Origin of the sequence: Phaeobacter cretensis, from assembly GCF_047372505.1 — a bacterium.
Lineage (GTDB): Bacteria > Pseudomonadota > Alphaproteobacteria > Rhodobacterales > Rhodobacteraceae > Phaeobacter > Phaeobacter cretensis.
The window spans coordinates 3,876,363-3,934,033 of sequence record NZ_JBKBEU010000001.1 but is presented as its reverse complement, the minus strand read 5'-3'; the positions used below and the strand labels follow the sequence as shown (position 1 = coordinate 3,934,033).

The window sequence follows — 57,671 nt, the reverse complement described above, 5'->3', positions numbered from 1 at the left end:
CCAGGCTACGCCAAAATCCCCGGCGTCAACGCCCAACATATCAGGCGCCATTTCAGCTGAGAGCGCTATGCTATCCAGCGCCACATCAAATCCGGTCGTCTCCAAGAAAGCGACAAGCCTGTCCCGATCAGCGGCTTGCGCGGCACAAGTTACAAAAAATGAGGCAATAACAAACCCGTAGAGAGATCGCATCGCGAGTGTGGGGAGGAAAGAGATCTGTTTCATACTCTAAAACCTAAGCGTTTTCTGCCACGAGACAATCAAAAACAAACTTTCCGACCGAAAGGGCGAATTCCCCTCTTGCACCACTTCGGTTTCCACTTTAAACGGCCTCTCACCCCCCGCGGAGAGGTGCCGGAGTGGTCGAACGGGGCGGTCTCGAAAACCGTTGAGCCTTCACGGGTTCCCAGGGTTCGAATCCCTGTCTCTCCGCCATTTGCTTCCCAGACCACACAACCGGTAACCCAAATTCATTGGCATTTAGCTTCTGCATAATCTCAGACGGCATTGCTAGCCTATCGGCAGGTCTGGGCAACAGAACTTACAAACCCCGATAGAATATTGATTTCGCAGGATTTCTCATTCACAAAATAAAAAACGCCACCCATTTGGGTGACGTTTCTAACACGGTGGGCATGCTGTTCTGCGGGTCTAGGCGAATAGTTCATGCGCCAGCTCCAGCGCATCAATCAGAACATCGACTTCTTCCACGGTGTTATACATCGCAAAAGACGCGCGACAGGTTGCGGCAACGCCCAGATGATCCATCAACGGGCCCGCACAGTGTTGACCGGCGCGAACCGCAACGCCTTTTTTATCCAGGATGGTCGAAATGTCATGCGCGTGCGCAGCGCCATCCAAGGTAAAGCTGAATATTGCAGCCTTATCAGAAGCTTGCCCTTGAATAGTTACCCAATTCAACCCATTCAGACGCTCAGTGGCATATTTAGCAATTGCCGCTTCATGGGCAGCAATGGTCTCCATACCGATGTCCATCAAATAATTGAGAGCCACACCCAGACCAATCATCTGAACAATACCCGGCGTCCCGGCCTCGAACTTCATCGGAGCGTCATTGTAAATCACCTGATCGCGGGTGACCTCTTTGATCATGTCGCCGCCACCCATAAAGGGACGCATCTCAGCCATGCGTTCCGGGCGGATATAAATCGCGCCCGACGACGACGGACCGTATAGTTTATGGCCAGTTATAGCGTAGAAATCACAGCCGATGTCCTGCACATCAACCGGCATGTGAACCGCGCCCTGAGAGCCATCGACCAATACTGCGACCCCACGGTCACGTGCCTCATGGCAAATGGTTTTCACATCGACAACCGTTCCTAGAACGTTGGAGCAATGTGTGACTGCGATCAGTTTTGTCTTGGGGCCAATGGCATCCAGTACCGCCTGCGGATCCAGGCTTCCGTCTGCAGCAGTCTCAACCCATTTCAACACGACACCTTGCCGCTCACGCAAAAAGTGCCATGGCACGATGTTTGCATGATGCTCCATTACGCTCAGGATGATCTCATCGCCCGCCTGCAATTGCGGCATCGCCCAACCATAAGCAACCGTGTTGATGCCTTCGGTGGTACCAGAATTCATGACGATATGGTTCTCGTCACCTGCGTTTAAGAAACGAGAAATCGTGCCGCGCACGCTTTCGTATTCTTCGGTAGCGAGGTTAGACAGGTAGTGCAAGCCACGGTGAACGTTGGAATATTCCTCAGAATACGCACGTGTAATGGCATCAATAACCACTTTGGGTTTTTGCGCCGATGCGCCATTGTCCAGATAGGTCAGCGGCTTACCGTTCACTTGTCGGGACAAGATCGGAAAATCAGCGCGAATGTCTTCAACGTTATACATGGTCGGGTAGCCCCAATAGAGCGGGAGCCTGCGCCCCCAGTAGCAGAGATAGAAGAAAGACGATCACGATCGCCGACATCAAAACAGATCCGATGGCCCGCCAGATGGATGTAAACTGGTGCGCTTCCTTGATGAACAGTAGAAAGATGGCCAACATCACAAAATTCGCGACTAACGCAATTAACGAAGCCGCGAGGGGCACCACCAGATGCAGCAGCATGACCGCGACCAAAAGCGCGATCTGAACGGAATTCAACCAAACATTCACTGCCAAAATGCTGATAAAATCACCCTGCCCGCCGATCCAGCGCCCCGTCCAGGTCAGTAATACAGTCACACAAAGATGCAGACCAAAAACCGCACCAGCATAGGGCAAAGGCGGAATTCCGGATAGAATGCCGTTCCCACTTGGGAGGATCAGATCGGCGATCTGCAGAACCAGAGTATTGACGACGGCCGTCAGCAACAGCGCCAGAACAAGCGCCTGACGCGGCCAATCGACCGAAAGCAGGACGCGTGCCGCTGCTGTCGGCGCACTAAAAGTTAGGCTTGCAAGTGTTTGATATGGGATCATTCTTTTACCCAATAGGATTGCAGCATGCCGCTGGCCCAGAACCACAGGAATAGCAGAAACCAGATCCCGCCAACAAGCGTCAGCTCGGGTCCTGCGCCGATAAAACCAGCAACAAGCCCGTTCAACAACATCAACGGGCTGGCTGCAAGAAATGCCCAGAACAACGCCAAGCGCGCCTGACCGCTGTCACCAGAGCCACCAACAACCCGCGCGACACCATGGGCGACAAACGCCAAGCCATAAAGGAGCAAGGGCGCGATGAAGATCAACGCCAGAAGAGATCCTCCCAGCAGCATATTCAGCTCCTGCCCGGTCAGATGAGCCTCCCGTGCGCGAACCGGCATCTGGGCTATGAACGCAAGCGCGCAACCGGCCATCAGCATCGCCAAAAGACGATCTTCCCGCAGACCCATGGCAAGACGCCGCGCAATGACTTTGCGCGGCCCCCTGTAGGTAGCAATAATGTCCTGACTGACGGACATCAGCGGCGCCGGGCCAACCAGCCTTCCAGCCGGTCCACAACACTTGCCGCAATATCGGCGTCTTCAATCTCTTCCACAGCCTCAGCCAAGAAAGCGAGCGTCATCAGGTCTGTCGCTTCAGCATGCGGAACACCACGAGAGCGCAGATAGAATAAGCCTTCCTCATCAATTGCACCGGATGTGGAGCCATGTGAACAAGCCACATCATCAGCATAGATTTCCAACTCGGGCTTGGCGAGGAACTGGCTATCATCGTCCAGCAGCAAAGACTGAGAAATCTGATATCCATCAGTCTTTTGCGCGCCTTCCTTCACCAAGATTTTACCCTGGAATACACCAGTCGCACCGTTGCGCAGTACCTTTTTGAACACCTGGCGGCTTTCGCAGTTAACTGCATCATGTGTGATGAAAACTGTGTCGTCGTGAAGAAAGTCACCATCGCCCACGCAAGCGCCGGCAATATGAGCCATCGCATCATCACCGGTCAGCTCAATCACCGCTTCGTTTCGGGTCAGTACGCCATTCACCGTGAGCGTGAAGGTTTTGAAAACAGATTCCGTACCAAGACGAGCAAACATATGTGTAGCAGCGCGACGCTCATGATCACGCCCCTGCGCCCGAACCAAATGTAGTGCACCTCTATCGGCGACGTCGATTTCCATACATGTATTCAATCGCGACGCGCCGGGCCCGTTCTCAAGAATGGTCGCCGAGGCGCCGTCTTCGACACAGATCACATGGTGCAGGATGGCATCAGATGCCTCTGCTGCGTGACGGTAAACCAGATTGATCGGCTTGCTCGGACGTCCCGTCACACGAATGGCAACACCATCCTGAGCGAAGGCAGTGTTCAACGCTGCAAGAGGACGTTCAACCGGAGTCTGACCTCGCGCTTCAAGAACGCCGTACAAGTCTTTGGCCCAATGGATATCTTTGTCGCAGATATCAGAGATCCGCTCAATGCTGACCCCCTCCATCGCCAGATCATCCGATGCTTCAGGATCAAAGACACCATCAACAAATACGATCTTGAGGCGGTCAAATTCATTGAACATAGGCACTTCGCCGGAGTCGAAGACAGCCGCCTGAGGCGCTTCAGCTGAGGTCAGTGTGTCTGGACGGGTATACTTCCAGTATTCGTCGCGACGGTTGGGTAAACCCATGGTCTGGACCCGCGACAGTGCCGCTTGACGGGCCACCGCCAGACAGCCGCCCTCCGGCATGGTCAGCGTCGCCAACCGTGCCTCGGTTTCGCTTTGTTTTCTTTCAGCAAGCGCCATTTACACACCCTCTGCCAGAATGTCGGCGTAGCCATTGTTTTCCACTTCCAGCGCCAATTCCGGGCCACCAGTTTTAACAATGCGACCATCCGCCATGATGTGCACAACGTCGGGTTTGATGTGGTCCAACAGACGTTGGTAGTGAGTGATCACTAAGAAACCGCGACCTTCATCACGCAGGGCGTTGACGCCTTCGGCAACCAGTTTCATTGCGTCCACGTCCAAACCAGAGTCGGTCTCGTCAAGGATACACATTTTTGGCTCAAGCATCGCCATCTGTAGGATTTCATTACGTTTTTTCTCGCCACCAGAGAAGCCAACATTAACCGGGCGCTTCAGCATATCGGCGTCGATCTTGAGGGTCTTCGCCTTGGCACGAACCTCTTTGAGGAAGTCAGAGGCGCTCAACTCTTCTTCACCGCGGGCTTTACGCTGAGCGTTCACAGCCGTACGCAGGAAAGTCATGTTGCCAACGCCTGGAATTTCGACCGGGTATTGGAAAGCAAGGAAAACGCCTGCGGCAGCACGCTCTTCCGGCTCCATCTCCAGCAAATCCTCACCCGAAAGCGTGGCCTCACCATCAGTCACTTCATAGCCGTCGCGACCAGACAGTACATAGGACAGGGTCGACTTACCCGAGCCGTTAGGACCCATGATTGCGTGCACTTTGCCCGCCTCGACTGTGAGGTTGACGCCTTTGAGGATCTGCTTGTCCTCTTCTTCAAGTTTGACGTGCAGGTTTTTGATTTCGAGCATTTTTTCCTCGTTTCGATTTCTTGTAGGAGCCAACGGCTCCGATATGGTTTCAGCACCTTGCGTGCTAGTCTCAGGAATCCACGGATCCCCGACGTGTTATAAATTTTAGCCCAGGACCACAGCAGTGCCGCTGGCAGACACCATCAGCATGGACTGACCAACGACCTCATAATCAAGGTCAACTCCAACAACGGCGTTTGCGCCTTTGGCCCGGGCACGGTCCTCCAGCTCTGCCAGCGCGGTTTCACGCGCGTCCTGCAGCTTGCTTTCATAGGCACCAGAGCGGCCACCAACGATATCGGTGATCGAGGCAAAGACATCCCGGACAACATTGGCGCCCATGATGGCCTCGCCCACGACGATGCCTTTGTAGTCGGATATCTGGTAGCCTTCGACGTTTGGTGTGGTTGTGATGATCATTTCTTCCAATACTCCGACACTTTTTGCCCTTGCCGGGAGGTGAACCGCCAAAGCAACAGGGCAGGCCCTCCAAAAATCGCCAAACAGAGAAGCCCAGCGACAACACCATTCACGGCAAAGGCCGTAAAGACGGTAACCAGGAATACGAAGAAAAGAGGGTAGGCAATGCGGCGCAAGAACCAGAAGAACGCGACAGCGCGAACACCTTCTTTCGCGTTATATTCAAAGGCCTTGACCTCCGCTTCTGCCCTCTTTTCAACGGCCATGGCTTACCCCACAGACCCTTCCAGCGAGATCGCAACGAGCTGCTGCGCTTCCATTGCGAATTCCATCGGCAGTGCCTGCAGGACGTCTTTGCAGAAGCCGTTGACCACCAGTGCCACAGCCTCTTCCTCGTCCATGCCGCGCTGGCGGCAGTAGAACAGCTGATCGTCATCGACCTTGGACGTCGTCGCCTCATGCTCCACACGGGAGGAGTTGTTCTTCACCTCGATATAGGGAACCGTATGGGCGCCACATTTATCGCCGATCAGAAGTGAGTCACACTGTGTGTAGTTGCGGCTATCCTTGGCCTTCGGGTGCATAGAGACCAGACCGCGATACGTGTTCTGTGCCTTGCCCGCCGAAATACCCTTGGAGACAATCCGCGACTTGGTGTTCTTGCCGAGGTGGATCATCTTGGTGCCTGTGTCCGCCTGCTGCATGTTGTTGGCGATCGCGATTGAGTAGAATTCGCCTTGGCTTTCTTCGCCGCGCAGAATGCAGGAAGGATACTTCCATGTCACGGCTGAACCGGTTTCCACCTGCGTCCACATCACCTTTGAGCGGTCGCCGCGGCAATCGGCGCGTTTGGTCACAAAGTTGTAAATACCACCCTTGCCGTTTTCATCACCTGGATACCAGTTCTGAACGGTGGAGTATTTCACCTCGGCATCTTCCTCGATGATGATTTCCACCACTGCCGCGTGCAGTTGAGCGATGTCGCGTGCTGGTGCAGTACAGCCCTCCAAGTAGCTGACGTAGCTGCCTTTATCGGCAATAATCAACGTGCGTTCGAACTGACCAGTGTTTTCAGCATTGATACGGAAATACGTCGACAGCTCCATCGGGCAGCGCACACCGGGCGGCACATATACAAAGGACCCATCTGAGAACACTGCAGAATTCAGCGTTGCATAGAAGTTGTCAGAAACTGGCACCACAGTCCCGAGGTATTTCTTTACCAGTTCGGGGTGTTCGCGGACGGCCTCGGAAATCGAGCAGAAAATAACGCCAGCCTTTTTCAACTCTTCCTGGAACGTTGTACCAACCGAAACTGAGTCAAACACCGCATCAACAGCAACTTTACGGCCTTCTGCGGGCATGTTCTCTGCCCCCTCAACACCGGCCAAAATCATCTGCTCTTTCAAAGGGATACCAAGCTTTTCGTAGGTGGCGAGCAACTTCGGGTCGACCTCATCCAGAGATTTTGGCTTCACTTCCATGGATTTCGGTCGGGCATAGTAATACTGATCCTGAAAATCGATCTCAGGGTAGTCAACCATCGCCCAGGTTGGCTCTTCCTTCTGGAGCCAGCGATCATAGGCCTCCAACCGCCAGTTCAGCATCCATTCCGGCTCTTCGTTCTTTTCCGAAATCAGGCGCACGATATCGGTGGTCAGGCCCTTTGGCGCATATTCCATCTCGATGTCGGTTTCCCAGCCGTACTTATAGGCGCCGCCAACTTCGCGAACGGCATCAACAGTTTCCTGATCAACGCCTTCTTTTACCTGAACATCATCCAATGCGGTCATGGTCATCTCCTGCACTCACGCCACCCGGGCGCGATGTTTCTTTTGTTTGGCGCACCAGCTTTCGGCAAAGCGCAGCACATCCGTTTCTGTTGTGTCCGGCCCAAGTGAGACGCGCACGGCGCTCTGGGCGGTTAACTCGTCATATCCCATAGCGGTCAGTACCGCGCTGGCGCGCACCTTACCACTGGAGCAGGCGCTGCCTGCGCTGATTGCGAAACCCGACAGATCCATCTGCATGACCTGGGTTTCGCCTTTCCAACCGGGGGTCGCAAAACAGCTGGTGTTGGGCAAACGCGGCGCGGATGTCCCAACAAAAATAGTATCAGGACTGCCCGCTGCAAGGGCCGCTTCCATCAGGTCACGCAGCTCTGCTACCCGCTCCCAAACACCATTTGCCAATGTCTGTGCAGCAACCTCTGCGGCTGCACCAAAGCCGGCAATTCCAATAACATTTTCAGTGCCAGATCGACGGCCCATTTCCTGACCTCCACCTGTTATCTGCGCGGCGAGATCGGTGCCGCGTTTAAGAACGACAGCACCTACACCTTTTGGTCCTGCTAGTTTATGCGCCGAGATCAGCGCCATAGTGGCCCCCATCCAATTGAACGCCACCGGTAACTTGCCAAAGGCTTGCGTTGCATCTGTCACCGCCAAGCCCTGCGGCAGGATCTGTACAACCCCGGTTTCGGAGTTCGCCAGCTGCAAGGTCGAATGCTGAGGATCTTTTATCTCTACTTTTCCCTCGGTCGAAACTTGCAAATCCTCAATCACCCAAGATCTTACAGCGTCATGCTCAACTTCTGCGCCATGCAAATTACCGCTGCCCATCGCCAAGGCGGCGCCCTCGGTTGATCCAGAGGTAAAGACGATATCTGCTCCATCTGCGCCAAAGGCAGCTGCGACTTGAGCACGCGCGCGCTCCACCAGCGCCTTTGCCTCGCGCCCTTCGGCGTGAACCGACGACGGGTTTCCGCAAACATCCATCGCCGCAACCATCGCAACCTTTGCAGCATCGCAAAGCGGTGTTGTGGCATTGTGGTCAAGATAGACGCGCGACATCGGCAGTATTGATCCTTATTGTATCGCCCCAAGCGGTCCAACCGATGGCTCCGAAAGGGTGAGTATTCTACGAACAAGCGCTGTTCGCACCGGGAAGTTTGAGGCTTTGATTTACCGAATAGTCAGTCGTCCACAACCGAAAACAGCGTTGGCACAGCCGGACAGGGCACAAGATCGTTTTCAATCACATCCGACAGTCGGGTTTGATGCAGGAAGACATACACATGTGCGCTTAGCCCCTCCCACAACCGGTTGGTCAGGGATTGTGCTCGGCTACCAGATAGCCCACCCGAGGCTCCCGCCCCTTTGTGCATGGCATCAACGGTTTCATCCACCGCGCTCAACACATCTACGACGCGAATATCGGACGGAGCAGAGGCGAGACGATAGCCGCCACCGGGTCCCCGCACAGATACAACCAGACCGCTGCGACGCAATTTTACGAACAGTTGTTCAAGGTACGGAAGCGAAATGTCCTGACGTTTTGAGATCTCGCCCAACACCACCAGACTACCCTCAGGTTGTAGGGCTATATCCGCCAACGCAACCATTGCATAGCGTCCCTTGGTCGAAAGTTTCATATTCTCTAATCCCCAGACCCCGACGACACAGCGAAAAGATTGACCTTGAACGCCGCAATGCGTATCTCAGCGAGACGGCAGCGTAACTTGGCCTCTGCCATCAATTAGAACCGTTCTAAGGTGCCCTACGGAATTCGTCAAGTATTCCAAGCGGCATCCCCGAAAATAAGAGTAGGATTCACCCACCCATGCCTGAGGTCATTTTTCCCGGACCCGAAGGCCGCCTGGAAGGCCGCTATCACCCGCAAAAAGAAAAAGACGCGCCCATCGCCATCGTACTGCACCCGCACCCGCAGTTCGGCGGAACGATGAACAATAAGGTCGTCTACAACCTGCATTATGCATTCTACAACATGGGCTTTACGGTTCTGCGGTTTAATTTCCGTGGCGTCGGCCGCTCGCAGGGCGAATATGATCAGGGTGTCGGCGAATTGTCCGATGCCGCATCGGCGCTGGATTACCTCCAGTCGATGAACAACAACTCAAAGCATTGCTGGGTTGCCGGATTCTCGTTTGGGGCCTGGATCGGCATGCAATTGCTGATGCGCCGCCCTGAGATCACCGGCTTCATCTCTGTGGCTCCGCCCGCCAATATGTACGATTTCTCGTTCCTGGCACCTTGCCCATCTTCAGGCCTGATCATCAACGGCACCGCCGATCGTGTGGCTCCGCCCGCTGATACCGTGAACCTGGTGAACAAGCTGCACGAGCAAAAAGGCATCACCATCACTCACACCGAAGTGGAAGGCGCTGATCACTTCTTCCAGGATCCTTATATGGATCCGATGATCGACAACGTCTCTGACTACGTCAAACGGCGGCTGACAGAAAGCTCCCGCTGATGGGCACGATTGAGACGCTGGCACAGAAGCTGGCCGCCGACACACTAAAGGTTCAGGACGCCACCGGTGAAGAACGCCTTTATATGGAGGTAAGCCAGGTTCTGGGCGCGGCGTCTCAATCGTTGGAGGAAGCCTTTCTCACTGAAATGCGGGTGCGCCTTGCCGAACGCAAGGCGCGCGCCTTCCTCAACAGCAAGATCAGCGCGGCAAAGGCCAAGATCACGTCCAAGGCCCCCGAACATGACTGATGTATCGACGCGACTTGAAAGCCAGTTCCGCTTCCTGCTGGAGGCCGACAAGCTGCGTAGCGTTGATCGTCAGAACTTAATTCTGGATGGCTCACGTTGCGAGAATTCAGCCGAGCACAGCTGGCATTTGGCCCTTTATGCACTGGTCTTTGCGCCTTTCAGCCCAGCGGATGTCTCGGTTGAGCGTGTGGTGCAGATGTTGTTGCTCCATGATCTGGTAGAAATCGACGCGGGCGACCATCCAATTGACAATGATGTCGACTGGGAGGCTGTGGCCAGCGCCGAAGCCGCTGCCGCCACGCGATTATTCGCCCTGCTGCCTGCGGATCAATCCGCTTTTCTCCACGGGCTTTGGCGCGAATTTGAGGCCAGTCAAACCCCGGACGCACAATGGGCAAAGCGGATTGATCATTGCCAACCGATTTTCCAGACCATGTGCAATGCTGATGTGCCCGATGCCCATATAGATGTGGTGCGTGGCAATCTATTTGGCGGACGCGCTGCGGCTTTGGAAGAGGCATTTCCGGAGGTGTTTCACCATGCCGTTGCCCTGCTGGACGGACGCCAGCCCCTGGATACGATTACGGCGCCCCTTGCGTTCCTGAATGAGGTTGATGCGCTGAAAACAGTCCTGCGCGCCACCACTCTCGGGGACGGAAGTCGGCGCGAGAACTCTGCCGAGCATAGTTGGCATATTATGCTCTATGCGTGGGTCCTCGCTCAACACAGCCATGCGCCTATCGATATGGCCAAAGTGCTCCAGATGCTGATGCTGCATGATATTGTCGAGATTGATGCCGGCGACGTGCCGATCCATTCGACATTGTCGGAAGCCGATCATGCTGCCATTGCCGCAACCGAGCAGGCAGCGGCCCATAGGATTTTTGGCTTACTACCCGACGCTCAGGCCCTCGCCTTCCGTACTATCTGGGAAGAGTTTGAAGCCGCTGAGAGTGCTGAGGCTGTTTACGCCAAAGCGATCGACCGGGTGCAGCCTGTGTTGTTGAACCTTATGTCCGGCGGTGGCAGCTGGCGCGACTACAATGTCACGCTGGAGCAATTGGAGGCCCGTGTCGGTCATAAAGTCACGCGCGGCGCACCCGCTGTCTGGGATTATGTCCAAGCGACGGTCGCGCCCTGGTTTGCCGAGAACGCAAAAACCTGACGCTTCGTCGCACTTTGACATATGTTTTTGCCAACAGAGGTCACCATGCCGCTTCACTATGTCTATCTCACTCTGGCCGTTGTAGCCGAAACCATCGGCACGACGGCCTTGCAGGCTAGCCAGCAATTCACGCGGCTTGGCCCTTCGCTACTGGTGGTGATCGGCTACGGTCTGGCGTTCTATCTGATGGCATTGACCTTGCGCCACATGCCGGTTGGCGTTGTCTATGCGATTTGGTCGGGGCTTGGTATTTTCCTGATCGCCATCATTGGTTGGGTCGTTTTTGGTCAGCGGCTGGACCTGCCGGCCGTTCTGGGTCTCTTGCTGATCCTCGTGGGAATTACAGTGATTCACCTTTTTTCCAAGACAAGCGGCCACTAGGCGCAGCGTTCCTAACCAAAAGCAGCCTAATCCCTGACAAAGCGCACTGCAGTTGGTGTGGCGCGGGCTAAATGATGTATTTCCTCTGGCCTTTGGTGGCCTATCACGCTATGCGCGCGTCAACTTCCTTACAAAGGCTGACGTCATGGACCTGCGCAACATTGCGATCATTGCTCACGTGGACCACGGGAAAACGACCCTGGTTGACGAGCTTCTGAAACAATCCGGCGCCTTCCGCGAAAACCAGGCTGTGGCAGAACGCGCCATGGACAGTAACGATCTGGAACGCGAGCGGGGCATCACAATTCTGGCCAAGGCCACTTCCGTCGAATGGAATGGTACTCGGATCAATATCGTCGACACGCCCGGCCACGCCGACTTTGGCGGCGAAGTTGAGCGGATCCTGTCGATGGTTGACGGTGTTGTGCTATTGGTTGACGCCGCCGAGGGCCCCATGCCGCAAACCAAATTCGTGACCTCCAAGGCATTGGCCTTGGGCCTGCGTCCGATTGTTGTTGTGAACAAGGTCGACAAACCTGACGGTGAGCCGGATCGCGCCTTGGACCAGTGTTTCGATCTATTTGCCAATCTTGGCGCAGATGACGACCAGCTAGACTTCCCGACCATGTATGCGTCCGGCCGCTCCGGCTGGGCTGACATGGAATTGGACGGCCCTCGCAAGGATCTATCCGCCCTGTTCGAACTGGTCGTAGACCATGTTCCTGCCCCCAAGCAGATCGAACTCAAAGACGAACCTTTCCGCATGCTGGCCACCACACTGGGCGCGGATCCGTTTATGGGCCGCATCCTGACTGGTCGCGTAGAATCCGGCACTCTGAAGGCCGGTGACAGCCTCAAGGCGCTGAGCCGCGAAGGTGATTTGATCGAAAACTTCCGCTGCACCAAAGTACTGGCGTTCCGCGGTCTTAGTCAGCAGGCCATTGATGTGGCCGAAGCAGGCGACATCGTTTCCATCGCCGGTATGACCAAGGCAACCGTTGCCGACTCTCTGGTGGACACATCGGTTACTGAAGCCCTACCCGCACAGCCAATTGACCCACCAACCATCACCGTGACCTTTGGCATCAATGACAGTCCGCTGGCTGGCCGTGACGGTAAAAAGGTTCAGTCGCGCGTCATCCGTGATCGCCTGATGAAAGAAGCCGAATCCAACGTGGCTATCCAGATCTCCGACACGCCCGGTGGCGAAGCGTTTGAGGTTGCCGGTCGCGGCGAACTTCAGATGGGCGTTCTGATCGAGAACATGCGCCGCGAAGGCTTTGAACTTTCGATTTCCCGTCCTCAGGTGTTGTTCACCGAAGAAGACGGCGTTCGCATGGAGCCCGTCGAAGAGGCTACCATCGATGTGGACGACGAGTATTCCGGCGTCGTGATCGAAAAGCTTACCGGTCACCGCAAGGGTGAACTGGTCGAGATGAAACCAGCAGGTGTTGGCAAAACCCGTATTATCGCCCATGTGCCATCACGTGGCCTGATCGGCTATCACGGCGAATTCCTGACAGACACCCGCGGCACTGGCGTCCTCAACCGTGTCTTCCACGGCTGGACTGCGCATAAAGGCTCTATTCCCGGCCGACGCGCAGGCGTTCTGATCTCCATGGAGAACGGCACCTCGGTTGCTTATGCTCTTTGGAACCTCGAAGAGCGTGGCAAGATGATGATCGGTGCTCAGGAAGACGTGTATACCGGCATGATCATCGGCGAACATAGTCGTGACAACGATCTCGAAGTGAACCCGCTCAAAGGTAAGAAGCTGACCAACGTCCGCGCCTCGGGCACAGATGACGCTGTACGCCTGACGACGCCGATGAAGCTCTCGCTGGAAGAAGCGATCGCCTATATCGACGATGATGAGCTGGTCGAGGTGACGCCGAATTCTGTGCGTCTGCGCAAACGCTACCTTGATCCCCATGAGCGCAAGCGCATGGCGCGTGCTAACGGATAAATCCAAACGCAAAGGCCGCCCAAACCGGGCGGCCTTTTTGCTATCTACACTCCACGTGCTATCCTAGGTAAAACAAACACTTACCCAAGGTTACAATCGTATGCGCAAACTACAGGTTCAAGGCGTCCATCACATCACCTTGACTGGTGCCGACCGGCAGACATCCATTGATTTCTGGGAGGGCGTTCTGGGTATGCCCTTCATCTTTGACCAGCCCAATCTGGATGATCCAGACGAAGGGCATCTCTATTTTGATCCGGGTGATGGTCGCCTGATCACCGTATTCACCAACGAAACCCGCAATCCTAACCGACGTCGTACGCCCACAGATCCTGGCTGCGTCCATCATCTGGCGTTCAACGTAGCCAGGGCGACCTTCAGCCTGGCCACCGAACGGCTGGCAGAACGCGGGATTAGCCACTCCGGTCCCAAAGATCGTGGCTTCATGGATTCGATCTACTTCAAAGACCCAATGGGCCTAATGATCGAACTGGCCTGCTACAAATTTGAACCCCCAAATGGATGTACCCACGCTGACGTCATGATTGAGGCGCACCGCATTCGCGTCGCAGCCGGTGACTACAATATTGCGGAAAAACATCTGGCCGATTCAATTGAGCGCCTGGTCACTCAGCGACAGCAAAGCCTGTCGGAAGATCGCGCACCGCGAAACCCGTATTGAACGCGCAATCGTCGTTTATCAAAATATCTTAAACAAAAAGAGCGGCCGAAGACCGCTCTCTTACAATACCAATCATACAGATGAGCTTACTCAGTGATCTCAACCACCATCAGCTCACGCTCGGAAGCCCCGCGCGCATGGTTCAGAGCCTCTTGGTATTCCGGGCTATTGTAGCAATCAACGGCGGCATCAACACTCGGGAAACGTGCGACCACATTGCGCGGGCGTTCTTTGCCCTCCAGTTGCACAAAACGGCCACCACGGGCAATGAACTCACCACCATGTTTGGCGACGGCAGGACCTGCCAGTTCGGCATATTTGCCATAGGCATCGGCATCGGTAACCGTGACATGCGCAATCCAGAGTGCGGGCATCAGATGTGATCCTTTCGAGAAATCTTTCCAGCAAGTTACGGGTTTTGCTGGAAAGGCCAAGCATTTTTTGACCTAACGATCAACAATCGGTTCAGCCTGCAAGTAAAGCCTCTGCCGCTTTGATCGCACCCTCAGCGCCAGCAAAATCTTTACCGCCACCCTGCGCCATATCGGGACGACCGCCCCCGCCCTTACCACCAACTGCCGGAACAGCCGCTTTCAGGACATCAACCGCAGATACGTCGCCGGTCAGATCATCAGTGACACCAGCAGCAACAGCGACCTTACCACCGTCATTCGCGATCAGCAGGATAACACCAGAACCGATCTTCTGCTTATGCGCATCAATCAATCCGCGTAGATCCTTACCAGAGACACCTTCAAGCGCCTGGCCAAGGAATGTCTTACCGCCGATCTCTTTTGTCTCAGCTCCGCCACCAGAGCCACCGCCCATAGCAACCTGTTGTTTCAGCTGTGAAACCTCGTTCTGCAAGGCTTTACGCTCATCCATCAGCGCCTTCAGACGATCCATCACCTCATCAGGCTGCGCCTTGAGGCTGTTAGCAACCTCGGCCATCCGCAAGGCTTCGCGATCAAGATGAGCAAAAGCTTCGGCACCGGTCAGGGCTTCGATCCGGCGTACACCAGCAGATGACGCGCTGTCGCTGAGGATCACAAAGGTACCAATGTCACCAGTCTGGCGAACATGGGTGCCGCCGCAGAGTTCGATTGAATAGGTGTTGCCATCCTGACCTTTTCCAGTTGCGGCCTCACCCATTGAGACCACGCGGACTTCATCGCCGTATTTTTCACCGAACAACGCTTGCGCACCCAATGCGCGGGCATCATCAGGTGTCATGATACGTGTCTCAACCGGGGTGTTCTGGCGAATGAATGTATTCACATCAACGGCGACCTGACGCAGCTCTTCGACACTCAGGGCTTTGTTGTGGCTGAAATCAAACCGTAGGCGGTCATCTGCATTGAGCGAGCCGCGCTGCGCAACGTGGTCACCCAGTGCTTCACGCAGAGCCTCGTGCAGAAGATGTGTGGCCGAGTGATTGGCACGAATTGCCGTGCGGCGGGCGTGGTCCACCTCAAGCTGGGCTGCTGACCCCTTGGTCACTATGCCGCTCTCCACCTTGGCGATGTGAATAAAGACGCCAGCAGACTTCCGTGTCTCTGTAACCCGAAGCAGGCCACTATCGACACGGATCAGACCGCTATCGCCAACCTGACCACCGGATTCTGCATAGAATGGCGTCTGGTTCAGGATCACCTGAACCTCGCTACCTTCGCCGGCCTCGGCAACCTGTTCGCCGTCAGCAACCAAGGTCATAATCTGGCCTTCGGCGACTTCGGTCTCATAGCCGAGGAAATCGGTTGCGCCTGCCTGATCTGCAATATCGAACCAAATCGTGCTGTCGGCTGCCTCGCCTGAACCAGACCAAGCAGCGCGGGCTTTCGCCTTCTGCTCGGACATGGCGCTGTCAAATCCGTCGGTGTCAACGGTCCGGCCCTTTTCACGCAGAGCATCCTGCGTCAGATCAAGCGGAAAGCCAAAGGTGTCATATAGTTTGAAAGCCGCCGCACCGGGCAGCGGTGTTCCCTCGTCCAGATCTGCCAGTTCATCATCCAGCAACTTCAGGCCACGATCGAGCGTCTGCTTAAAACGTGTTTCTTCTTGCTGTAGCGTTTCCTCGATCATTGGCTGAGCACGCCCCAGCTCGGGGTAGGCAGCGCCCATCTGCTGCACAAGCGCCGGAACTAAACGATGCATAACCGGATCTTTGGCTCCCAGTAGATGCGCGTGGCGCATCGCACGGCGCATGATGCGGCGCAGAACATACCCGCGCCCGTCATTCGACGGCATCACGCCATCGGCCATCATAAAGGAAGTCGAGCGCAAATGGTCGGCGATCACCCGATGATGTACGTTCTGATCACCGTATGGGTCTACATTGGTCACATCCGCGGATGCTTCAATCAATGCCTTGAACAGGTCGGTGTCATAGTTGTCATGACTGCCCTGCAGCAGTGCGCCAATCCGTTCCAGCCCCATTCCGGTATCGATCGACTGCATGTCCAGCGCCTTCATCGAACCGTCTTCAAACTGCTCGTTCTGCATGAACACGACGTTCCAGATTTCAATGAACCGGTCACCATCTTCGTCCGCGCTGCCCGGAGGGCCACCCCAGATATGATCGCCGTGGTCATAAAAAATCTCGGTGCAGGGACCACAGGGACCGGTCGGACCCATCTGCCAGAAATTATCTGAGGTATCGATGCGGATGATCCGGTCTTCGGGCACGCCGACTTTCTTCCAGATCTCAAACGCTTCGTCATCTGTGTGATAGACGGTAGCCAAGAGCTTGGTCTTGTCGATTCCAAATTCCTTGGTAATCAGCTCCCAAGCAAAAGGGATCGCCTCTTCCTTGAAATAGTCGCCAAAGGAGAAATTCCCTAGCATTTCAAAGAACGTGTGGTGACGCGCTGTATAGCCAACGTTGTCGAGATCGTTGTGCTTACCACCCGCGCGCACACATTTCTGCGAAGTTGTTGCGCGGCTATAGTCTCGGGTTTCGACCCCAGTAAAGAGGTTCTTGAACTGCACCATGCCTGAGTTTGCGAACATCAGGGTGGGATCATTGCGCGGCACCAGCGGGCTGGAGGACACGACCTCGTGACCTTGCTTGGCAAAGTAGTTCAGAAAAGTAGAGCGGATGTCATTGAGCGTCGGCATATTCGGGATCTCTCTGCTGGCTGTCTCAGCGTTTCGGGAAGATGTATCCGGCACCAGAGTGCCTGTCCAGCGCTGCGGCGCGGAAAGCCGACATGAAAAAAGGACGCGGAGGTCACCGCGCCCTGATTTGGTCTGATTTTCTTGCCTAAATCCAGTAGACCCGGGATCAGGCTTCCAGGATATCGTCGTCCGCGCCCTCAGGGCGATCAAAATCCAGCCCATGCGCTGCCCTGATCTTATCCTCGATATCAAAGGCAATATGGCTGTTTTCACGCAGGTAGGTTTTGGCATTTTCACGCCCCTGCCCGATGCGTTCGTCCCCGTAAGAGAACCAGGCACCTGATTTGGCAACAACCCCGGCTGCGACACCAAGATCCAGCAGCTCGCCCATTTTTGAAATGCCTTCGCCATACATGATGTCGAATTCAACCTGTTTGAACGGTGGGGCCACCTTGTTCTTCACAACCTTAACGCGTGTTGCGTTACCAACAACCTCGTCCCGATCCTTGATCGCGCCGATACGGCGGATGTCCAAGCGGACGGAAGAATAGAACTTCAACGCATTGCCGCCGGTTGTTGTCTCTGGCGAGCCAAACATGACACCGATCTTCATCCGAATCTGGTTGATAAAGATGACCATACATTTGGAACGGCTGATCGAACCTGTCAGTTTGCGCATCGCCTGGCTCATCAATCGGGCCTGCACACCAACATTGCTGTCGCCCATATCACCTTCAAGCTCTGACTTTGGGGTCAGTGCGGCAACGGAATCGACGATGACCATATTCACGGCCCCCGACCGGACCAGTGTATCCGTGATCTCCAGCGCTTGCTCGCCAGTGTCTGGCTGTGAAATCAATAGCTCATCCAGATCCACACCCAGCTTTGCAGCGTACTGCGGGTCCAGTGCATGTTCCGCGTCCACAAAGGCGCAGACGCCACCTTTTTTCTGCTGCTCAGCAATACAATGCAGCGTTAGCGTGGTTTTACCCGAACTTTCCGGGCCATAGATCTCAACGATACGACCCATAGGCAGGCCGCCGATGCCAAGCGCAATATCCAATCCCAGAGAACCAGTCGAGGAAGCCTCGATCTCGCTCAGAGGATTACCATCGCCCAGCTTCATAATTGAGCCCTTGCCGAACTGCCGCTCAATCTGCGCCAGTGCACTATCAAGCGCCTTCTGTTTGTCGCCGCTCTTCTTATTGTCTTTCATGGTCAAAAGATCCGCCATAGTCCCTTGTCCCTTTCTATGTGTCACACCCGCGAGCGGGCGGCAATCACTGCTTTGTTCACCTCTTGTTCTATATGAGATCAAAAAGAGAACATTGCAACAACAATCATACGTGGCCACTCCTGATCTGATCTGGTGGCCAAGAGGGTTAAGAGAGTGTTATCCAAGGGTGAACCACAATTTTCGCTGCGGGTTTTTCACGGTATGCTGATCTTTTTCAAGGAACGACTTGCGCTTCTCAGCGTGCCAAAAACTGGCACCACGGCCTATCAATCCGCACTTATGTCACGCGCGGACATGGTTTTTTCCAACCCGCCACAGCTGAAACACGCACCGGTATATCGCTACAATCGCTGGATTCGGCCGATGTTGGCCAAGGTCTGTGATGCTGAAATGGACCTGATTGCAGTTATGCGCGAGCCCATAAGCTGGCTTGGCAGTTGGTACCGGTATCGACAACGCAGTGATCTGCGTGGTCATCCAAACAGCACCATCGATATCAGCTTTGATGACTTTCTGCGTGATGCTTGCAAGGGCAAGCCCCCTGCCCACGCTGATGTCGGCAGTCAGGCCAAGTTTCTGGAACCGCAACCCAATGGCTGCGCCGTGACGCATCTGTTCCGCTATGAAACACCCGATGCTCTACATGGGTTCTTACAAGACCGCCTACAGACCCAGATTGCCCCGCCGCGGCTGAATGTCAGCCCCAAGGCCGATCTGCAGCCTAGCATTGATGTTCTTGAGATCGTCAGGCGCAAGCGCGCCTCTGAGTTTGAGCTTTATGAAAGTCTAAACTGAACGTCGGATATTTGGACCGCCATACGGTGTTTGGAGGCCATGATGGTGCCAAGTATCAGTGCAGCTGTTCGTGGACTGTTTCTGTCAACTGGTTTAGCGAGAACGGTTTCGGCAGGAATACCGAATTTGGCACCGATGGCTCTGCGTCACCAAAAGCGCCTTCTGCATAGCCAGAGACAAACACAACACGCGTATCAGGCCTTGTCTTTAGAGCCTCGCGCACCCAGCTCGGACCATCCATCCCAGGCATCACGACATCAGTGACAAAGACGTCTACGGTCAGCCCCGGATCCTCAAGTGTACGCAGCGCATCCTCGGCAGATTCGGCCTCAAGAACTGTATACCCACGCATCCGCAATGCGCGCGACGCAAAGGCGCGTACCGGGGCTTCGTCTTCGACCAGGAGCACAACCCCTTCGCCATGTTGGGCCGCAACAGGTTTGGCGGCCACGTCAACCGCGATTGAGGCAGCAGATTCGGCTTCGACGTGGGTATTGACCGGGAAATACAGCGTAAACTGGGTTCCCTGATCTTTGATCGAGTCCACAAAGATGTAACCGCCGGTCTGTTTGATAATGCCGTAAGCCGTTGACAGACCTAGGCCCGTCCCTTCGCCCGTGCGTTTGGTTGTGTAGAACGGCTCAAAAACCTTTTGCACCTTGTCCGGAGCGATACCGACACCTTCGTCCGAGACCTTTACGGTTACCCAGTCACCTGCAGGCACGACCGCACGGTTGCGCTCCAGTTTTTCATTCAGGACCACGGCTTCGGTTTCGATCCGGATTTCACCGCCTTGTGGCATCGCATCCCGTGCATTCACCACTAGGTTCATCAGCACTTGTTCCAGCTGCCGTTTATCGGCCCGGATGGAGCGCATGACCGGATCATGGCTCAGTGTGAGCGTGACTTTCTCACCCACCAACCGATTCAATAGATGCGTCAGATCAGAGAGGGTATCGCGAACATCCAAAACCTCTGGCTGCAAGGTCTGCTTGCGTGAGAATGCAAGCAGCTGGCTGACCAGAGCCGCAGCCCGATTGGCATTCTCGTGGATCTGGATCAAATCGCCAAAATCCTGATCGCCCTGATCATGACGAAGCAGCAATAGGTCACAATGCCCGGAAATAGCGGTCAGTAGGTTGTTGAAATCATGTGCCACACCGCCCGCCAGTTGTCCGATGGCCTGCATCTTCTGGCTCTGAACAAACTGCGCCTCTAAGGTTTTCAATTCGGTCGCGTCATTCAGGACTGCGATCAATACCGTTTCACCATCTTCGATGATCCGGGTCAGGGTCACCTGAACAAAGACTTCCTTGTCGCGGCGTGTCAGGCGTAGGAACTCGGATTTGTGCGGTGCCTGCCCCTCTGCCGTATCACGCAGCCAGTCCGCCATTGGGCGGCCCAAACCATCCATCAGTTGACCAATATTCAAATTGGCGCTGGAACTTATACCAAGAAGGTGCATTCCAAGTTTATTTGACGACAGGAGTGTGCCCGTTGCGTCCACCTTGACGAACGGTACCGGCAAGCTCTCCAGTGGGGCCTGCCCTACCGAGGCCTCATTCGCGTCCAGCTCTAGGAAATACAGCTCACTGCGGCCTTGGCTGCGGTTCTTTTCAGAAACCAAAACTTCAACAAGCCCAGTCTTGGTGCTCATTGTATTGATCTGGCCAGATAGGATCGGCAGCGATGTAAAGAGCCGATCGGTGGATTTGACCCGCTCACCAATTAGGTTGCGGGCCGCTTCATTCATGAACAGAACGGCACCGGTCCGGCCGACAGTCAGCATCGGGATGGGCACCGCATCAGCACCACGGCTTGCGGTTGGACGGTCCGAAACCTCCTCAACCCGCCACAGGAAGCTGCCGCCCTGCATCTGGTGCACCGCCAGTCGGACATGTCCGCGACGGGTTACGATATCCTCGCGCGCTGCTCCATCGACGCGGGCTCGGCTTTGCAGGCGGAACAAAACTGCAGACGGATTAGCAAGAATAGACCGCAAGGTGCCAGCCAGCGTTTCGGTGTCTGCATCGGCAAACCGTTTCATCGCCGCACCGTTAGAGGCATGGATCACACCGTCATCATCACACACAAAGGTCGCTGTCGCATCCTTGTCGATGAACCCTGTAAGAAGTGCTGATGCCATCGCACGGGCGCGCAGTCGGGTACGGGCTTGAACCAGCATCAATAGGGCTACGGCGACCAAAGTCAGGCCAACAGCCACCAACCCTCGGGTGATCCAATCAGGGGTCTTCAACAGCCAAGGTGCCGTAATTACCATAGCCGACAGCACCAGAACCGCCGCCAAGCGGGCATGTTCCGGCGTGTAGACGCGCAATTGGGGAACGGGTGAAGCGTGGCGACCGTTCATTGCGGCTCCCTCGATGAATTAGTTCTGCTTATATCGAGACGAATTAGGTTAAAACTGGGTTAAGACCACGAGACCTAAAGCCCGTCTAAGCCACTCAATCGTCGCTTAAACGGGTCAATACAGCAACATAGAACCCATCGGTGCCGGTGTGGACATGCCAGCCGTGATCCTCTTGCAACTGCCACTCGGGGCTTTCCGCGACAAACGCATCAACCTGAGCGCGATTTTCCACAGTCAACATCGAGCATGTAGCATAAGCTAGTGAGCCGCCAGGCGCGACTAGGCGGCTGGCATCTTTCAGGATCTGAGCCTGCGTCTCGCACAGATTATCCAACTGCGTCTGCGTCAGACGCCATTTGCCTTCGGGCGCGCGGCGCCATGATCCGGAACCGGAACAAGGTGCGTCACATAAAACAAGGTCAAAAGGCGCGCCAGTAGCAAGCGCATCAGTGCCGAGTATGGTAATCGTAGCCCCTGCCCGTTCTGCGCGCGCAGGCAGATCTTTCATCCGCTGTGGCGCAATATCATGGGCGAAGACTTTCAGATCAGCGCGGGATGCCATGGCAAGGCTTTTACCGCCACCCCCAGCGCAAAAATCGAGCACCCGTTGGCCATCTGAGAGCGGCAGCGACTCTATCACCGCTTGGCTGGCTGCGTCCTGAAGCTCGACCAATCCATCGAGATATGCCTCGCTGTTACGCAGCTTGCGCGCGCCCTCAGTTATGGTCAACGCAGTTTCCGCTGCAGGATGTGGTTCGGCAGCTACGCCAGCATCCGCGAGCCGCTCCACGGCGTCACCACTGTCGGAGTGTTGGCGGTTAATGCGCAGATGCACCGGAGCCCTCTGTTGCAATGCCTGTGCCGCCAGATCTGCATCGACGCCAAGGCTGGCCTCAAACGCAGGCCAGAGCCAGTCCGGCATGTTTAGCTCTTCGAGCCGCTCCATTTCAGGAGTATTGTTCAACACCGCCAGTTCGGCGGGTGACAATGGTGCAGGTGCATGACCAACTCCATTGAATATGTCATCGGTATCGATACCCTCTGCACGCAAAGCGCCCAGCATCAACTGTCGCCCGCTGGTGTTGGCGTCCGACACGACCGGCGTTCCGCCGCCACCGCCAAGGGCCGCATAGGACCGAAGACAGCGTAGCGCACCAAAGACATGATCCCGTACGGCAGCACGGTCCTTGGATCCCGCAAACCGGCTCCGCCGTGCCCAAGCCGTCAGTTCTTTTTCCGCAGGTTGCCCGGTCAGGATCTGATCAAGGATTTCGATAGCGGCCTGACGGCGGGCGGCCGGGGTCATATCCCGGCCTCTGAACGGTGTTCTGCAGTGAAAGATGAGGCGATCATGGCGTCTCCTTGGCTATTTGGCTGATTAGCCGATGCGATAGTTCGGGCTCTCGCGGGTGATCTGCACGTCATGCACGTGGCTTTCTTTCAGACCTGCACCGGTGATGCGGACAAACTCACAGTTTTTACGCATCTCATCCACGGTGGCACATCCAGTGTAGCCCATTGCTGCTCTCAGGCCGCCAACCAACTGATGGATCACAGCGCCCGCAGACCCTTTGTAGGCGACCTGGCCTTCGATACCTTCCGGCACCAGCTTATCGCTGGCTGCATCTTTCTGGAAATAGCGATCCGCCGAACCACGCGCCATGGCGCCAAGCGAGCCCATACCACGGTAAGATTTAAACGAGCGCCCTTGATAGAGGATCACCTCTCCCGGGCTTTCGTCTGTGCCCGCAATCATCGACCCAACCATGGCGCAGGACGCGCCGGCGGCAATTGCCTTGGCGAAATCACCAGAGAATTTGATACCGCCATCAGCGATCACCGGGATATTCCCTGCACTACCGGCGCAATCCATAATCGCCGTCAACTGCGGCACGCCAACACCGGCCACCATACGTGTGGTGCAGATGGAACCCGGACCGATGCCTACCTTAACCGCGTCAGCGCCGGCATCAATCAGGGCCTTGGTCGCAGCAGCGGTTGCAACATTGCCCGCAACAACCTGCACGGCCGATGACAACGCCTTGATCCGCCTGACCGCATCGATCACGCCTTCCGAATGGCCATGAGCGGTATCAACAACAACGATATCCACACCGGCATCAATCAGCGCCTCTGAACGGGCAAAACCGCTATCTCCAACCGAGCTGGCAGCAGCCACACGCAAACGGCCAAGGTCATCTTTGCACGCAGTTGGGTTCAAGACGGCCTGTTCTGTATCTTTCAGGGTCAGCAGACCGGTTAGCTTGCCATCCTGATCTGTGACCAGCAGTTTTTCAATACGTCGCGCCTTCATCATTGACTTGGCCTCTTCCAGCTCGGCCGGCTCATGCAGCAGCGCGAGATTGTCAGAGGTCATCATGACCGAAACAGGTGTATTGTCATCAGTGGCAAAGCGCATATCGCGGTTGGTCACGATACCGACGACGCGCCCTTCGTTATCCACCACCGGAAATCCCGTGACGCGGTAGCGTTCTTGCAGCGCTTTGGCATCTGCCAGGGTCTGATCCGCGGTCAGGGTAATGGGGTTGTAGACGATGCCACTCTCGAACCGTTTGACGCGGCGAACCTGACGCGCCTGCTCTTCCAGGTCCAGGTTCTTGTGAATGACACCCATACCACCAGCCTGCGCCATGGCAATCGCCATACGAGACTCAGTCACGGTATCCATGGCTGAGCTGAGCAGTGGAATGTTAAGGGAGATCCCGCCAGTCACCCGCGTGCGCGTATCTGCCGTGTTTGGCAGCACGCTGGATGCGGCTGGTACCAACAAAACATCGTCGAATGTGAGAGCCTCACGAATCTGCATTTGTCATCCCCATGCATAACCCCGTTTGGCGATGACCCTATGGCACAGAAGCCGAAGAGGGAAAAGAGGCCGAACCGCAAAAACGGGAGAATCGCAAGTGAATACCCTGCAGCGCACTGATGCTCGGTGACCTCGAACAATCACGACAGACGTTTAGCCGCAACGTGCTTGCCCGATTTGCATCAAGACAGACCATTGCTCAGTCCGTCACCATGCTTACGCGTGGATCGCATCATCGGCCTGCCGTGGCCCCTCCTCTCTCTGGACTTGTTATTCTCAACCTCGCCGCGCTGATGTCAGCAGCGCCAGGCTCCTCGGCGATGGTGTTGCGCAATCTTGACTCGCGGATGATTAGTACGGAATGGAGGGGCAATGAGTTCAAGCCGGTGCCGTTGGCGAGCCTGTGGTGGCGCAATTCGGAAATAGTCGGCTCGGATAGTTGCCAAAAGAGCCAAGCGGCGAAAGCGAACTCTACGCATTCTTTGTGAAAGCTGCGATCGTCACAAAACAAAGCCCAAAACCAGACAGAAATGACGCCCCGAGACCGAAAAATGACGCGAGCCGCCTTTCCTCCCGCCGAAAACGCCATATGCTCCGCCCAAACCGCGTAAGCAAGATAGGTACAGGCATGCCAAACGATCCCGTCACAGAGATCACGAGCGAGACCGCAACTGATCCCGCAACCCATCCGCTGGTGGTCTTTACTCCTTCGGGTAAGCGCGGCCGTTTCCCTGTGGGCACCCCGGTCCTGACAGCGGCACGACAGCTGGGGGTCGACCTGGATTCAGTCTGTGGTGGGCGTGGTATCTGCTCCAAATGTCAGATCACGCCTTCATACGGTGAGTTTTCCAAGCACGGTGTCACCGTTGATCAAGATGCCCTGACCGAATGGAACAAAGTCGAACAACGCTACAAGGACAAACGCGGATTGATCGACGGGCGACGACTTGGTTGTCAGGCGCAGGTACGGGGCGATGTGGTGATCGACGTTCCACCTGAAAGTCAGGTTCACCGTCAGGTGGTCCGCAAACGGGCCGAAGTGCGCGACATTACCATGAACCCCTCTGCCAGATTGTATTATGTCGAGGTCGAGGAACCCGACATGCACAAGCCCTCTGGAGATCTGGAACGACTGGTCACCGCGCTCGAGGAACAGTGGCAGCTGAGCAATGTCGCGACGGATCTGCGTATCCTTCAGCAACTGCAACCGGCTTTGCGCAAAGGGAAATGGGCGGTCACCGTTGCTGTCCATCAAGGTCACGATGACAACCACCCGCAAATCATGCAGATCTGGCCCGGCTACTACGATGGTACCGTCTATGGCCTGGCTGTTGATCTCGGCTCGACCACCATCGCGGCGCATCTCTGCGACCTCAAAACCGGTGAGGTCGTCGCCTCCTCCGGTATCATGAACCCGCAAATCCGGTTCGGTGAGGATCTGATGAGCCGGGTCAGCTACGCCATGATGAACACTGGTGGCGATCAGGAAATGACCCGTGCGGTGCGCGAGGGAATGAACGCCCTGTTCGCACAGATCGCTGACCAAGCCGAGATTGATCGCGCATTGATCGTTGACGCAGTGTTTGTCTGCAACCCTGTCATGCACCACCTGTTTTTGGGCATAGATCCGTTTGAATTGGGTCAGGCCCCTTTTGCACTGGCAACCTCCGGTTCTATGAGCCTGCGCGCCACTGAGCTGGATCTGGACATCCATCCGGCAGCACGGGTTTATCTGCTGCCCTGTATCGCCGGTCATGTGGGTGCCGATGCTGCAGCCGTCGCCCTGTCGGAGGCACCTGATAAGTCTGATGACCTGATGCTGGTCGTCGATGTGGGCACCAACGCTGAGATCCTCTTGGGTAACAAAGAGAAGGTCTTGGCCTGCTCCTCCCCCACTGGTCCGGCTTTTGAAGGAGCGCAGATTTCAAGCGGCCAGCGCGCAGCCCCCGGAGCGATTGAGCGTGTCGAGATTGATCCCGTCACAAAGGAACCTCGGTTCCGCATCATTGGGTCGGACCTATGGTCTAACGAGGATGGGTTTGCGGCGGCGGTCGCCACGACGGGCATCACCGGCATCTGTGGATCCGGGATTATCGAAGCAATCGCCGAGATGCGTCTGGCCGGGCTGTTAGATGCCTCCGGCCTGATCGGCTCCGCTGAACAAACCGGTACTCCGCGCTGCATTCAGGACGGGCGTACCAATGCCTATCTCCTGTGGGACGCATCAGCAGATGGTGGACCGACCATCACTGTAACCAATCCCGATATTCGTGCCATTCAGATGGCAAAAGCAGCGCTTTACTCCGGAGCCCGGTTGTTGATGGATAAATTCGGTATCGATGAGGTCGATCGTGTGATCTTGGCGGGTGCCTTTGGCGCACATATCTCGGCCAAACATGCCATGGTTTTGGGCATGATCCCCGATTGCCCGTTGGACAAGGTGACAAGTGCAGGCAATGCGGCAGGTACTGGAGCACGGATCGCGCTGCTAAACACCGAAGCGCGCGCCGAAATTGAGGCGACCGTCCAGCAGATCGACAAGATCGAAACCGCGGTTGAGCCAAGGTTCCAGGAGCATTTTGTGAATGCCTCTGCGATCCCAAACTCCGCTGAACCTTTCCCGATCCTCAATAGCATCGTGGCGTTGCCCGACGTCAATTTTAACAGCGGTGGCAACGATAGTGGTGAGGATGGCGGGCGCCGTCGGCGGCGCCGTCGCGGATAGGCCGATTTTGCCGGTAAGAGGGTCGTTGTCCGCTTGACCCTCCCCGGCGAAACCGGTACTCAGCCGGTATTGGCGCGGGTATGGTGAAAAGGTATCACGGCAGCTTCCCAAGCTTTAGTTACGAGTTCGATTCTCGTTACCCGCTCCAAATAGTTTCACATCACACTAGCGCCGCAAGTAACTGGAATATAATTATATTCCGCTCATAGCGCTGATGCCATTCTGACGACAGAATGTCATGCTGGGCTTGCAGCTCTCTTCAGTTATCGCTACCGACTGCCGCATGGATTTAGCCTTTCACACCCCCCTCAGCCCAGATGCTCAGCGCCAATACGGTTTAGACGTACCCCAGCCATTTGCCATGGCGGATAAGGTCCGGTTTTCCGAGTTGGATATTCTGCATCACGTCAACAACAAGGCCTATCTGAGCTGGTTTGAAACGCTACGAGTAGCCTATTTCAATCAGATTTTCGCGCACCATTTCAATGGCATGCCAGCCCCACGTAATGTGTTACGCAATGCCAATGTCCACTACGTCAAGGAAATGGTGCTGGACGAGACCTATATAGCAACCGCGCGTGTCGTATCGTTCCGGCGCACATCTTATGTCATGGAACAACAGATTTGGTCAGGTGATCTGCGCGCAACGATGACGGGTGTCATGGTGCTGCGCACGCCTGATGGGCAATCAGGTTACCCGCTGCCGGAAGCATTGCGCGCAACCCTGATCAAAAACGACGGTGCTGTCCCCGAAAGCTAGTTGTAAGCGTCACCGACGGCGCGAACACCACCTCAGTTATGGCGCCCAATGCACTGTCATTTCTGACAAAACTGCCTGAATGGGAGCTTCCTCGGGAGGCAGGGATTTTGCCTGTTCAAGCGCTTCGCGCTTGGCATCTCCATAGATAACTAGATGTTTGGCAATAGCTGCGTCCAGCACCCACGCCGACAGGCTGACACGTGGTTCAGGCTGGCTATCGGGTCGCATAACGGCCAGCACCGGCGCACCTGGTGCCAGTGCCTGTTCCAGCCCTGAAACACCAGGAAAAAGAGACGCGGTGTGCATGTCCTCTCCCATACCAAGCAGCACCACAGACAACGGCAAATCCGGTTGAATTTGGGTTGCAACCTCGGCCAATACATCCTCAGGCACACGCGCCGGAACATGAAACGGTAAGAACGTCGCTGACGCAGCGCGATTGACCAATAAACGCTCACGGATCATACGAGCATTCGAGCGATCACTCTCACCAGGCACCCAGCGTTCATCTGTTGCCATCACCCGCACGCGGTCCCAGTCGATATCAGCCGCGCAAAGATCGTCAAAAATCGGTGCCGGTGTAGTCCCACCTGCTACCGCAAACGAGGCACTGTCATGGTGCAACAAATGGGTTTTCAAATCCCCAGCCAATTGATTGGCTACATCAATGGCCAGCATGTCCCGATCTGCATACTCGATAATATTCATGGGTTAATCCCTCGCCATTCCCGTTGATCACGTCGCATCAGGAGATCCGCATCTCCCGGTCCAGTGCTACCGCTATCATAGGGTTTTGGCACATCTCCGCGTGATGTCCAGCCCGCAATAATCGGATCGGTCCAGCCCCAGGCAGCCTCTACTTCGTCGCCACGCATAAACAGCGTCTGGTTGCCCCGGATAACATCCGTGATCAAACGCTCATAAGCATCTGGCGCATCATCGATATCCGCCCCCAACGCCTGCGCAAAACTCATATCCAGCGGCACATCGATCAAACGCATTCCGCCGGGACCGGGTTCCTTGATCGTCACCTTGAGTGTGATGCCTTCATTGGGTTGCAGCCGAATTGTCAAAAGATTGGCATGGCGCCCCGCATCCGCTCCGAAAATTGAATGTGGCGCGTCTTTGAAGAACACATTGATGACCGAAGACCGCGCCACCAGCCGCTTGCCCGTGCGCAGATAGAATGGCGTCCCAGCCCACCTCCAGTTGCTGATATGCGCCTTCAGCGCTACATAGCTTTCGGTGGTGGAACGAGGATCGCCCACGGTCTCACGGTAGGAGTTATCATCGCCCGCAGTCTCACCTTCGGTAAGCACATATTGACCACGCACAATGTGATGCGGCTCCACCGTCTCCAGCGCCCGGATCACCTTTAGTTTTTCGTCGCGCACCGCATCCGGGTCGAACTTTGCCGGGGGTTCCATCGCGATCAGGCAAAGCAGCTGCATCAGATGATTCTGCATCATATCGCGCATCGCACCTGACTTGTCGTAATACGACTCCCGCCCGCTTACGCCGAGAGATTCCGCTACGGTAATCTGAATATGATCAACGTATTGACTGTTCCACAGTGGCTCAAACAGCATATTACCAAACCGAATTGCCATCAGGTTTTGCACCGTCTCTTTGCCAAGATAGTGATCAATCCGGTAAATCTGGTTTTCATCAAAATGGCTCGCCAATGTGCAGTTAAGCGCCTTCGCAGAAGCCAAATCATGTCCAAAGGGTTTTTCGACCACGATGCGCGTCTGGTCATCGGCTAGATCATGCGCCCAAATCTGTTCGGCAAGCGGAGCAAATAGCGAAGGCCCAACGGAAAAATAGAACACACGCACCCGATCTGAGGTTGGTGGCCCCAGCGTCATAGCCAATGCCTGCCAACCGGCGGCGTCCATTGCATCTATGGGCAGATAGTCCAGCCGGGTTAGAAATGCATCGAGCTCTATGCGATGCTTGGCCAATTCGGAGTCGGCAAGTTCACGCTGCAACGCGTCTCGCACCAACTCACGGTAGCCCCCGCTACCGAGATCGGCACGGGCAGCACCAAGAATACGCGCACTGTCCGGCAACTGACCGGCGCAATGACGCCGAAACAGCGCAGGCAGGATCTTACGCTGTGCCAGATCTCCGGTCCCACCAAATATGACAAGATCAAAGGCCTGAACTGGAATGACACGGGAAACCATATTGCGCTTTCTCTCGGTCTAATCGGGTCACGTGTTGATCACATGCACGCCGGACAAAAATACTCACCGTAGAACTCACCATCGAAACAAGGTCAGTTGATACAGATCAAATCGACGTCAGTATAAGCTGTTGCAGACGAAAGAAAACAGGCGTCGGGCCTTCAGGCAAAACCAAGCTGGATGCCCAAAGCGCACGGAACGAGCACGGCAAAACATGCACAGTCAACACTATGAAAGCAGGCCAGCCCGCTCAATGCATCCGCAACACGCCTTTGACGTTGCGCCATTCGCCCGGGCTTATCATTTTCCGATGGGTAAAACGGACCGAATGCAGCGGTCCTTCAATTTCGCGATGCCAGAATTCAATAAATTCAAATAGCCGCGGATGGTCCGGTGCCAGATCGTACTCTTGCCAGACAAACGTGTTCAGAACATGGGTGTAGTCGGGCATGTGATAGGTCATCTCTGCTGTTGTCAGGCCGTAGCCTTTCAACATCAATTCAGTTTCGCGTGTCTCCATTTCAGGTCTCCCTATTGGATCCCCCCAAATGTCAGCCTAGCACGCAAAGGGTTAATTCTGAACGAATACAGCGTTTTGGAAGAAAACAGCGGCCATGGCCCCGGTCAGAACCGCTGCTCGCTTGCGCCTTATATGCCCAGTCTGTTATGGTACTGACACAATATATAGACCCAACAATAACAACGGGCAGCCAACGTGAGCGATACGCCGGAAACTCCTGAAAACATGGACGAAAACAAACCTGAACGGCCCCAATACGACGGTCCGACGGTGTCCATAGAATCCGAGATGCGCACGTCGTATCTCGATTATGCCATGTCGGTTATTGTCAGCCGCGCCATTCCTGACCTGCGTGACGGGTTGAAACCGGTCCATCGCCGGATTCTTTATGCCATGCATGAGGTAGGAAATTCACATGACAAGCCCTATCGTAAATCGGCACGTCCGGTTGGCGATGTTATGGGTAAATATCACCCTCATGGTGACTCTGCGATCTATGATGCACTTGTGCGTATGGCGCAGGATTTTTCCATGTCTCTGCCGCTGCTAGACGGTCAGGGCAATTTTGGCTCTATGGATGGCGATAACGCTGCCGCCATGCGCTATACCGAAGTCCGGATGGATAAACCTGCGGCCTCATTATTGGCTGATATCGAAAAAGACACAGTCGATTTTCAGGACAACTATGATGGCAAAGACCGTGAGCCTACGGTCCTGCCTGCACGCTTCCCGAACATGCTCGTCAATGGTGCTGGTGGTATTGCGGTCGGCATGGCCACCAATATCCCGCCCCATAACCTTGGCGAAGTCATCGATGCCACTCTGGCGTTGATCGAGGAGCCTGATCTCACCAGTGAACAGCTGATCGACTATGTGCCTGGCCCCGATTTCCCAACCGGCGCTGTTATGCTTGGCCGTTCCGGTGCCCGAAAGGCCTATCTGGAAGGACGTGGCAGCGTCGTGATCCGTGCAAAGACTCGGGTCGAGGAAATCCGCAAAGATCGCTATGCCATTGTCGTTGATGAGATTCCATATCAGGTCAATAAGGCCGCGATGATCGAAAAAATCGCGGAACAGGTCCGGGACAAAAAAATCGAAGGCGTAAGCCACGTTCAGGATGAATCTGATCGCAATGGCGTACGTGTCGTTGTCGAGTTGAAACGGGATGCCACCGCTGAGGTGGTATTGAACCAGCTCTATCGGTTCTCACCAATGCAGACGTCTTTTGGCTGCAATATGTTGGCGCTGAATGGTGGTCGCCCCGAACAGCTAACGCTGCGCCGGTTCCTGACGTCTTTCCTTGATTTTCGTGAAGACGTCATTGCCCGGCGTACGGCCTATGACCTGCGCAAGGCACGTGAGCGCAGCCATGTGCTTTGTGGTTTGGCAGTGGCGGTATCTAATGTCGATGAGGTCGTCGCAACCATTCGGTCCTCCGCTGATGCGGCAGAAGCCCGTCACAAACTGATGACACGGCGCTGGCCTGCGGAAGATATCGCGCCCTACATCCGCCTGATTGATGACCCGACCCACACCATGAACGATGACGGCACCTATAATCTCTCCGAGATTCAGGCGCGCGCCATTCTGGAGCTACGCCTGCAACGGCTGACCCAGATTGGTGTAAAAGAAGTCACCGATGAGCTGGAAGAATTGGCAGGTAAGATCAAGGAATACCTTGAAATTCTGTCCTCGCGCGAACGCATCCTGGGCATCATCTCGGATGAATTGCGCGACGTGCGCGACAATTTTGCCGTACCCCGCCGCACGGAGATCGTCGACTGGTCTGGCGATATGGATGACGAAGATCTGATCGAGCGCGAAGACATGGTCGTGACGATCACCAGTGGTGGCTACATCAAGCGAACCCCGCTAGCGGATTTCCGTGCGCAGAAACGCGGCGGCAAAGGGCTCTCTGGCATGCAGACCAAGGAAGAGGATGTTGTTACCAACCTCTTTGTTGCCAATACCCACACGCAGCTGCTCTTCTTCACAACCGATGGTATGGTCTACAAGTTAAAGACCTGGCGTTTGCCGCAGGGCGGCCGGACCTCAAAAGGTAAGGCCATCGTCAATATCCTGCCGATACCCACAGGTGTGTCCATCGCTGCGATCATGCCGGTCGACGTACCTGATGATGAATGGGAAAATCTACAGGTGGTCTTTGCCACATCGGGCGGTGATGTACGTCGAAACCGCTTGTCGGATTTCACTAATGTACGCCGCAACGGTAAAATTGCGATGAAGCTGCCCGAAGATGGTTCGGTCAAGCTGGTCAACGCCCGTATCTGTTCTGAAGATGACGATGTGATGCTGTTCACCGACTCTGGTCGCGCCATCCGCTTCCGCACAACCGATGTGCGCGTGTTCAATTCACGCGAATCCACTGGGGTACGCGGAATTCGTCTGAACAGTGAAGATCACGTGGTATCGATGTCTGTGATCCGCAATTTCGAAGCCACGCCCGAGGAACGTGCCGCCTATCTCAAGATGCGCCGCGCGGTTGCGGGCATCACTGATGATGGTGAAGGGGACGAGGAAGAAATCGTCGCTGGTGCCATCAGCCAAGACCGCTATGCCGAGATGTCGGCGGCTGAAAACTTGATCCTGACAATCACCTCCGGTGGGTCCGGCAAGCTTAGCTCTAGCCATGACTATCCGGTCCGGGGTCGTGGTGGCATGGGCGTTACCGCGATGGACAAGGCCATGCGTGGTGGTGCCATTGTTGCCTCTTTCCCGGTTGATTTGGATGACCAAATCATGTTGGCCACATCCAAAGGCCAATCGATCCGGGTGCCGATTGCTGGCATCTCCTTCCGCTCACGCTCTGCTGGTGGCGTACGGGTCTTCAACACCGCAAAGGGGGAAGAGGTGGTCTCCGTCGCCTGGATTGCAGAACAATCCGACGAAGAGTCTGATATCGCCACCGCAGAAGATGCAGCCAGCACGGATGATGCAAGCTAATCAAACGCGCAAATACCGTGTCTAGATTGCAGAAACGCCGCCCCACGGGGTGGCGTTTTTTGTTAATTGAAACCTAAGTAGTTTCTGCCAGTCTTTCGCACGTATCCGACACCGCGAAGGGAGGGGTCGCATGAACCTCTATCACTGCTCAATTGACCTACATCACGAGGCCAAAGCTATTGCCTTTGCAAATGCCGTGGACCAGTGGATGTCTTACCTGCAGAAACGGGACGTGATCGAAGGCTGGCGTCTTCTGCGTCGCAAACTGAACTTGGGCAGCGATAAACACAGGGATTTTCTATTGGAAATCGAGTTTGCCAATATGACCCAGTTGGATCAGGCTTTTCGGGTATTGGGCGAGAACGATGAAAATGTCGAACGTCTCTATGCGAATGTGAACGCGCTGATCGCCTCAGCTGATTTCGGGCTTTACCGCCCCTTCCCGGATCCTGAGCGTGCTGAACGTATGGCGCTGATCTGACGCAAGAAATTCCCGGTATTTGCGGCCTTTAATGTAAAAGCCCCCGCCGAAGACTATGGCGAGGGCTAAAGTGATCTTGTTCGCTTACAGTTTGCGACTTACAGGCCGTAAAGCGCGCCGAATTTTTCTTCCAGATAGCCCAGTAGTGGATCCGGGCTGGGCGCTACTCCAGCTGCATGGGTGATCGTCTCAACAGGGCTGCGTAACCCGCCATAAGTCTGCAGATTGTCACGCAGCCAGCTGGTCGCTGCAACTGTGTCTCCCACCGACAGCTGTGCGTCCAGATCCGGCACCGCCTGCCGCAGTCCCTCATAGAGGCACCCAGCATAAACATTGCCCAGCGAATAGGTCGGGAAATAGCCGAACAGGCCCACTGACCAATGCACATCCTGCAGGCATCCATTGGATGGCTTATCAACCCCATAGCCGAAATCAGCAGCAAAGCGATCATTCCAGGCCGCTTCCAAATCCTGAACCTGCAGATCGCCTGCCATCAGTGCGCGCTCCAGATCAAACCGCATCATCACGTGCAGATTGTACTGCAGCTCGTCTGCCTCTGTCCGGATATAGCCATTGTGAACCGCATTGACCGCCGCATAGAAAGCATCCGCATCAGCGATCCCAAAATCACCAAATTTGGAAACCATCTGATCGAACAGCCAACCTGTAAAGGCGCGACTGCGGCCCAACTGATTCTCATAGATCCGGCTCTGGCTTTCATGCACGCCCATGGAGACTCCGCGTCCCAGAGGCGTCAAAAGATATGCGTGATCGATGTTTTGCTCATAGGCGGCGTGTCCGACTTCATGGATCGTCGAATAAAAGCAGTTGAACGGATCATCATCGCTGGTTCGAGTGGTGACGCGCACATCCAGACCGCTACCAGAGCAAAACGGGTGCACCGCCTTATCGACCCGGCCGTGGCTCATCTGATAGCCGAATGTTTCAGCCAACGTCGTTGTCAACGCCATCTGTTTACCAGCGTCAAACAGGCCCTTCACCCCTTGTGGTGACGGTTTATCCAGAACGCGGGATCGCAGATCGACCAGCCGCGGACGCATTGCGTCGAAGAGCGTTGCGATTTCTGTTGCCGTGGTCCCATGTTCGTAATCCGCGATCATCGCGTCATACACATCACCACCGGCAGCCAGAGCCTGCCCTTCTTCGCGTTTTAGCGCCACAACCTCGTCCAGCACAGGCAGGAAGCCGGCGACATCTTCGGCCGCGCGTGCTGCCGCCCATTTGCCCTGCGCTTCAGAGGTGACACGAGCGATGCGTTTGGCCAGATCACCGGGTACCTTCACGGCACGCTCATAGCTACGGTGGATCTCCCGCAACTGGGCGGCACCGACGTTATCCGGGGCTTCGGCTCGCGCGAGCCAGTCGGCCACTTTCGGATCAGAGCGACGGGCATGCAGAACAGATTCGATCGCAGCCATTTCCTCACCCCGTTGCGGAGCTGCCCCACGCGGCATCATCGTCTCTTGATCCCAGCCCAAACGGCCCGCAATCTGTCCAAGCGCTTGGGTGTCGCGCTCATAGGCCATCAAGTCATCAAATGCGCTCATTCTCAGTGATCCTTAATCGAAGTTGCAATGGGATAGCCCGACAAATACCGCGCCCGCAGGATCAAAACCCAGAGGCAAACAGCCATAAGCTGATGCAAGATCGCAACCTGCCAGGGCGCTGCATATAGCACCGTGACGATACCCAATCCCATTTGCAACAGAAGCGTCGCAAAGACAGCATTAAAGGCAAAGCGCGTGCGCGGATGGGCGCTGCCCCGGCCACGCAGCCAAACCACTATGCCAAAGGCCAACAGAAGATAGCCGCTGACCCGGTGAATAAACTGCACAAGGCCCGGGTTTTCAAAGAAGTTGGTCCATAGCGGTTGGAGCATAAACGGTTCAGGCGGCAAGATCTGTCCCGCCATCAACGGCCAATCCGTATATGAGCGGCCGGCATCAATACCTGCCACCAGCGCCCCGAGGAGTATCTGCAAGAAACTGAAATGCAAAAGCCCGGTAGATAGGCCAAACAATTTGGCTTCCTTTGCCCGGCGCGCCTGCATCAGATCCCGATCTTCCCGCCCCAGAAGGAACATGTACCAGGCGATAAAACCAAGGATGACGAAAGCCAAACCCAAATGTGTGGCGAGTCGGTAAGACGCCACGGCCGTCATCCCTTCGCCCTGCGTCACGCCCGAGGCCACCATCCACCAACCGATAGCGCCCTGAACGCCGCCCAGAATGCCCGGCAAAGCAAGCCGACCGGCCCAGCCAAGTGGGATCTGGCGTGACGCTGCAAAGCCGAAGAAGCCCAACGCCCAGACAAGCCCGATCACACGCCCCAATTGGCGATGGCCCCATTCCCACCAGTAAATTTCCTTAAAATCAGACAGCTGCATCCACTGATTTTCAATGCGCCACTGGTCGATTTCCTTGTATTTATCGAATTCAGTCTGCCAGTCAGCCTCATTCAGCGGTGGAATTGCGCCTGTCACCGGCCGCCATTCTGTAATCGACAGCCCGCTGTCGGTCAGCCGTGTCAGCCCGCCAACCACAATCATCGCAACGACCAGCGCAAACAACACCGATAGCCATGCGCGGATCGCGCCCCTAGCGCCACGTCGCGCACGGTCGATACCGCCCGGTTGCGCCTGTGGGCGATCCTGCGGTTCGTCTCCGGTGACATCTTCAAAAATGCTGCGCTTGCTCATGCTTGCCTCTTCCAATTTCCCGCCAAGCTAGGCCGCTCTTACGACCTCGTCCAGAGTGCGAATGTGATACAAATTGCCCCCAAGTCACGTCTCAGTCGCGTTTTTCTTTCCAGCGGACCATCTGTCGCATGACACCGTGCAGCATTTGCACATCGGCGCGGGTGAGCGGCAACCGGCTAAAGAGATTGCGAAAGACGGTCTTCATACTGGGCGCTTTGTCAGGCGGAAAGAAAAAACCGGCCTCATCCAACCGGTCCTCATAGTGATTTACCAATGCATCAACATCGGCGTGTGTTGCCCAGTCCGACTTGCCCAGATCTGTCACAATTGGCGCGACCTCTGCCACTTGCCGCCGCCATTCATAGGCGGTCAGCAGCACGCATTGCCCCAGGTTGAGAGAGGCAAATTCAGGGTTCACCGGAACCGAAATAATCGCGTTGGCGCGCGCGATATCGTCATTTTCAAGGCCCGCGCGTTCGGGGCCAAACATCACGGCCACCTTTTCACCGCCTGCGATTTTCTCTGCGGCCAGTTTCATCGCCGCTTCTGGGCTGTAAACCGGCTTGGTCAGCTCGCGCGGACGCGCCGTCGTTGCAAATACGAAATCACAATCCTCAAGCGAGCCTGCCAGATCTTCCGCCAACCGCGCCTCATCCAGCAATCGCCCTGCACCTGATGCCATGGCAACGGCTTTGGGGTTTGGCCAACCATCGCGCGGAGCCACAATGCGCATCCGATCCAACTCGAAATTCCACATCGCACGGGCAGCGGCCCCGACGTTTTCACCCATCTGCGGGCGGACGAGCACAAAGGCGGGTTGTGGGGTGTCGCTGGGCATCCGTTTCTCCAAAAATCTGCTTTGCTCTAATCGGCACAGGCCTGATGGGCAAGGCACACAGGGAGACTTCTGCGGTAATCTCGCTATATTCTCGCTATATCAGCGTAACATCACACGGAAATATCCCACTCGGGATGTCGCCAAATCCTTGCGTCCAGTGGCAAATGCGCTAAACACCGACAACCACTGAACAGGAGCCCTCCCCATGGACAGCCCCGCTGATGCCCCCGAAACGCCGCAGATCTACCTGACGACGCCCCCCAGTTTTGAGCTTGGACGGTTCCCTGACCAGCTGGCACGGGTGCTGGATGAGGTCGAGATTTCCTGCGTCCGGCTAGAGCTGGCCAGCCGCGACGAGGACACGCTGAGCCGCGCAGGCGATGCGCTGCGTGTCGTTGCCCATGCCCGCGATGTAGCGATTGTGATTGCCGACCATCAGATCCTGGCCGAACGCTTGGGCCTTGATGGAGTTCACCTCTCGGACGCTGCCCGCCCTGTCCGTGCCGCCCGGAAAGCGCTTGGAAGTGATGCAATTGTCGGCAGCTTCTGTGGTGCATCACGTCATGACGGTCTGACGGCAGCAGAGGCTGGTGCGGACTACGTCAGTTTCGGCCCCATTGGTACCTCTGGTCTGGGCGATGGCAATCAGCCCGAAAAAGACCTGTTTGAGTGGTGGTCACAGATGATCGAAGTGCCCGTGGTCGCTGAAGGCGGTCTGACCCCCGAACTGGTGCGCGATCTGACTCCATACACAGATTTCTTCGGCATCGGCGACGAGATCTGGCGTGAAGAAGACCCACTGGCCAGCCTGCGCATCCTGTTGGAAGCGATGGCGGGCTAAGCCCTTCCTCACTCTGTCACTTGATTGACTTGGCTGATAGCTCCCATACGGGACTGTCCCGGTTAAGCGTGACTTGGACGGAATCGCGGCCAGTTAAAGCATTACACGTTCTACGCACCAATAGACACCGATCAGGGCGATGGTGAAACTGGCGGGTATGGCGACTCTGCCGCGATATTTCGGATGTCGCCAGAACCAGAACCCCAGCAATGCGTAAGCCCCTCCGACAATGGTCAGCTGTCCCAGTTCCACACCCACATTAAAACCAAGTAGTGCTGGCAGGAACTGTGCGTCCGGCAGGCCGAAGTCACCCAAGACGGTTGCAAACCCCAACCCGTGCAGAAGCCCAAAGCCAAATATCACTAGAGTGCGCCAGCTGTGTAGCTTGCGGGCAAATATATTCTCCACCGCAACAAAAACAATTGAACCAGCGATCAGCGGCTCAACAATTGCTGGGTTGATCTGCACAGCTCCCAGGGCACCAAGCGCAAGTGTAAGTGTATGCGCAACGGTAAAGGCGCTGATCTGCCAGATAAGCGGTCGCAACCGGGTGCTGAAGAAAAACAACCCCAGCACAAACAGGATATGATCCAACCCCTTGGGTAGGATATGCGTGAATCCGACCGGAACATAGTCGACAAATGCTTCGCTCGGCGTCTTGGCCAACCCGCCTAACAGGGGGATGGTCGGAGTAGTCTCACCACCCTGCAGATAACCTGTATATGGTCCCTCGACACCGTTCTGCCGTAACACCACGCCGCCCGACCCTTTCGGCCATCCCAGCTTCAATCCCCGCGCGCTCGGCGAAACTGCGCCTGATAGCCGCAAAATAGTACTACGTGGCAGGGTGATATCTCCGGGCTCTGGTATCTCGATAGCCATGACCTCCATGGCGACATCGCCGCGGGCCTCAACCCCCAAAGTTTGCAACCAATCTTCGGCAAAGACCCGCACCATGGGTCCCAACTCATTCGGACCAAGCGCGCGTAGGTCATCATAATCCTGCGCCTGATCGGCAGTATCGGTATCAACCATTCCATCCAGATCTATCCCCGCGACAAACGCCTCGGCATTGATCCGCAGATCGATATTTAACTGACCTTCAGTGATTTCAAAATCTGCAATGGTTGGCGTGACTTCATGGGCAAAGCCGTTAGAGTAAGAGACGCTCCAGAAGAGCCAGATCAACAGCAGTTGTCCCAACCGATGGATCCCCTGCACCAGACCGCCGCGATGTCGGCGTTCTGAGGCGGTCATTGGCAGAGATCTGCGGTCATCTGTTCCAATCAGAGGTCCCATCTGCGTCATGCGTTTTTTCCGCCCTGTTGTTCTTTTTCTTATCGCTCTTGCCGGAAATGCCACCGGTGGCGCTGCCCTTGCCCACGAGTTTTGGATCGCGCCAGAAAAATATCAAGTAAAATTAGGCGACTCGGTGCAGGCAGGTCTGCGCAACGGTGAGAACTTCAAGGGCGCACGGCTGCCCTATTTCGACAAAAACATTGCACGCTTCGCAGTCTGGGATCAGACCGAAACACATCCCTACAACGGTCGGATGGGGGATATGCCGGCACTGCAGTTGGATCCACCACCCGATGGTCTATTGGTGGTCATCCATGAGACGCAACCAGCTCATCTCTCCTATGACAGTTGGGAAGATTTTGCCAAATTCGCGGCGCATAAGGATTTTGCAAACATCAAAAGCCGTCACGACGCCCGCCAATTGCCGCGCGACGGCTTTGCTGAACGTTACACACGTCATGCAAAATCCCTAATCGCGGTGGGTACGGGCGCTGGCATCGATCATGCCACCGGCCTGCTGACCGAGTTCGTTGCCCTCGCCAACCCCTATACAGATGAGCTGAGCAACGGATTTCCGGTCGAGCTACACTTTCAGGGCTCACCACGCGCCGATGCTCAAATCGAGGTGTTTGAACGCGCGCCAGACAAAACCGTTTCGGTCACGCTGACCCGAACAGATGCCAAAGGCCGCGCCACACTCCCTGTTAAGTCCGGACATACATATCTGCTGGATGCTGTCGTGCTCGTACCGCTCGATCCCAACACCGAGGCCGGAGATGACACTGCGACCAAAACACAGCCCGGACCGGTCTGGCAGACACATTGGGCAGCGCTGACTTTCGCCATTCCCTAAACCGGTTGTCGCTTGCGGGAGGCGAAAAAACGCGGCAATAGGGATTTATGACACAGGTCCCGCATTCTCCCGCTTCGCATAAACCTGAGGCTTCGACCCCTTCGGAGGGAGCCTCTGTCACGGATCAGCCCGACATCCTCTGTATTGGCTCCGTCCTCTGGGACATTATCGGCCGGTGCAATGCCGAGATGCAGCGTGGATCGGATATGCCGGGGCGGATCTCCCGCCTACCCGGCGGCGTCGCCATGAACATCGCGATGACACTGGCGCGGTTTGGGCTACGCCCTGCCCTCCTCAGCGCGATTGGTCGCGACGGTGAGGGTGATGAATTGGTGCATGCCTGCGCCCACTTGGGCCTGATCACTGATTACCTCTATCGCTCAGAGGATCTGCCGACAGACCGATACATGGCTGTCGAGGGGGCCAACGGGTTGATTGCCGCCATCGCCGATGCCCATTCGCTTGAGGCCGCTGGCGCGAAGATCCTTCGCCCCCTCATAGACGGCAAACTTGGCAGCCAAGACACGCCCTATTCCGGCCCGATAGCTCTGGATGGCAACCTGACACTATCGCTGCTGGACGACATCACCTCCAATCCCGCCTTTGCCGAGGCCGATCTGCGTGTTGCGCCGGCCTCACCAGGTAAGGCAGAACGCCTGCGCCCGTTTCTGCAGCGCAGCTGTGGTACGCTTTATGTGAACCTCGAAGAGGCCGGTCTTCTGTGTCAGGACGAATTCACCGACAGCCCGACCGCCGCGCGTGCGATGCTCGATCGCGGCGCAGCGCGGGTTCTGGTCACCGATGGCGGCAGCACGGCCACCGAAGCGGACCAATCGCGCCTCCTTACGCAAGCACCGCCACGGGTCACTGTGGCGCGTGTTACGGGCGCGGGCGATACCTTCATGGCCGCCCATATCGCGGCCGAGGCTCGTGGTGAAGATCGCGAGACCTCGCTAGCATCGGCGCTCAAGGCCGCTGCCACCTATGTTTCAGGAGAACCTCCCCTTTGATCCCTCTGTCACTTTCAACCGAAGTCGCAGCCGCGCGCGACGCCGGTCAAGCCATCGTCGCGCTTGAAAGCACCATTATCACCCATGGGATGCCTTACCCGCAGAACGTCGAAGTCGCCGCACAGGTCGAAGACGACATTCGCGCTGCTGGTGCCGTTCCGGCGACCATGGCCGTAATCGATGGCCAACTGCATATCGGGCTTGAGGCGGATCAGCTGAAAGCCCTTGGCCAAGCCAAGAACGTCGCCAAAATCTCCCGCGCTGACATGCCTGCCTGCATTGCAACTGGTGGCACGGGTGCGACCACTGTGGCCGCAACAATGATCGCTGCCCGTCTGGCAGGGATCAGTGTCTTTGCCACAGGCGGTATCGGTGGTGTGCACAAAGGCGCCGAGACCAGTTTTGATATTTCGGCCGACCTTATGGAACTAGCCCAGACGCCAGTCACCGTTGTCGCTGCCGGGGCCAAGGCCATTCTGGATATTCCGAAAACGCTGGAAGTTTTGGAAACCCAAGGCGTGCCGGTCATTGCCTATGGTCAGGACAGCATTCCAGCGTTTTGGTCGGCGACATCCGACCTTACGGCACCGCTGCGAATGGACACCCCGGCTGCGATTGCCCGCAGCCACGCAACTCGTCAGGCCATGAATCTGCCCGGTGGTCAGTTGATCGCAAACCCGATCCCAGAGGCCAATCAGATCGCTGCGTCCGATCTGGCGCCGGTATTGGCGCAGGCCCAAGCAGAAGCCGATGCACGAGGCATCAGCGGCAAGGATGTGACCCCCTTCCTGCTGCAACGCATATTTGAGCTGACTGACGGTCGGTCATTAACTGCCAATATCGCACTGGTGCGCAACAACGCTCGTCTTGCGGCCGAAATCGCCAAAGAATTGGTCAACTTGAAGCGATAAAAGGTCTTTCTGCGCGACCGCCCATTGCGATTGCGCAGATCTCTACATAGTTTCCTTACGTTCCTCACTGGTGAAACGCTCAGATGACCACGCCCTTCGACGAAGAGAACCAACCTCGCCGGCCCGGCCTGTTTGCCCGGTTGCGGTCGTCCTTTTTCACCGGGATCGTTGTGATCGCCCCAGTGGGGCTGACCATCTGGCTCCTCTGGACCGTGATGGGCTGGATCGACGGCGTTGTCCTGCCGCTGGTGCCAACAACGGTGCGCCCTGAACAATATATCGGTATCAACCTGCGTGGCGTCGGTCTGATCATTTTCCTGCTGTTTACGATTGTGGTGGGCTGGGTCGCCAAAGGCATCATTGGCAGGTCCCTGATCGGCTTTGCTGAAAGCCTAGTTGACCGTATGCCAGTTGTGCGTTCGATCTATTCCGGTATCAAACAGATTTCGGAGACGGTTTTTGCGCAGACCGAACGCAGTTTTGATAAGGCTTGCCTGATCCAATACCCGCGCCGCGGCATCTGGGCCATCGGCTTTGTCTCCACCACCGCGAAAGGTGAGGTGGCATTACGCGCTGAGACCGGCGGCAATCTCTTGTCGATATTTGTGCCGACCACTCCCAACCCGACATCCGGGTTCCTGCTGTTCTTCCCCGAGGAAGATGTTATCCCACTGGATATGACAGTGGAGGAGGCCGCCAAACTGGTGATTTCTGCGGGCCTCGTCTATCCCAACGCCAAGGATCCAACCCAACCCACCGAGCCGGACACAGACTAGGCTTTTCTTAGCAGGCCCTAGACCAACATATTCATCGCGAACAAACCTGTCAGATCAGCCAAACATCTCGGCAAGATCAACAGTTGACTGCACGCCGATAGCGTCTCCGTCCGTATCCAGAAACCGATCAGCGGCGGCGCGGCCTGCGGATTTCAGTTTTGCCAGGATCTGCGGGATCGGGATCAGTTTGGTATTCACTGATAGCTGTCGCATCAGGTCATCATCAGCGATCATATGCACGAGCACCCGCTTCATCTGCCCTTGTTCCAGGCTGCCTTTTTCAAGTAGCCGCTGAACAAACGATATCGCCCGCAACTCACGCAGCAGCGATGAGTTAAAACTGATCTCATTCACCCTGTTCTGGATCTGCTGGGGGGTCTTTGGCAGCTCGTCCCGCTCCAACGGGTTTATGCTGACAATCACCACGTCGGATGGAAGATCGGGTTGATATAGAGGGAACAGCGCCGGGTTACCAGTATAGCCTCCGTCCCAATAGGGTTCCAACCGCCCGGTTTTTGCGTCTTCGATTTCAATTGCCTGAAACAGGTTCGGCAGACAGGCAGACGCCAGTATGGCGTCTGTAGTAACCTCTGAACCTGAGAAGACCCGCACCTTGCCGCTGCGTACAGACGTCGCGCAAATAAACAGCTGCGGCCCCTGATCCGCACAGACCTCTGAAAAGTTAAACGCCTCCACCACCGGCTGCAACGGATTGCGATAGAATGGACCGTAGCTGTAGGGGGACAACATTTGCCCCATCGCCTCACGCGGGGAAAACGGGGCAATCCAATCAAGCGCCCCTAGCAAGGGCGCCGCATCAAGCCCCGCAAGCCAATGTGAAAACCGCATGTCACCGACAGCGCCCATGCGCTGCCACAGGTTATCCAGACAGGCACGTGCTCCCTCGCGCCCGCCGTGTACCAGACCAGATTTCAGTGCAGCGCCGTTAAGGGCCCCGGCAGATGTTCCGGTGATGGCCGCAATCTCAATATCTTCATTTTCGAGCAACCGGTCCAGAACACCCCAGGTGAAAGCGCCATGCGCCCCGCCCCCCTGAAGGGCCAGATTGATCCGTTTCGTCATGGTCCATCTCCTGACTGCCGAAACTCGCGATCCTTACTCCGGACGACGACCTGACATCTTTGCAATTTACTTTGGGTGCTACTTACCTTGCAGACACAGGAGAGGGTTGCCCCCTCTCGCGCCGGGCAGCAGTTCTTATAGTGCGGTCCAGCCGCCATCGACGCTCAGGGTGGTGCCGGTCATCTGCTTTGCCGCATCTGAGCATAGGAACACAGCCGTTCCACCAAGCTGCTCGACGGTCGCAAACTCACGTGATGGCTGGCGTTCCAACATCACCTTCTTGATGACCTCTTCACGACCCATGTTGTATTTCTCCATGGTATCCGGGATCTGGGCCTCGACCAGCGGCGTCAGGACGTACCCCGGGCAGATGGCATTGGCCGTAATCGGCTCTTCAGCAGTTTCCAGAGCTATGGTCTTGGTAAGGCCGACAACGCCGTGTTTGGCCGCGACATAGGCCGATTTGTAGGGCGATGCAGTCAACCCATGAGCAGACGCGATATTGATCACACGGCCCCAGCCAGCGCCGCGCATCATCGGCAGCGCTGCTGCTGCTGTGTGGAATGCCGACGACAGGTTGATCGCAAGTATCGCATTCCATTTATCGACCGGAAACTCGCTTACCGGCGCGACATGCTGAATTCCAGCATTGTTGATCAGGATATCGCAACGCCCGGACTTCGTGATCAGCGCTCGGCATGCCTCTGCGTCCGACATATCAGCCTGAATATAACGCGCTTGCACTCCGAATTCCGTCGCGATTTCAGATGCTAGCGCGTGGTCTTCGTCCCTGTCGGTGAAAGAGTTCAAAACAACATCCGCCCCGGCACGCGCCATCTCGCGCGCAACCCCAAGACCGATGCCGGAATTTGACCCGGTAATCACCGCGCATTTGCCCGTCAGCGTCATCTTGCTCTTCCCTTCCTGTGCAAAACCTGATTGGTGCGACTGTGGCATGCTGCACCTGCAAAGGAAACGCCAATCGCCGCGTGAAAGTTGTAAGACGCACCAGCGAGACCAGTTTCCGCCGCTATCCTCAAACGCGATCAGGTCGCTGGCGGATCGGCTTTCGACTTAGGAACCGCGCCATGAGTGCAGGAAACCGCAAGGCCAAAAAAAAACGCCCGCACGAAGCGGGCGTTAAGTTATTGAGGCAGGTTTCATACAGGCAAGAAACCTATCGAGCAGTGACACCTTTATAAGCAATTTCCCCCGTTCATCCAAGCTAAAAGTTTGAATTGGCGCGGCACCGCCTTTAACGTTGGTGTTCATGAAAATAAGGCCAGAGCGGGATTGTTGCAAAAGTGTGCACAGATTTTTTCTTTAGAGTTCGACCGGTCTTGGCCGGAATCATCCTTGGTGCAAGCGCCAATTTTGCAGCAGCAGAATCAGCGCATGGCATAGCTATGTATGGAGACCCGGCCCTACCACCGGATTTTGTGTCTCTACCCTATGCAAACGCCAATGCGCCCAAAGGCGGCAAGGTGGTCTTTGGCAACACCGGTGGCTTTGACACACTGAACCCGTTCGCTCAGAAAGGCACCCCACCGTGGCAACTGCGTTTCTGGGGGTACGAGAGCCTGATGGGGCGCTCGGCTGATGAGCCTTTCACCCTCTACGGGCTTTTGGCCGAATCGATTGAGGTTCCAGAGGATCGCTCGTGGGTTGAATTCACCCTTCGCCCGGAGGCCCGATTCTCTGACGGTTCACCGGTCACGGTCGAGGATGTCCTCTGGTCCTACGAGACTTTGGGCACAGAAGGTCATATCCGGTATCGTCGGTTCTGGAACCAGATCGATACTATCAAACAGACCGGCCCACGCAGCCTGCGCATCAGTTTTAATGAAGACAACCGAGAGCTGGCACTCATTGCCGGAATGCGACCGATCCTTAAGAAGGGACAGTGGCAGGGCAAAGATTTTGCCGCCTCCGGACTGGATGAAGCCCCGATAGGTTCCGGCCCTTACACCGTGTCAGATTTCGAGGCCGGTCGGTTTATCCGTTTTGACCGCGACGACAATTATTGGGGCAAGGATCTGCCCCTGCGCCGTGGCATCAGTAACTTTGATGAGATCCGTCTGGATTTTTACGGTGACCAGACCGTTCTACTGGAGGCCTTTAAGGCGGGTGAAATATCTGCTATCCGCGAGTTCAACGCTGCAAAATGGGACAAAGCCTATGACTTCCCAGCCGTAACTTCCGGCGATGTTATCAAAACGGTCATTCCCAACGGCAAGCCATCAGGCATGACCGGCATCGCCATGAACACCCGCCGTGCACCATTTGACAATTGGCAAGTGCGCGAGGCGCTGATACGGGCCTTCAACTTTGAGTATTTGAACGAGACGCTGACGGGCGGAACTCAACCGCGCATCTCATCCTATTTCTCGAACTCTTATCTGGCGATGCAACCCGGCCCCGCTGAGGGCAAGGTCCGCAACCTACTCACTCCCTTTGAAGGTAAATTGCTTCCTGGCGTGCTGGACGGGTACACTCTACCCGTCAGCGACGGTAGCGAACGCAATCGAAAGAACCTGCGCGCGGCAACCAAGCTACTCGCAGATGCCGGTTGGACAGTGCAGGACGGGATCATGCGCAATGCTGCCGGTGAGGCACTGGAGCTTCAGGTCCTGCTGTCCCCCGGCAACCTCGGTGAGGGCGAGATGCGCTCTGTGGTTGAGATCTATGCACGCGCATTGGAACGCTTGGGCATCGCACTCTCTGCTGACATGGTCGACAGCGCGCAATTTGTTCAGCGGCAGCAAGCCTTTGATTATGACATGACGTTTTTCCGCCGCGCGATGTCTCTAAGCCCTGGAAACGAACAATACCTCTACTGGGGCAGCGCGGCCGCGGAGCAGGAAGGCTCCCGCAATCTGATCGGGATTGAGGAACCGGCAGTGGATGCCATGATTGATGCGATGCTGGCCTCCTCCTCAAAGGAAGATTTCACCGCCGCAGCCCGTGCACTTGACCGGCTGCTAACGGCGGGTCGCTATGTGATCCCGATCTGGCAATACGCAGAAGGCCGCATCGCACATGTGAAAGAACTTCAGTTTCCGGATCGCCTGCCAGTCAGCGGTGACGGTATCACCTACATGCCTGAAGTTTGGTGGTATCAGGCAAACTGATAGCCAGCTCCGTAAATGACCGGACCAAAGCCCGCCCCGCACCCGCGGTGGCGGGCTCATTTTCGTGCCAGAGTGATGTCGATTTCACGCAGACTTTCTTTTTTGTGAAAAAATGCTAGCATCAATGCCCACGCGTTATTCTGACTTGGAGAGAGCCCCCCATGCCTGTTCAAACAGCCTGCGCCAGCTGGTTCGACAGGATGCCCCGTCTCAAACAACGGTTTCCGCATCTGCACACCCGCTCGGCCCCATCCTTGCTCGATGATAAAGATAAGTTCGTTGCTTATCTCGCCCGAACCCACCACCTGACGCTGACCGAAGCGCGAGAAGAGGTGGATGATTTCCTATATACCGAGAGCCTTCACCAAGAGCTGGAACACCAGCTGCGCTGATCGTCAAACCACTCTTCCTAAGCAGCCTCCTTAAAGAGGTATTGCTTGCCTGTGTGCGAAGATATGGAAAATAAATACCAGACATCTTGGTGAAAGATGCTTGGGTGATGTGATTTTTGAGCGTTAACTGCGACTGTTGAGAAGCGCATAATTGACGGTCAGGTCAGTGATGTGACCCAGAGAATAGTCGCGTCTTCATCGCTAAGCGAGACCACATTGTGACCCATGGCGGCATCATAGTAGGCGCTGTCACCCCTGCGCATTTCAATAGGCTCATAAAATTCGGTATACAGCTGCACAACGCCAGTCAGCACGTAGAGGAATTCCTCGCCGTCGTGGCGTACCCAGCCGTCAAATTCATCCATGCTTCGCGCTCGTACACGTGCGCGATAGGGTAGCATCTGCTTACGTGTCAGGCTGTCAGCCAGCAGCTCGTGCTCATAGGTTGTAGTAGCATGAGCCGATCCCTGCCCCGTCTTTGTCACTGTCAGACGGCCATTCACCTGATCCCGTTGTGGCGGGGTAAACAGCTGCGGAACCGTAATTTGCAACCCCACTGCTAGCTTCTTCAACGCCTCGTAAGTCGGTGACATCTGGCCATTTTCGATCTTTGACAACGTCGAACGCGCCAGACCCGCCTGATTGGCCGCGTGTTCCAGCGTCCAGTCCCGCGCCTTGCGTAACTCGCGCACGCGAACACCCAGATCCAGCGGCTCGGTTTCGGTGGCCTCGCCCGATGCACGGGCAATGGTGATAAGCGATTTGGGATCACGAGAGGTCATGCTTTTTCCTATAGGCCGGAGCGGGCCATCTTGCAACGCGTGGATTGCCAAGTTAGCCAAACAGCATGCAGTCTCTGTTCGATACCGGGCCATACGCGCCCTGCCCCGCGCCATTCAATCTGGCCGATCACGTGCTCTACCAGCGCGCGACGAACTTTCCTGCTGCGTCGAACGCGTCGGCGCTCTCCGTTCTCTCGCCGCCATCAGCGCCCAAACCAGCGTCGTCTACCGGCAGGCCAACCGCAATGTCGCAGGATTGGACTTATGGCGCAGTGCGCGCAGCTGTGCGTGGGATCGGAGCCGGACTGTTGGAACATGGTCTAAAACCCGGCGACCGGGTTCTCCTCAGATTGGCCAACACACCGATATTTCCAATCGCCTATCTGGCTGCTATGGCCGTTGGCCTGATCCCGGTCCCCAGTTCGTCGCAACTGACAGAGCCAGAGGTCGCCCGTATTCTGGATGAGCTGTCTCCCGCCGCTGTCTTGCGCGATCCCGGTATCGCATCTGCGCCGCACCCGCATGAGATTGACCGCGACTCACTTGAGACAATGCAGCGGTCTGTCCCTTCGGAAGACCGGTTTCAAATGCAGCTTTGCGACCCAAATCGACCCGCCTACATCGTCTACACATCCGGGACCGGCGGAAATCCGCGTGCGGTGGTTCATGCCCACCGTGCTATCTGGGCACGACAAATGATGATCCGGCATTGGTACGATCTGCACCCGCGGGACCGGCTGTTCCACGCCGGCGCGTTCAACTGGACCTTCACCCTTGGCACCGGCCTGATGGATCCGTGGAGCATCGGTGCCACGGCGTTGATCCCAGAAAAAGGCACCGCAATTGCCGCTCTGCCTGAGTTGCTGCACGAGTATGGGGCGAGCCTTTTTGCGGCGGCTCCGGGTGTGTACAGAAAACTGCTTCAATCCGGCCAACCACTGGATCTGCCTGCGTTGCGCCATGGGCTCTGCGCTGGTGAAAAACTCTCCCGCACGCTTGCCGAAGCCTGGCGCTCTGCGACCGGAACCCAGCTGTATGAGGCATTTGGCATGTCTGAATGCTCAACCTTTATTTCTGCCGATCCGGCACGCCCGCGTGATCCTGCGCGCGCCAGTGATACGCTCGGTTGGCCTCAACCAGGGCGCCGCGTCGCAATCCTTGATCCATCCGGTGCGCCCACGCCCCGCAATACCTCAGGCACTATAGCAGTCGATCGGCGTGATCCGGGGCTTATGCTTGGCTACTACAACGCCCCGGCGGCTACCAATGCGAGAATGCAAGACGACTGGTTTCTGACCGGTGATCTGGGTGAAATGACTGACGATGGCCAGATCCGATATCTCGGCAGAAACGATGATATGATGAATGCGGGCGGCTATCGCATCTCGCCAGTCGAAGTCGAAAAAATCCTTCTGGCACATCAGGATATTGAACAAATCGCCGTCGCCTCGGTCGAGGTGAAACCCGACACCCATATCATTGTGGCGTTCTATACCGGTGCCAAAGACGTGACTGCTGAAACACTTTCGACTTTTGCCAAGTCGCGACTTGCGCGATACAAACAGCCGCGCGCTTATCTACGTCTTGATGCGCTGCCCACCGGGGCCAATGGTAAACTACTGCGCCGTGCCCTGCCCGATTGCTACATCCGACACCAAAGGACCCCGTCATGAGCGTTGTAAAGCTTGATATTCTGTCCGACCCGATTTGCCCGTGGTGCTATATCGGCAAGACCCATCTGGACAAGGCTCTGGCCGAGGTCGTCGATCATCCCTTTGTTATTGAATGGCATCCGTTTCAGTTGAACCCTGAAATGCCTCGTGAGGGCATGGACCGGCGCGCCTATCTTGAGGGCAAGTTCGGCGGCAAGGATGGTGCGGTTAAGGCCTATGCCCCAGTTGTCGAACACGCCAGCACCGCCGGTCTTCAGATCAATTTCGAGGCGATGGTTCGCACCCCGAATACACTGGATGCCCATCGCCTGATCCACTGGGCCGGGATCGAACGCAAACAGGGCGAGGTCGTGGACGCTCTGTTCGATGCATACTTTGTGAAGGCCAAAGACATCGGTAACGCCGAGATTCTAGCAGATATCGCTGCCAGTGTCGGGATGGACCGAGATGTCACGCTCAGACTGCTATCCGGTGAAACAGACGCAGATGAGATCCGGAACCGCGATGCCCATTCTCGCAAGATGGGGATCTCATCTGTGCCGACATTCGTTGTGGCCAATCAACACGCGGTCCCCGGTGCGCAGCAACCAGAGTTGTGGAAGCAGGTCATCGCCGATATCCAAACACAGCTTCAAGCTGATGAAGAGACTAAGGCCGATTAGCCCTAAAGAACGCCCCATAACACATTGATAATGTTATTTTAGAAACAAATTGAGGATTGCCAGTCTCTGGTGATCCGCCTCTTGTGTGCGCACTGTTGATATAAAGATGCACATAGGTCTGTGCATCTTGGCTTCTGGTCCATCCTAGAAAGATATGCTAGCGCGGACCGAGTGACGCCCAGACAGTGCCCGATTACCGAGCCTCCTAATGTGTCATCTGAGGTTTCATATGACAAAAGATATACAAAACAGCATGTCCAAAGCTGAGTTTATCGCATTGATCGCGATGATGTTTGCGACGATCGCTTTTTCAATCGACGCGATGTTGCCGGCCCTGCCCGAGATCGGCAATACCTTGAGCCCGGACGACGTAAACCGCGCCCAGCTCGTGATCGCCGCATTCGTTTTTGGGATGGGGGTCGGTACATTTTTTACAGGTCCGCTCTCTGATGCTTTTGGCCGCCGTCCGGTTATTTTTGCCGGGGTAGCGCTTTACATCGCATCTGCGTTTTTGGCCTGGGTCAGCACCTCGCTTGAGCTGCTTCTGATCAGCCGCATCGCAATGGGCCTAGGGTCTGCTGGGCCAAGGGTGGTAGCGGTTGCCATCGTGCGTGATCTCTACTCTGGCCGGGAAATGGCTAAAATGATGTCTATCGCCATGATGATCTTCACATTGGTGCCAGCCATCGCGCCGCTGCTGGGCGCCGGTATCATTGCGGTTACCAGCTGGCGCGGCATTTTCCTTGCGTTTGCGCTGTTTGCCATCATCATCGTCATCTGGATGGGCCTGCGCTTGCCGGAACCATTGGCACGTGAGAACCGTCGTCCATTCCGCCTTCCACTGCTGCTAGGCGCGGTAAGTGAAATGATGGCGCATCGCAGCGTGCGTTTGTCGATCTTGGTACAAACACTGTGCCTAGCCATGTTGTTCTGCATGATCACGCTGGTTCAGCCGGTCTATGATGTTGTTTTTGACCGCGCGGAGAGTTTTCCTTACTGGTTCGGATTTATTGCCCTGATGTCGGGTACTGGCAGCTTGATCAATGCGTCGGTCGTGGTCCGGATCGGGATGCGCCGCATGGTGACATGGGCCTTGTGTAGCCAGATCATCTTGGCAAGCATCATGCTACTGCTCGGAACGCTGGATTTGGCTCTGACCGCCAATTTCGGCCTGTTTATCGCCTGGCAAACCAGCGTTTTCTTTATGGCTGGCCTCACCATGGGCAACCTCAATGCTATGGCAATGGAACCAATGGGTCATATTGCGGGTATGGCGGCTTCGGTCATCGGTGCCATTTCCACAGTCTGCGCGGCGCTGATCGCCGCACCTGTTGGACTGTTGTTTGACGGGTCGATCGTGCCGTTGACCGCAGCAATTTTGTTGATGTCCATCGGCGGCTTTGGGCTAATGCTGCATATGGCGCGCGTTGAGAACCGAGTGGCCGCTGAGTAAACCACAGATCAGCTAATCCTGAAAAATAAAGCCTTTCCAATTCGTTGGAGGGGCTTGTTCATTTAAAGCTGTTGGGCCAATCAGTCGGTCTTGGCGTTCGCCCTGGCTCTCTTCTTTTCTGCAACGACCTTTTCCGCCAGATCCCGTGCAATCGCAAAGGTCCCTTTGATCTTGTCGCTATCTTTCTTCCAATCACGGCGCACGACGATCTTGTTGTCCTTTACCTTGGCCAACCCATCCTGCGCCTGAATAAACTCCACCAACCCTTGTGGCGAGGCGAATTTGTCGTTGTGGAACTGAATGGTTGCGCCCTTCGGGCCACCGTCTAGCTTGGCGATACCGGCCCGTTTACACATGCCCTTGATGCGTACCACCAACATCAGCGTATTGACCTCTTTTGGCAGCGGGCCAAATCTGTCGATCAGTTCAGCGGCAAAGCCCTCAAGCTCAACTTTGGTGGTAAGATCGGAAAGACGTCGATAGAGACCAAGGCGCACGTCTAGATCTGGTACGTAGTTCTCAGGGATCAGGACCGGCACGCCGAGATTTATCTGCGGTGCCCATTGATCATCGCCGCCGGTCAGCCCTTCCAACTCGCCGGATTTGATCTTGGCAATCGCCTCCTCCAACATGGATTGATACAGCTCATATCCGACATCGCGCATCTGGCCGGATTGTTCCTCACCCAGCAGATTGCCTGCCCCGCGAATATCAAGATCCTGTGTAGCCAATGAGAACCCGGCCCCAAGCGTATCAAGCGACCCAAGCACCCGAAGACGTTTCTCAGCACCCGCTGTCAGGCGCACGCGTGGCTTGGTGGTAAGATAGGCATAGGCGCGGGTCTTGGAGCGGCCCACACGTCCCCTGATTTGATAAAGCTGTGCGAGGCCGAACATATCGGCCCGATGCACGACCATCGTATTCGCCGTCGGAATGTCGAGACCAGATTCCACGATGGTTGTGGCCAGCAAAACGTCAAACTTACCATCGTAAAAGGCGTTCATCCGGTCATCCAGATCACCAGCAGCCAACTGGCCATGGGCCACGACATAGTTGAGTTCTGGTAGCTGCTCTTTCAGAAAGGCTTCGACGTCCGGCAGGTCAGTAATGCGCGGGACGACGTAAAAACTTTGCCCGCCGCGATAATGTTCGCGCAACAGCGCCTCACGGACGGTCACGGAATCAAATTCGCTCACATAGGTGCGGATCGCAAGCCGGTCGACGGGCGGTGTACCAATGATCGACAAATCCCGCACCCCGGTAAGGCTCAGCTGCAAAGTCCGCGGGATCGGAGTAGCGGTCAGCGTCAACACGTGAATATCACTGCGCATCTGCTTCAACCGCTCTTTGTGCGCGACCCCGAAATGCTGCTCTTCATCGATGATCAAGAGGCCAAGGTTCTGGAAGCGCACCGATTTTGCCAAAAGCGCATGTGTGCCAACCACAATATCAATCGTGCCCTTTGCCATGCCTTCGCGTGTTTTTGCGGCCTCTTTCGCGCCAATAAAGCGAGACAACTGCCTGACTTCCATGGGGAAACCACGGAAACGTTGAGCAAAGGCAGCTGCGTGCTGACGTGCCAGCAGCGTGGTCGGTGCAACGATCGCAACCTGCACGCCAGACATTGCCGCGATGAAGGCTGCACGCATGGCAACCTCGGTCTTACCAAAGCCCACATCGCCACAAATCAGCCTGTCCATCGGAGATCCCGACTGTAGATCCGACATCACCTCTTCGATAGCGCGCAGCTGATCATCGGTTTCTTGATACGGGAACCGCGCAGAGAATTCCTCCCAGGCGTGAGGCGGCGGATCCATCATGGGCGCTTTGCGAAGCGCGCGTTCAGCAGCGACCCGGATCAGCCGGTCCGCCATCTCGCGGATGCGCTCTTTCAGCTTGGCTTTCTTTGCCTGCCAGGCACCGCCACCCAGCCGATCCAAAAGTCCCTCGTCATGCCCGTATTTTGACAGCAGCTCGATGTTCTCGACCGGCAGATACAGTTTTGACTGTTCGGCATATTCCAGCAGAATGCATTCATGCGCCGCCCCTGCGGCAGTCACGACTTCCAGCCCCTTGTAACGGCCAATCCCGTGATCGACATGCACGACCAGATCGCCGGGGCTCAAGGATTGAGTTTCAGTCAGGAAGTTCTCAGCCTTGCGGCGTTTTTTCGGAGCACGGATCAACCGATCTCCCAGCACATCCTGTTCTGAAATCACTGTCAGATCGTCGGCTTCGAACCCATGCTCCAGTGCCCAAACTGCCAGATGCAGGCCCGATTTTCCAATCCGCGTTCCATCCCGGATGGCGATCACCTCAGCGAGGCCTTCATCCTCGATCAGACCAGTCAATCGCTCGCGCGCACCTTCTGAATAAGAGGCAACCACAACCGGGCCCAACTGCATTCGCGTCTTAATATGATCGGCCAGAGTTTTGAAAAGGCTTACATTTTCCAGCTGTCTTTCGGGAGAAAAATTGCGGCCGATACGACCACCTGCATCAATCACACCGGGTCCGCTGGCCTGTGGCAAAGGATGGAAGCGGATCACGCGGTGATCGCTAATCGCGGCCTCCCAGCCAGCATCATCCAGATAAAGCAATTCCGGTGGCACCGGTTTATAGACAGTGTCGATCCGGCCCTTTTGCGTCATTGCAATCTTGCGGGTTTCATATTGATCAACAATGCTATCCCAGCGCGCCAACCGCGCCGGTGTCACCTGATCATCCAGCGTCACAGTAGCAGTCGGCAGATAGTCGAATAGTGTTTCCAGCTGATCGTGAAAGAACGGAAGCCAGTGTTCAATCCCTTGGTACTTCCGCCCCGCCGATACCGCCTCGTACAGAGGATCATCTGTGCCTGCTGCACCAAATTCAATCCGGTAGTTCTGACGAAACCTTGTCACGGCGGCCTCATCAAGGATCACCTCGGACACCGGCGCCAGTTCGATCAAACTCAGCTTTTCTGTGGTGCGCTGAGTCGCAGGATCAAACCGACGTGCGCCGTCCAGAACATCTCCAAACAAATCAAGGCGAACCGGGCCACTCTGTCCCGGCGGATAGATATCGATAATCCCGCCACGGACCGCGAAATCACCCGGTTCCATCACCGTCGGGCTTTTGGTGAAACCCATCCGTGTCAGATAACCACGCAACGCGTTTTCATCGATGCGGCGGTCCACCTCCGCAGTAAAGGCCGCGTCTTTCAGTATCTGTCGCGCAGGCACCCGCTGGGTGGCCGCATTAAGTGTCGTAAGCAGGACAAATTGACCCGGCATCTGGTGCACCAAGGCAGCCAGTGTCGCCATACGCGCCGCCGCAATATCCGCATTCGGTGACACACGATCATACGGCAGGCAATCCCAGCCGGGAAAGCTGATCACCGGCATCTCCGGCGCAAAGAAAGCCAGCGCGGCACGCATCGCCTCCATGCGCTTGTCATCACGCGCCACATGGACAACCGGAACGCTACTTTTGGCGGCCTCTTTCAGGATCAGCCGCGCATCAAAACCTTCTGGTGCGCCGCCCGCAGTGATCGACTGTTGCGCCATTCTTGCGTCTCTCTTTCGTCGTCTGCCCGCAGGCAATTAGCCAAAGAACCCTATTTGCAGGTTCTGATACATGCCCCAAAGTGCAGTGACAAAAATCGACACCATACCAACCAACTGGATGAAGAAGCGGCTCAAGGTCAATCGCCGGATCAGAGTTTCTCCAACCAGATCGTCACGGTAGATATGGCGCGCTGAATTAAGATTAATTAGTCCGACAAAACTCATAGGGAAGGCCAGTAGAAACACACCCTGTGCAAATTCGATATCATAGTAGAAACCCAACATACCCAACATCGCCAGAACGAAACAGGCGATACCCAGCACCCAATGGCCCGAAACCTCAGTGATATACATCATCCGGTTTACATTGACGCGCGCAATCGCTTCCAGATCAAGCTGCGCCTGCCCGCCCTGCCTGCGTGCGCGATAAACCATATCAAACGGAACGCCCATCACCCAATGGCTGGCAGAGGACCAGACAACCGCCAGTGCGATCCAGTACCACAGGTTGGAAAAAGACCGCAGATCAATTAGCTCAGTCAAAGTATGAAACAGATCCACTCGGTGGCCCTTCTCTCTTCCGGTCTTTGCGCCCCTATATCCCCTGCGTTGCTGCCTTGCACAAGGGGGGGCTCTGCCTGCTTAGGCCAGACGGCCAATGGCGCGGCGAATCTGTCACTTGTCGCCACTGCTGTTCCATGGCACGCAAGAGGCTAAACGCGATTACTGACAAGATCGCGACCATGATCTGCGAGGACCCGATGAAGCCGACCGTCGCCCCTTTCCCTGCCGCGCGCCCGCGCCGACTGCGCAGCACCGCTGCGCTGCGCAATCTGGTACGCGAAAACACCTTAGCCAGTGATGATCTGATCTGGCCGGTCTTTGTACGTGACGGCGATGGCATCGAAGAGCCGATCGCCTCGATGCCCGGTGTCACAAGGCGCAGCATCGATAAAGTTGTCGAGGCCGCGGTTGAGGCTCAAGCCTTGGGCATCCCGGCCATCTGCCTCTTTCCCTATACAGATCAGACGCTCAAGACCGAAGATTGTGCAGAGGCATGGAGCGCGGACAATCTGGTCAACCGCGCCATTCGCGCGATCAAGTCCGCTGCACCCGATATCGCTGTAATGACTGATGTCGCCTTGGATCCCTACAATATTAACGGCCACGATGGCTACGTCGTGGATGGCGAAATTATCAACGATGAAACCGTCGAGGCATTGGTCAAGATGACCATAGCGCAGGCCGATGCAGGCGCTGATATCATCGGCCCCTCTGACATGATGGATGGCCGGATTGCTGCGATGCGAAGCGCTTTGGAGACGGCAGGCCATCGCAATGTTACCATCCTGTCCTATGCGGCTAAATATGCCTCTGCCTACTACGGACCATTCCGCGACGCGGTCGGGGCCTCCGGTGCGTTGAAAGGTGATAAGAAAACCTACCAGATGGACCCTGGCAACAGCGACGAAGCACTGCGGATGATAGAGCGAGATCTGAACGAGGGCGCCGATATGGTCATGATCAAACCTGGTCTTGCCTATCTCGATATCTGTCAGCGGGTGAAATCCACCTTCGGCACGCCGACCTTCGCGTATCAGGTCTCCGGCGAA

The 57,671-nt window shown here is 56.0% G+C and carries 51 protein-coding genes and 2 tRNA genes (2 of these 53 cut by a window edge); 24 read left to right on the top strand and 29 right to left on the bottom strand.

The genetic code is table 11. The features are described from left to right. Window positions 1-225, bottom strand: partial view of a DUF2059 domain-containing protein gene (locus ACEWZM_RS18590; RefSeq protein ID WP_414007861.1) — the start only. 627 nt of this gene lie to the left of the window's left edge; 225 of the gene's 852 nt are visible here — the first part of the coding sequence; it begins with the start codon at window positions 223-225; its stop codon lies beyond the left edge, outside the window. Between the two features lie 120 nt (window positions 226-345). Here ACEWZM_RS18590 and ACEWZM_RS18585 point away from each other — a divergent pair. After that, window positions 346-435: transfer RNA gene (locus tag ACEWZM_RS18585), tRNA-Ser, on the top strand. Between the two features lie 216 nt (window positions 436-651). Here the strand turns inward: ACEWZM_RS18585 and ACEWZM_RS18580 are convergent. From ACEWZM_RS18580 to iscR, 10 genes are all read right to left on the bottom strand, one after another. Continuing rightward, window positions 652-1,872 (bottom strand): cysteine desulfurase, encoded by a 1,221-nt coding sequence (locus ACEWZM_RS18580; RefSeq protein WP_414007860.1) that lies wholly within the window; start codon window positions 1,870-1,872, stop codon window positions 652-654. After that, a complete protein-coding gene (locus ACEWZM_RS18575) occupies window positions 1,865-2,446 on the bottom strand; it encodes a YIP1 family protein (protein WP_414007859.1) in 582 nt (193 codons plus the stop codon). The genes ACEWZM_RS18580 and ACEWZM_RS18575 overlap by 8 nt, the downstream gene beginning before the upstream one ends. Next, window positions 2,443-2,928 carry a YIP1 family protein gene (locus ACEWZM_RS18570; protein WP_414007858.1) on the bottom strand — a complete coding sequence of 162 codons (486 nt, stop codon included), beginning with the start codon at window positions 2,926-2,928 and terminating at the stop codon, window positions 2,443-2,445. The genes ACEWZM_RS18575 and ACEWZM_RS18570 overlap by 4 nt, the downstream gene beginning before the upstream one ends. Continuing rightward, window positions 2,928-4,208 carry a SufB/SufD family protein gene (locus tag ACEWZM_RS18565; protein ID WP_414007857.1) on the bottom strand — a complete coding sequence of 427 codons (1,281 nt, stop codon included), beginning with the start codon at window positions 4,206-4,208 and terminating at the stop codon, window positions 2,928-2,930. Before ACEWZM_RS18565 ends, ACEWZM_RS18570 begins: the two co-directional genes overlap by 1 nt. Further along, window positions 4,209-4,964 (bottom strand): Fe-S cluster assembly ATPase SufC, encoded by a 756-nt coding sequence (sufC, locus tag ACEWZM_RS18560; RefSeq protein ID WP_414007856.1) that lies wholly within the window; start codon window positions 4,962-4,964, stop codon window positions 4,209-4,211. A 105-nt stretch (window positions 4,965-5,069) separates the two neighbouring features. After that, window positions 5,070-5,384 (bottom strand): heavy metal-binding domain-containing protein, encoded by a 315-nt coding sequence (locus ACEWZM_RS18555; RefSeq protein ID WP_014879981.1) that lies wholly within the window; start codon window positions 5,382-5,384, stop codon window positions 5,070-5,072. Then, window positions 5,381-5,650 (bottom strand): hypothetical protein, encoded by a 270-nt coding sequence (locus tag ACEWZM_RS18550; RefSeq protein WP_414007855.1) that lies wholly within the window; start codon window positions 5,648-5,650, stop codon window positions 5,381-5,383. Before ACEWZM_RS18550 ends, ACEWZM_RS18555 begins: the two co-directional genes overlap by 4 nt. Before the next feature lie 3 nt (window positions 5,651-5,653). Beyond that, a complete protein-coding gene (gene sufB, locus ACEWZM_RS18545) occupies window positions 5,654-7,177 on the bottom strand; it encodes a Fe-S cluster assembly protein SufB (RefSeq protein WP_414007854.1) in 1,524 nt (507 codons plus the stop codon). Between the two features lie 15 nt (window positions 7,178-7,192). Further along, window positions 7,193-8,236, bottom strand: coding sequence for a cysteine desulfurase family protein (locus ACEWZM_RS18540; RefSeq protein WP_414007853.1), 1,044 nt, complete (start codon window positions 8,234-8,236; stop codon window positions 7,193-7,195). Between the two features lie 122 nt (window positions 8,237-8,358). After that, complete coding sequence (gene iscR / locus ACEWZM_RS18535; RefSeq protein WP_414007852.1) at window positions 8,359-8,817, bottom strand: Fe-S cluster assembly transcriptional regulator IscR; 459 nt, start codon at window positions 8,815-8,817, stop codon at window positions 8,359-8,361. A gap of 188 nt (window positions 8,818-9,005) precedes the next feature. On the opposite strand from iscR, the gene ACEWZM_RS18530 reads away from it, so the two are divergent. From ACEWZM_RS18530 to ACEWZM_RS18505, 6 genes are all read left to right on the top strand, one after another. Next, window positions 9,006-9,659 carry an alpha/beta hydrolase gene (locus tag ACEWZM_RS18530; protein WP_414007851.1) on the top strand — a complete coding sequence of 218 codons (654 nt, stop codon included), beginning with the start codon at window positions 9,006-9,008 and terminating at the stop codon, window positions 9,657-9,659. Then, window positions 9,659-9,907, top strand: a complete 249-nt coding sequence (locus ACEWZM_RS18525) for a hypothetical protein (protein WP_414007850.1) — start codon at window positions 9,659-9,661, stop codon at window positions 9,905-9,907. The genes ACEWZM_RS18530 and ACEWZM_RS18525 overlap by 1 nt, the downstream gene beginning before the upstream one ends. After that, window positions 9,900-11,072, top strand: coding sequence for an HD domain-containing protein (locus ACEWZM_RS18520; protein WP_414007849.1), 1,173 nt, complete (start codon window positions 9,900-9,902; stop codon window positions 11,070-11,072). Before ACEWZM_RS18525 ends, ACEWZM_RS18520 begins: the two co-directional genes overlap by 8 nt. Window positions 11,073-11,117: 45 nt before the next feature. Further along, window positions 11,118-11,453: an SMR family transporter gene (locus ACEWZM_RS18515; protein ID WP_414007848.1), complete on the top strand. Its 336-nt coding sequence runs from the start codon at window positions 11,118-11,120 to the stop codon at window positions 11,451-11,453. 145 nt (window positions 11,454-11,598) lie between these two features. Beyond that, a complete protein-coding gene (gene typA / locus ACEWZM_RS18510; protein WP_414007847.1) occupies window positions 11,599-13,419 on the top strand; it encodes a translational GTPase TypA in 1,821 nt (606 codons plus the stop codon). A 100-nt stretch (window positions 13,420-13,519) separates the two neighbouring features. After that, on the top strand, window positions 13,520-14,101 hold the full coding sequence (locus ACEWZM_RS18505; protein ID WP_414007846.1) for a VOC family protein: 582 nt from the start codon (window positions 13,520-13,522) through the stop codon (window positions 14,099-14,101). 86 nt (window positions 14,102-14,187) lie between these two features. Here the strand turns inward: ACEWZM_RS18505 and ACEWZM_RS18500 are convergent, their stop codons facing one another. The 3 genes from ACEWZM_RS18500 to recA all read right to left on the bottom strand — a co-directional run bounded on the left by ACEWZM_RS18500 (window position 14,188) and on the right by recA (window position 18,452). Further along, window positions 14,188-14,475, bottom strand: coding sequence for a DUF1330 domain-containing protein (locus ACEWZM_RS18500; RefSeq protein WP_414007845.1), 288 nt, complete (start codon window positions 14,473-14,475; stop codon window positions 14,188-14,190). Window positions 14,476-14,566: 91 nt separating this feature from the next. Then, window positions 14,567-17,218, bottom strand: a complete 2,652-nt coding sequence (gene alaS / locus ACEWZM_RS18495; RefSeq protein ID WP_414007844.1) for an alanine--tRNA ligase — start codon at window positions 17,216-17,218, stop codon at window positions 14,567-14,569. Between the two features lie 166 nt (window positions 17,219-17,384). Continuing rightward, window positions 17,385-18,452 carry a recombinase RecA gene (gene recA, locus ACEWZM_RS18490; protein WP_414007843.1) on the bottom strand — a complete coding sequence of 356 codons (1,068 nt, stop codon included), beginning with the start codon at window positions 18,450-18,452 and terminating at the stop codon, window positions 17,385-17,387. Window positions 18,453-18,656: 204 nt separating this feature from the next. On the opposite strand from recA, the gene ACEWZM_RS18485 reads away from it, so the two are divergent. Further along, the gene (locus tag ACEWZM_RS18485; protein ID WP_414007842.1) at window positions 18,657-19,250 is read left to right on the top strand and encodes a gamma-glutamyl kinase; all 594 of its coding nucleotides are present in this window, start codon (window positions 18,657-18,659) and stop codon (window positions 19,248-19,250) included. A gap of 55 nt (window positions 19,251-19,305) precedes the next feature. Here ACEWZM_RS18485 and ACEWZM_RS18480 read toward each other — a convergent pair whose 3' ends face one another. The 3 genes from ACEWZM_RS18480 to guaB all read right to left on the bottom strand — a co-directional run bounded on the left by ACEWZM_RS18480 (window position 19,306) and on the right by guaB (window position 24,448). Then, window positions 19,306-21,621 carry an ATP-binding response regulator gene (locus ACEWZM_RS18480; protein WP_414007841.1) on the bottom strand — a complete coding sequence of 772 codons (2,316 nt, stop codon included), beginning with the start codon at window positions 21,619-21,621 and terminating at the stop codon, window positions 19,306-19,308. Between the two features lie 94 nt (window positions 21,622-21,715). Further along, on the bottom strand, window positions 21,716-22,927 hold the full coding sequence (locus ACEWZM_RS18475; protein WP_414007840.1) for an RsmB/NOP family class I SAM-dependent RNA methyltransferase: 1,212 nt from the start codon (window positions 22,925-22,927) through the stop codon (window positions 21,716-21,718). Window positions 22,928-22,999: 72 nt separating this feature from the next. Beyond that, on the bottom strand, window positions 23,000-24,448 hold the full coding sequence (gene guaB / locus ACEWZM_RS18470; protein ID WP_414007839.1) for an IMP dehydrogenase: 1,449 nt from the start codon (window positions 24,446-24,448) through the stop codon (window positions 23,000-23,002). Window positions 24,449-25,076: 628 nt separating this feature from the next. Here guaB and ACEWZM_RS18465 point away from each other — a divergent pair. The 3 genes from ACEWZM_RS18465 to ACEWZM_RS18455 all read left to right on the top strand — a co-directional run bounded on the left by ACEWZM_RS18465 (window position 25,077) and on the right by ACEWZM_RS18455 (window position 27,933). Then, a complete protein-coding gene (locus ACEWZM_RS18465) occupies window positions 25,077-27,173 on the top strand; it encodes an ASKHA domain-containing protein (protein WP_414007838.1) in 2,097 nt (698 codons plus the stop codon). Window positions 27,174-27,247: 74 nt separating this feature from the next. Continuing rightward, a tRNA-Gly gene (locus ACEWZM_RS18460) sits at window positions 27,248-27,321 on the top strand. Window positions 27,322-27,456: 135 nt separating this feature from the next. Next, a complete protein-coding gene (locus tag ACEWZM_RS18455) occupies window positions 27,457-27,933 on the top strand; it encodes an acyl-CoA thioesterase (protein ID WP_414008080.1) in 477 nt (158 codons plus the stop codon). A 36-nt stretch (window positions 27,934-27,969) separates the two neighbouring features. On the opposite strand, the gene pgl is transcribed toward ACEWZM_RS18455, so the two are convergent. From pgl to ACEWZM_RS18440, 3 genes are all read right to left on the bottom strand, one after another. After that, the gene (gene pgl, locus ACEWZM_RS18450; RefSeq protein ID WP_414007837.1) at window positions 27,970-28,641 is read right to left on the bottom strand and encodes a 6-phosphogluconolactonase; all 672 of its coding nucleotides are present in this window, start codon (window positions 28,639-28,641) and stop codon (window positions 27,970-27,972) included. Beyond that, complete coding sequence (gene zwf, locus ACEWZM_RS18445; RefSeq protein WP_414007836.1) at window positions 28,638-30,122, bottom strand: glucose-6-phosphate dehydrogenase; 1,485 nt, start codon at window positions 30,120-30,122, stop codon at window positions 28,638-28,640. The genes pgl and zwf overlap by 4 nt, the downstream gene beginning before the upstream one ends. Before the next feature lie 250 nt (window positions 30,123-30,372). Continuing rightward, window positions 30,373-30,642 (bottom strand): usg protein, encoded by a 270-nt coding sequence (locus ACEWZM_RS18440; RefSeq protein ID WP_414007835.1) that lies wholly within the window; start codon window positions 30,640-30,642, stop codon window positions 30,373-30,375. A 225-nt stretch (window positions 30,643-30,867) separates the two neighbouring features. On the opposite strand from ACEWZM_RS18440, the gene gyrA reads away from it, so the two are divergent. Both gyrA and ACEWZM_RS18430 read left to right on the top strand, forming a co-directional pair. Next, the gene (gene gyrA, locus ACEWZM_RS18435; RefSeq protein ID WP_414008079.1) at window positions 30,868-33,606 is read left to right on the top strand and encodes a DNA gyrase subunit A; all 2,739 of its coding nucleotides are present in this window, start codon (window positions 30,868-30,870) and stop codon (window positions 33,604-33,606) included. A gap of 130 nt (window positions 33,607-33,736) precedes the next feature. Further along, window positions 33,737-34,087 carry a DUF6614 family protein gene (locus tag ACEWZM_RS18430; RefSeq protein ID WP_414007834.1) on the top strand — a complete coding sequence of 117 codons (351 nt, stop codon included), beginning with the start codon at window positions 33,737-33,739 and terminating at the stop codon, window positions 34,085-34,087. Between the two features lie 98 nt (window positions 34,088-34,185). Here the strand turns inward: ACEWZM_RS18430 and ACEWZM_RS18425 are convergent, their stop codons facing one another. From ACEWZM_RS18425 to ACEWZM_RS18415, 3 genes are all read right to left on the bottom strand, one after another. Beyond that, window positions 34,186-35,655, bottom strand: a complete 1,470-nt coding sequence (locus tag ACEWZM_RS18425; protein WP_414007833.1) for a carboxypeptidase M32 — start codon at window positions 35,653-35,655, stop codon at window positions 34,186-34,188. Window positions 35,656-35,657: 2 nt separating this feature from the next. Then, window positions 35,658-36,806 carry a heme A synthase gene (gene ctaA, locus ACEWZM_RS18420; protein ID WP_414007832.1) on the bottom strand — a complete coding sequence of 383 codons (1,149 nt, stop codon included), beginning with the start codon at window positions 36,804-36,806 and terminating at the stop codon, window positions 35,658-35,660. Window positions 36,807-36,897: 91 nt separating this feature from the next. Next, on the bottom strand, window positions 36,898-37,644 hold the full coding sequence (locus ACEWZM_RS18415; RefSeq protein ID WP_414007831.1) for an RNA methyltransferase: 747 nt from the start codon (window positions 37,642-37,644) through the stop codon (window positions 36,898-36,900). Between the two features lie 205 nt (window positions 37,645-37,849). On the opposite strand from ACEWZM_RS18415, the gene ACEWZM_RS18410 reads away from it, so the two are divergent. Further along, the gene (locus ACEWZM_RS18410) at window positions 37,850-38,485 is read left to right on the top strand and encodes a thiamine phosphate synthase (protein WP_414007830.1); all 636 of its coding nucleotides are present in this window, start codon (window positions 37,850-37,852) and stop codon (window positions 38,483-38,485) included. Between the two features lie 93 nt (window positions 38,486-38,578). Here ACEWZM_RS18410 and ACEWZM_RS18405 read toward each other — a convergent pair whose 3' ends face one another. Further along, window positions 38,579-39,742, bottom strand: coding sequence for a HupE/UreJ family protein (locus ACEWZM_RS18405; protein ID WP_414008078.1), 1,164 nt, complete (start codon window positions 39,740-39,742; stop codon window positions 38,579-38,581). A gap of 49 nt (window positions 39,743-39,791) precedes the next feature. Between ACEWZM_RS18405 and ACEWZM_RS18400 the strand changes: the two genes are divergently transcribed. The 4 genes from ACEWZM_RS18400 (at window position 39,792) to ACEWZM_RS18385 (ending at window position 43,334) form a co-directional block, all read left to right on the top strand. Then, window positions 39,792-40,637: a DUF4198 domain-containing protein gene (locus ACEWZM_RS18400; protein ID WP_414007829.1), complete on the top strand. Its 846-nt coding sequence runs from the start codon at window positions 39,792-39,794 to the stop codon at window positions 40,635-40,637. Between the two features lie 47 nt (window positions 40,638-40,684). Next, complete coding sequence (locus ACEWZM_RS18395; protein ID WP_414007828.1) at window positions 40,685-41,647, top strand: PfkB family carbohydrate kinase; 963 nt, start codon at window positions 40,685-40,687, stop codon at window positions 41,645-41,647. Beyond that, complete coding sequence (locus ACEWZM_RS18390) at window positions 41,644-42,558, top strand: pseudouridine-5'-phosphate glycosidase (RefSeq protein ID WP_414007827.1); 915 nt, start codon at window positions 41,644-41,646, stop codon at window positions 42,556-42,558. The genes ACEWZM_RS18395 and ACEWZM_RS18390 overlap by 4 nt, the downstream gene beginning before the upstream one ends. An 83-nt stretch (window positions 42,559-42,641) precedes the next feature. Next, window positions 42,642-43,334, top strand: coding sequence for a DUF502 domain-containing protein (locus tag ACEWZM_RS18385; protein ID WP_414007826.1), 693 nt, complete (start codon window positions 42,642-42,644; stop codon window positions 43,332-43,334). Between the two features lie 54 nt (window positions 43,335-43,388). Here ACEWZM_RS18385 and ACEWZM_RS18380 read toward each other — a convergent pair whose 3' ends face one another. Next, entirely contained in the window at window positions 43,389-44,417 is a 1,029-nt protein-coding gene (locus tag ACEWZM_RS18380) for a patatin-like phospholipase family protein (RefSeq protein WP_414007825.1), read from the bottom strand. Between the two features lie 135 nt (window positions 44,418-44,552). Continuing rightward, window positions 44,553-45,326, bottom strand: a complete 774-nt coding sequence (locus ACEWZM_RS18375; RefSeq protein WP_414007824.1) for a 3-hydroxybutyrate dehydrogenase — start codon at window positions 45,324-45,326, stop codon at window positions 44,553-44,555. 395 nt (window positions 45,327-45,721) lie between these two features. Here ACEWZM_RS18375 and ACEWZM_RS18370 point away from each other — a divergent pair, with 395 nt between their 5' ends. Further along, the gene (locus ACEWZM_RS18370; protein WP_414007823.1) at window positions 45,722-47,548 is read left to right on the top strand and encodes an extracellular solute-binding protein; all 1,827 of its coding nucleotides are present in this window, start codon (window positions 45,722-45,724) and stop codon (window positions 47,546-47,548) included. A 161-nt stretch (window positions 47,549-47,709) separates the two neighbouring features. Next, entirely contained in the window at window positions 47,710-47,940 is a 231-nt protein-coding gene (locus tag ACEWZM_RS18365) for a hypothetical protein (RefSeq protein WP_414007822.1), read from the top strand. 158 nt (window positions 47,941-48,098) lie between these two features. Here ACEWZM_RS18365 and ACEWZM_RS18360 read toward each other — a convergent pair whose 3' ends face one another. Beyond that, window positions 48,099-48,722 (bottom strand): helix-turn-helix domain-containing protein, encoded by a 624-nt coding sequence (locus tag ACEWZM_RS18360; RefSeq protein WP_414007821.1) that lies wholly within the window; start codon window positions 48,720-48,722, stop codon window positions 48,099-48,101. Window positions 48,723-48,787: 65 nt separating this feature from the next. Here ACEWZM_RS18360 and ACEWZM_RS18355 point away from each other — a divergent pair, with 65 nt between their 5' ends. The 3 genes from ACEWZM_RS18355 to ACEWZM_RS18345 all read left to right on the top strand — a co-directional run bounded on the left by ACEWZM_RS18355 (window position 48,788) and on the right by ACEWZM_RS18345 (window position 52,510). Further along, on the top strand, window positions 48,788-50,395 hold the full coding sequence (locus ACEWZM_RS18355; RefSeq protein ID WP_414007820.1) for a class I adenylate-forming enzyme family protein: 1,608 nt from the start codon (window positions 48,788-48,790) through the stop codon (window positions 50,393-50,395). After that, the gene (locus ACEWZM_RS18350; RefSeq protein WP_414007819.1) at window positions 50,392-51,057 is read left to right on the top strand and encodes a DsbA family oxidoreductase; all 666 of its coding nucleotides are present in this window, start codon (window positions 50,392-50,394) and stop codon (window positions 51,055-51,057) included. Before ACEWZM_RS18355 ends, ACEWZM_RS18350 begins: the two co-directional genes overlap by 4 nt. A gap of 229 nt (window positions 51,058-51,286) precedes the next feature. Continuing rightward, window positions 51,287-52,510: a multidrug effflux MFS transporter gene (locus ACEWZM_RS18345; protein WP_414007818.1), complete on the top strand. Its 1,224-nt coding sequence runs from the start codon at window positions 51,287-51,289 to the stop codon at window positions 52,508-52,510. A gap of 80 nt (window positions 52,511-52,590) precedes the next feature. On the opposite strand, the gene mfd is transcribed toward ACEWZM_RS18345, so the two are convergent. Both mfd and ACEWZM_RS18335 read right to left on the bottom strand, forming a co-directional pair. Further along, a complete protein-coding gene (gene mfd, locus ACEWZM_RS18340; RefSeq protein WP_414007817.1) occupies window positions 52,591-56,058 on the bottom strand; it encodes a transcription-repair coupling factor in 3,468 nt (1,155 codons plus the stop codon). A gap of 36 nt (window positions 56,059-56,094) precedes the next feature. Further along, complete coding sequence (locus tag ACEWZM_RS18335; RefSeq protein ID WP_414007816.1) at window positions 56,095-56,619, bottom strand: component of SufBCD complex; 525 nt, start codon at window positions 56,617-56,619, stop codon at window positions 56,095-56,097. A 200-nt stretch (window positions 56,620-56,819) separates the two neighbouring features. On the opposite strand from ACEWZM_RS18335, the gene hemB reads away from it, so the two are divergent. Further along, window positions 56,820-57,671: the 5' portion of a porphobilinogen synthase gene (hemB, locus tag ACEWZM_RS18330; protein ID WP_414008077.1), read on the top strand. Its footprint extends 147 nt past the window's final position; only the first 852 of its 999 coding nucleotides appear in the window; its start codon is at window positions 56,820-56,822; the stop codon falls past the right edge of the window.

Coding starts and splice junctions, on each gene's coding strand:
- ACEWZM_RS18580 (WP_414007860.1), bottom strand. CDS start 1,872: ATGTATAACGTTGAAGACATTCGCGCTGATTTTCCGATCTTGTCCCGA.
- ACEWZM_RS18575 (WP_414007859.1), bottom strand. CDS start 2,446: ATGATCCCATATCAAACACTTGCAAGCCTAACTTTTAGTGCGCCGACA.
- ACEWZM_RS18570 (WP_414007858.1), bottom strand. CDS start 2,928: ATGTCCGTCAGTCAGGACATTATTGCTACCTACAGGGGGCCGCGCAAA.
- ACEWZM_RS18565 (WP_414007857.1), bottom strand. CDS start 4,208: ATGGCGCTTGCTGAAAGAAAACAAAGCGAAACCGAGGCACGGTTGGCG.
- sufC (WP_414007856.1), bottom strand. CDS start 4,964: ATGCTCGAAATCAAAAACCTGCACGTCAAACTTGAAGAAGAGGACAAG.
- ACEWZM_RS18555 (WP_014879981.1), bottom strand. CDS start 5,384: ATGATCATCACAACCACACCAAACGTCGAAGGCTACCAGATATCCGAC.
- ACEWZM_RS18550 (WP_414007855.1), bottom strand. CDS start 5,650: ATGGCCGTTGAAAAGAGGGCAGAAGCGGAGGTCAAGGCCTTTGAATAT.
- sufB (WP_414007854.1), bottom strand. CDS start 7,177: ATGACCGCATTGGATGATGTTCAGGTAAAAGAAGGCGTTGATCAGGAA.
- ACEWZM_RS18540 (WP_414007853.1), bottom strand. CDS start 8,236: ATGTCGCGCGTCTATCTTGACCACAATGCCACAACACCGCTTTGCGAT.
- iscR (WP_414007852.1), bottom strand. CDS start 8,817: ATGAAACTTTCGACCAAGGGACGCTATGCAATGGTTGCGTTGGCGGAT.
- ACEWZM_RS18530 (WP_414007851.1), top strand. CDS start 9,006: ATGCCTGAGGTCATTTTTCCCGGACCCGAAGGCCGCCTGGAAGGCCGC.
- ACEWZM_RS18525 (WP_414007850.1), top strand. CDS start 9,659: ATGGGCACGATTGAGACGCTGGCACAGAAGCTGGCCGCCGACACACTA.
- ACEWZM_RS18520 (WP_414007849.1), top strand. CDS start 9,900: ATGACTGATGTATCGACGCGACTTGAAAGCCAGTTCCGCTTCCTGCTG.
- ACEWZM_RS18515 (WP_414007848.1), top strand. CDS start 11,118: ATGCCGCTTCACTATGTCTATCTCACTCTGGCCGTTGTAGCCGAAACC.
- typA (WP_414007847.1), top strand. CDS start 11,599: ATGGACCTGCGCAACATTGCGATCATTGCTCACGTGGACCACGGGAAA.
- ACEWZM_RS18505 (WP_414007846.1), top strand. CDS start 13,520: ATGCGCAAACTACAGGTTCAAGGCGTCCATCACATCACCTTGACTGGT.
- ACEWZM_RS18500 (WP_414007845.1), bottom strand. CDS start 14,475: ATGCCCGCACTCTGGATTGCGCATGTCACGGTTACCGATGCCGATGCC.
- alaS (WP_414007844.1), bottom strand. CDS start 17,218: ATGCCGACGCTCAATGACATCCGCTCTACTTTTCTGAACTACTTTGCC.
- recA (WP_414007843.1), bottom strand. CDS start 18,452: ATGGCGGATCTTTTGACCATGAAAGACAATAAGAAGAGCGGCGACAAA.
- ACEWZM_RS18485 (WP_414007842.1), top strand. CDS start 18,657: ATGCTGATCTTTTTCAAGGAACGACTTGCGCTTCTCAGCGTGCCAAAA.
- ACEWZM_RS18480 (WP_414007841.1), bottom strand. CDS start 21,621: ATGAACGGTCGCCACGCTTCACCCGTTCCCCAATTGCGCGTCTACACG.
- ACEWZM_RS18475 (WP_414007840.1), bottom strand. CDS start 22,927: ATGACCCCGGCCGCCCGCCGTCAGGCCGCTATCGAAATCCTTGATCAG.
- guaB (WP_414007839.1), bottom strand. CDS start 24,448: ATGCAGATTCGTGAGGCTCTCACATTCGACGATGTTTTGTTGGTACCA.
- ACEWZM_RS18465 (WP_414007838.1), top strand. CDS start 25,077: ATGCCAAACGATCCCGTCACAGAGATCACGAGCGAGACCGCAACTGAT.
- ACEWZM_RS18455 (WP_414008080.1), top strand. CDS start 27,457: ATGGATTTAGCCTTTCACACCCCCCTCAGCCCAGATGCTCAGCGCCAA.
- pgl (WP_414007837.1), bottom strand. CDS start 28,641: ATGAATATTATCGAGTATGCAGATCGGGACATGCTGGCCATTGATGTA.
- zwf (WP_414007836.1), bottom strand. CDS start 30,122: ATGGTTTCCCGTGTCATTCCAGTTCAGGCCTTTGATCTTGTCATATTT.
- ACEWZM_RS18440 (WP_414007835.1), bottom strand. CDS start 30,642: ATGGAGACACGCGAAACTGAATTGATGTTGAAAGGCTACGGCCTGACA.
- gyrA (WP_414008079.1), top strand. CDS start 30,868: ATGGACGAAAACAAACCTGAACGGCCCCAATACGACGGTCCGACGGTG.
- ACEWZM_RS18430 (WP_414007834.1), top strand. CDS start 33,737: ATGAACCTCTATCACTGCTCAATTGACCTACATCACGAGGCCAAAGCT.
- ACEWZM_RS18425 (WP_414007833.1), bottom strand. CDS start 35,655: ATGAGCGCATTTGATGACTTGATGGCCTATGAGCGCGACACCCAAGCG.
- ctaA (WP_414007832.1), bottom strand. CDS start 36,806: ATGAGCAAGCGCAGCATTTTTGAAGATGTCACCGGAGACGAACCGCAG.
- ACEWZM_RS18415 (WP_414007831.1), bottom strand. CDS start 37,644: ATGCCCAGCGACACCCCACAACCCGCCTTTGTGCTCGTCCGCCCGCAG.
- ACEWZM_RS18410 (WP_414007830.1), top strand. CDS start 37,850: ATGGACAGCCCCGCTGATGCCCCCGAAACGCCGCAGATCTACCTGACG.
- ACEWZM_RS18405 (WP_414008078.1), bottom strand. CDS start 39,742: ATGACCGCCTCAGAACGCCGACATCGCGGCGGTCTGGTGCAGGGGATC.
- ACEWZM_RS18400 (WP_414007829.1), top strand. CDS start 39,792: ATGCGTTTTTTCCGCCCTGTTGTTCTTTTTCTTATCGCTCTTGCCGGA.
- ACEWZM_RS18395 (WP_414007828.1), top strand. CDS start 40,685: ATGACACAGGTCCCGCATTCTCCCGCTTCGCATAAACCTGAGGCTTCG.
- ACEWZM_RS18385 (WP_414007826.1), top strand. CDS start 42,642: ATGACCACGCCCTTCGACGAAGAGAACCAACCTCGCCGGCCCGGCCTG.
- ACEWZM_RS18380 (WP_414007825.1), bottom strand. CDS start 44,417: ATGACGAAACGGATCAATCTGGCCCTTCAGGGGGGCGGGGCGCATGGC.
- ACEWZM_RS18375 (WP_414007824.1), bottom strand. CDS start 45,326: ATGACGCTGACGGGCAAATGCGCGGTGATTACCGGGTCAAATTCCGGC.
- ACEWZM_RS18365 (WP_414007822.1), top strand. CDS start 47,710: ATGCCTGTTCAAACAGCCTGCGCCAGCTGGTTCGACAGGATGCCCCGT.
- ACEWZM_RS18360 (WP_414007821.1), bottom strand. CDS start 48,722: ATGACCTCTCGTGATCCCAAATCGCTTATCACCATTGCCCGTGCATCG.
- ACEWZM_RS18355 (WP_414007820.1), top strand. CDS start 48,788: ATGCAGTCTCTGTTCGATACCGGGCCATACGCGCCCTGCCCCGCGCCA.
- ACEWZM_RS18350 (WP_414007819.1), top strand. CDS start 50,392: ATGAGCGTTGTAAAGCTTGATATTCTGTCCGACCCGATTTGCCCGTGG.
- ACEWZM_RS18345 (WP_414007818.1), top strand. CDS start 51,287: ATGACAAAAGATATACAAAACAGCATGTCCAAAGCTGAGTTTATCGCA.
- mfd (WP_414007817.1), bottom strand. CDS start 56,058: ATGGCGCAACAGTCGATCACTGCGGGCGGCGCACCAGAAGGTTTTGAT.